Here is a 57,671-nt window from a genome sequence, read left to right on the forward strand (position 1 = left end):
ATTCTTTGTTCCCTCAAGTTCCGGTCTTGCAACATTATCAATGGGTATCGTAGCACCGCTTGCGGATTTCGCAAATGTAGGTAGAGAAATTGTAGTTATCGCATACGCAGCTGCAAACTCGATGATTGCTCTAGTTGCACCAACAAGTGGTCTTTTGATGGGCGTACTTACAATGACAAAAACATCTTATAGTATATGGATGAAGTTTGTAGGAAAATTTCTATTTGTTATCGCTTTAGCAACTATAGGTGTACTTGTAGCTGCTACTCTCATTATGGCATAGGAGGAGTTATGTTATGAAAAGAATTTTAGAAAATATTGAACCTTGCTATGTATTTCGTTACTTTGAAGATCTTACAAGAATACCAAGAGGTTCGGGCAACGAAGATATGGTGTGTGAATATCTTATAAAGTTTGCAAAGGATCATGAATTTACATATTATAAAGATGACATGAAAAATGTGTTAATCAATGTTCCTGCAACCCCAGGTTATGAAAATCACCCAGTTATTATTCTTCAAGCACATACCGACATGGTTTGTGAAAAAAATGAAGAAACAATACATGATTTTACAAAGGATCCAATCAAAATAGAAATAGAGGGTGACAAAGTCATTGCTAAAGAAACAACTTTAGGTGCAGATGATGGTATGGGTATTGCGTTAGCAATGGCGTTAGCAACTGATCCCGAAGCTGCTCATCCAGCTTTGGAAATTGTTTGTACAAGTGATGAAGAAAGAGGAATGTCTGGTGTTGAATTCTTTGATGCCTCTGTGTTAAAGGGAAGGACGCTAATCAACCTTGATGCTGATGATGAAGGAGTGTTTGTAGTTGGCTGTGCAGGGGGGCCAGTGATAAGAACAGAAATCCCTGTTGTATGGGAAAATGTTACAGATGAGTTTATTCCTTTACAAATTAAAATTGCAGGTTTAAAAGGAGGTCATTCTGGCGAGGATATTCATCGGGGTAGAGGAAATTCGAATATACTACTCAATAGAATATTAAGAAGAATTGAAAGTGCTATGCATTATTATATCTCTGAAGTTAGTGGTGGCCTTCAGTATAATGCTATTCCACGAGAAGCGGAAGCTACAATATTTGTACCTAACAAAAATTTAGAAGAAGTATTGAAAATTGTGAACGAAATGACAGCTATATTTAAAAACGAATATTATTTGATTGAAGATGATATGAAAATTAGTGTGGAAAAAGTAGTCGCAGTTTCCAGAAGGGTTTTATCCAAAGAATCTCAGAAGCGTTTTATGAATTTTATTACATTTTCGGAATGTGGAATTACGAGGATGAATCTCCAGCTTGACGGAGTGGTGGAAAGCTCTGTAAGTGTTGGAGTTGTGCGTACTGAAGCTGACAAGCTTATTGTGATGACAATGACAAGAAGCTCTATGAAAAGTATGTATATGGAAATGTATTATAAGATTGTAAAATTGGCCCAAGAGGTAAAAGGTAAAATACAAATTCTTAACAATTGTCCCGAATGGGAGTTCAATCCTAAATCTGAAGTGAAACAACTATTTGAAAAAACATATGAGGAAATATTTGATAAAAAGCCTAAGGTGACTGTTTTGCATGCTGGTCTTGAATGCGGTATATTCGCAAAGAAAATTCCTGAATATGTGGATATGATAGCTGTTGGACCTGATATTCGTGATTTACATACACCAGGTGAATATGTTTTTATTTCTTCAGTGCAAAAATTTTATAAATTTTTTAAAGAGGTTTTTAAACGATTGTAATAAATAGATAAAATAAAAGGTAAATCATAAAAACAAGAATGCAGTGCTGGTGCTTGAAATAAGCTTCCGACACTGCTTTTTTTATGCCATATAGGTTGCAACTGAGGAATTATGACAGCCATCTTCTGATGGACCACCAAGGGCAAGAATAGCTCCTCCCAAGAGGTGTTATTGTGCCATATATCTGCATTTTTCCAATTAAAGAGACTATAAAAGCAAATAATTTTAAATCAAACAGTGTTATATCTTTTTATCTTAAAGGTATAGCACTGTTTATTATTTTCCGCTTAAAAATAATAGTACCTTGTTGCCGTTCTCCTCCCTTTTAAATTTGTCTGAAAAAACTACTTTTAAATTATGGAGGAAAATATAATGTCATTTTATGTAACGGTAACAGATTTACAAGGCAAGGAAATCACGGTTAAGGTTTCTATTGAAATATTTGAACTTTTTGAAGAAGAACGAAAAGAGATTGCGCGTTTACGCAAAGAGAAAGAAAGACACTCATCTGATGAAGATGTGGAAAGTGACTTTGCTGGATATTTACATAGTCTTCACACAGCATCCTTGGAAGAACGAGCTATGCAAAGACAAGAATTGAAATCTGCTGTTGATGCGATTAAAAGCTGCACTTCTGTTCAGCAAAGAAGATTTTATTTCAATCGTATTTTGGGTTATACCTTTACAGAGATTGCCGCAAAAGAACATTGCTCAGAAAGAGCAGTGAAATTTTCGGTTGATGCTGTAATCAAAAAATTAGATGATTTAAAAAATTCTTTATAAAAAATACTTCAAAATGGCTTTACTTCTGTCCTATATAGTAGAGGGATAAATTTACAAAGGTTCATGTCCTCGTTGTAGCTTGATAATAGAATATCGGTATAGAAGTTTTTGCCTTTTATTTGTGTAAGCACCGAAGTAAGACCGCCAAGACTCCCTGCAAGGCTTTTGGCCATGTAAATAAGATAATATCAAAGGGTAATGAGCGATAAGTCTATGGACTTCTAAAAGCAGTGGTTCTGCGTAATATGCCAAGACCTCAAGTAAAGCAAAACATCAATCCGTGTCCAACGGTAAAAGGGATATTCTGCGAATATGGTGGACAGCTTAGTCACCTGTCATAACACCTATCGGCGGAATAATGCAGCCTACATCATCACTTGTGATGAATAAACCTGTAAGCTAACTTCTATACTCCAGTATCGGGGGCGAGCAGTAGGATAATCATTCAGTACTTTTGCTTTTCGCAAAAGCCACCTTCCGTGGTCTGAATTCTTTCAGATACCCATTATCCGAAAATACGATACAGCTTGAATAAAAAACGTACTACAAAAGGCAGTTAATGTTATTTTTGAATAAACACAAATATTCTGCCTTTTGTATATGGTGAGATGCAAGACTTGCCCCCACAAGTGAAGAACTTCTTGTGGGGCATAGTGTTGTATTTCATAAGAAACAAAAAAGATTTGGAGGTTATAAATATGAATTGCATTGATTTTGAAGCTATGAAAAAAGTAGATGTAAGAACTGTTGACCGTTCTACGCTTAAAGATATTAACGATGTTGTTGTGGACACAGCACTTCCCAAGGAAGAACGACTGCGCAGCTTTATTGAGCAAATTGGTAACCCTTATTGCTACAAATGTGGTGATTTGGTAGTAAAGGTATCCTTTGCCGAAAACACATCGACAACTTTAGAGGATAGATTGGAGCATTATCTTGCAACGATGTAATTTTTCAAATGCAATGGAATCATGTTGACTTTATCGCTTTAAAGTGATATCTTTAAAAGCAAATAAGCAAACCTTTGAAAATCCATTGTGAATGTTTTTGGGGAATTACATTTACTCAGTACATTTTCTTTTTGAAAATGTTGATTGCCATGCAATCAACCCGATCTTTTCGGGTACATAATGGAGGTTTCAAAATGGAAAAATTAAATAGAGATACAAAATATCGTGCAAGTATCTATCTCCGTCTTTCAAAAGAAGATGGGGATAAAACAGAAAGCGACAGTATCGGCAATCAAAGAGATTTGATTTATCATTTTCTAAAGGATAAGTCGGAAATTCAGGTTGTTTCAGAACGCATTGATGATGGCTATAGCGGTGTCAACTTTGACAGACCTGCTGTTAAGAAAATGATTGAAGATGCTGAAAATGGTGTTATTAACTGCATAGTGGTAAAGGATTTATCACGCTTTGGTCGTAACTTTGTGGAAGTAGGAAAATATATAGACCAAGTGTTTCCAGCTTTGGGTATCAGAGTGATATCTATCAATGAAAACTTTGATAGTATCAACGGTCGAAGCCAAAGTGATAATATTTTACTGCCTTTTCTCAGTTTGATAAACGATGCTTACTTGCGTGATATTTCCATAAAGGTTCGGAGCCAGTTGGAAATCAAACGCAAAAAGGGCGATTTCATTGGCTCTTTTGCTGTTTATGGGTATTTTAAGCACCCCGAAGATAGACATAAACTTGTGATAGATGACTATGCCGCTGATATTGTCCGTGATATTTTCAAATGGAAAATCGAGGGTCAAAGTCAGCAGAGAATAGCTGACAAGCTGAATGAACTGGATGTTCTGTCCCCTATGGAATATAAAAAATTCTGTGGTATGGAATATCAAACAAGTTTTCAAATCAATGCAAAAGCAAAATGGTCGGCTGTGGCTATTGGGCGCATACTGAAAAATGAATTTTATGTAGGCACACTGGTGCAGGGCAAACGCACCACCCCCAATCATAAGGTGAAAAAGACGGTAACAAAGCCAAGTGATGAATGGATAAGGATTGAAAATAATCATGAACCTATTATCACAAACGAGGAATTTGTCATAGTTAATGAACTCTTAAATCGTGATACAAGGGTTGCTCCAAACAAAACCGAGGTGTATACCTTTTCGGGACTTCTCTACTGTGCTGATTGTGGCAATCAGCTTATTCGCAGCAGTGTGTGCAAGAATGGAAAAACCTATTTTTACTATATGTGTGGCAAAAATAGGACTACCAAGAAATGTACAAGCCATCGTATCAGTGATACAGCCATTACCGATGGAGTTTTGGTTGCGTTAAGACAACACATTGCAAACATTGTAGAGATGGAAAGAATATTAAAATATATTGATACTCTGCCTTACAAAAGCGTTAATGTAAAGAAATTGAATGTTCAAATTATCAGCAAGGAAGATGAGGTAACACGATATGAGCATTTAAAAACAGCTCTATTTGAAAATCTTTCTGATGGTATCCTGGATAAAAACGAGTATCTTCGTTTGAAATCGGTTTATGATGAAAAGCAACAATCCGCAGAATGTGCGATTACAAATTTAAAGCAAGAAATTGATAAACTGGTGCTAAATCGTACTCAGGAAACTTTATGGATAGAGAAATTTAAGCTCTACCAAAATATCGACGCTATTGACCGAAAAATAGCCGTCAACCTCATTGATAAAATAACGGTGTATGACGATAAAAGGCTTGAGATTAGCTTTAAATATCAGTATAACTTTGACCTTGCTCTTTCTTTCATTCAAAGTATGGAAAAAGAACTATCGCCTCGAAATAAAGTGAAGGAGGCGGTATAGTATGGCACGAGCAAGTAGAAAAAACAAGGCTCAGGAGATTTTGGAACCAATAGAACACATTTATAATACAGCAATTTATATCCGTCTTTCTATAGAGGATAGTGGTACAAACAGCAGTGAAACTATTGAAACACAACAATATATGGTGGAGCAGTTTGTCAATGCTCAAAAGGATATGAAACTGTACTCCATTTACAAAGATAATGGTTTCACAGGTACAAACTTTCAAAGACCAGCCTTTGAGCAGATGATGGACGATGTGAGAGATCGAAAGATAGATTGTATCGTAGTGAAGGATTTATCCCGTTTTGGCAGAAACTACATTGAAACAGGCTATTATCTTGAAAAGATATTTCCGTTTTTAAATGTTCGTTTTGTAGCAATTACAGATAATTACGATACTCTGAAAAATAGTAGCAGCGATGATATGGTAGCTTCCCTGAAAAATATCGTTAATAGCTTGGTTGCAAAGGATATATCTCATAAGTCGGCTACTGTTCTTCATCAAAAACAGCAAAAGGGGGAATATATCGGTGCCTTTGCTCCCTATGGTTATATGAAAAATTCCGATCAGAAAAACCATTTAATAATCGACCCTGTAACAGCGCCTATCGTAAAAGAAATTTTCAAGTGGAAACTTGAGGGCATGGGTTATATTTTAATTGCAAGAAAACTAAATGAAATGGGTATTCCCTCGCCATCGGTGTATAACTTCCAAAGTGGACGATATAAGCAAAAAACAGTGCCAACAGGTAGGGCGACAATGTGGCAGGGACAAATGATAAAGCGTATTATAAATAATTTTACTTATACAGGAAATGTGACACAGGGGAAAACTGTGGAATCCCTTTGCAACGGGTTATCTCTTACCAAGAAAGATAAAAAACAGTATGTAGTGGTATATGGTACACACGAGGCGATCATTGACGAAGCAACTTTTCGCAACTTAGAAAAGATGTCTGAAAGCGTAGCTAAACAAAATAATTATAGAAGGAAATACCCATTTAAGGAAAATATCTTTAAAGGAAAAGTAATCTGTGCTGATTGTGGAGAAAAAATGATACGCTACAAAGATGTCTCTAGAATTGGAACAGCAAGATACACTTTTCATTGTAATCAATATGAACATAACTTGAAATTATCTAAGTGCAGTAAAAAATGTTTGGGTGAGCCGGAGCTTATCAATGCCATTCTTTTAAGTTTGAGAGTACAAGTAGAATTAACTTTTTCATTGGAAGAGAAACTAAAAAAACTGAAAAGTACAAAAGAATACAAAGCAAAGCAGAAAAAAATCAAAACCGATTTAGTAAATACCGAAAAGCTGATTACTAAGAACTTGCTGTTATGCTCTGCTCTTTTTGAAAATTATACCGACGGGACTATAAACCTGGTAGAGTACAACCGTTTGAAATCCGATTATTTAAAACAGGCTGAGGAACTGGAAGAAGCCAAAAACAGCTTGCTAAAAGCACAAGCGTTAGATGAAAAAATATTATCCCCTCAAAATGAGTGGATCAAGGCTTTTAGGAGACAAAAAGATACTACAGTATTAAGTGGTGAGTTTATTGAATTGATGATTGACAAAATTATTGTCAGTGGCTATAACGATGTAGAAATCATATGGAAATTTTCTGATGAATTGGCGGTCCTCACTAATTTTGTGGGAGGTGCTGCATAATGAAAACCATTGCGTTATACCTCAGATTATCCAACGAGGATATAAATGAGGGGGAAAGCGACAGCATCTCTAATCAAAGGGATTTACTTAGAAACTACATATCCTCAAAAAAAGACCTGCAAGACTATGAGATTTTGGAATTTATTGATGATGGATATGGCGGGGCAACTTTTGACCGCCCTGCTCTTAATAAACTGCTTAGGCTGACTGGTAAAACCATTGATATCGTAATAGTCAAGGATTTTTCACGATTTGGCAGAAACCTTATTGAAGTTGGAAATTATATTGACCAAGTATTCCCTTTTTTAGGTGTAAGGTTTATTGCTGTTAATGAAGATTACGACAGCAATAATTATAAAGGTAGTACCGCATGCATTGATGTAGGGCTAAAGGCTTTGATTTATGAAATGTATAGTCGAGATATTTCCCAGAAAATACGTGCAGTGCAGAAATCTAAGTTTCAAAAAGGAGAATATCTTTGCACTTTGCCGTTGTATGGTTATATGCGGTGTTCAAATGTAAAAAATAAGCTGATACAAAATCCAGAGACAGCACCTGTTGTAAAACGAATATTCGAGCTTGCTTGTGAGGGTAAAACAGCAACGCAAATAGCTGTGATTTTTAATACTGAAGGTGTGCCTTCTCCTTATATGTATCATAGAGCAAAAGGTACGGATAAAAAGAGAGGGTGGAAATTAAGCAGTGAAAATACAATTTGGACGAATGCCATTGTTCATCGTTACCTTAGTGATGAGCGATACACGGGTAAACAAATAAGCCGCAAACGAACAAAGATTGATATTAACACAAAGAAAACAAAGCAAATTCCCAGAAGTGAATGGATAATCTGTGAAGATGCTCATGAACCAATTGTTTCAAGGGATGTATGGAAGCAAGCACAGTTGGTCATGAAACCATATAGGTCTAAGCCATATGCAATCGCAGACTATAACCTGTTTAAAGGATTATTAAAATGTGAGTATTGTGGGCGAACGCTTACTTTTTTCAAAAACATAAAAGAACCTTGTTATCGTTGCCCAACAAGAAGGTTTGTTACTTTTTGTGAGTGTAAAGATGTTCGTATTAATGAACAACAGCTAAAGGATTTTGTTCTGTCTGAAATTCAAAGGCAAATAAGGGTGTTCGTATTTGAGGAGATTAAGAATGGTAAGCCCGATAATAACAGGTTTCAAGTTGAAGTAGAACGCTTAGAAAAGCAGTTGAAACAGCTTGATTGTAAAAAGACCTTACTTTTTGAGAATTTGGCAGATGGTAAGTTGATAAAAGAAGATTTTAAGGAAAAGACAGCAGAGCTATGTGAAAAGAAGATTGCACTGGAAAAAGAGAAAATGGAGCTATTACAAAAGCTGAATTCAATTTATGCAAGCGAGGATAACGTACCTAAAGAATGGGGTAAGTATGCTGGCATACAGGAACTAAGCCAACAACTTGTTGCAGAGTTAATTCAAAGAATAAAGGTTTTTCCAGATAATAGTCTTGAAATTGTTTGGAACTTTAAAGACTGTATTAAAGATTAAGTTATTTTTTTATGTATGTCTTGACACAAGCTAATGAGAAATACATCGGTGATGCACTTTTGCAAAAGACCACTACAGTTGATTTTCTTACAAAGAAAAGGGTCAAGAATGAAGGTCATCTCCCGCAGTATTATGTTGAAAATAACCATGATGCTATTATTCCAAAAGAACTTTTTTTACAAGCACAGGAAGAGCTTCATCGCCGGAATAACATTTACACAGGTGAAGACAAGAACAAAAGGATTTACAGCAGTAAATACGCTTTGAGCTCCATAACCTTTTGTGGCGATTGTGGTGATATTTACAGACGAGTTTACTGGAACATTCACGGTAGAAAAGAAATTGTTTGGCGATGCGTAACAAGAATCGAGCAAGGCCCCGAAGTTTGTAAGAGCCGAACAGTAAAGGAAGGCGATTTATATGATGCTGTTATGACCGCCATTAATAGATTACTTGCTGGCGGTGACAACATGATAAAAACACTGGAAGAAAACATTCATGCAGTAATCGGTGACGCTACAGATTATCAAATTTCAGAGATTAACACCTTGCTTGAAGAAAAGCAGAAAGAGTTAATTAGCCTTGCGAATAAAGGGAAAGACTATGAACCTCTTGCAGATGAGATTGATAACTTGCGTGAAAAACGGCAGAACCTTCTTGTGGAGGATGCATCCTTAAGTGGAGAGAATGAGAGGATCAACGAGCTGATAGAATTTATCCGCAACAATAAATACCGTACCCAAAGATATGATGATGCACTTGTAAGAAAGTTAATACAGAATGTTACTGTTTACAATGACCACTTTGTAATATGCTTTAAATCTGGCATTGAAGTTGAAGTATGAAAAAAGGAACTTAGATGGCCCATGACTCTAACGTAGAGTTGTGGGTTTTTCTTTTGGTTTATAATTGTAGCAATATTGAAAAAACTATTGTTATTATCAACCAAATGGTTTATAATATATTTTAGTGTAAATTGGAGGTGCTGTATGACTACGGCAGATATGATTAAGCAACTATGTGAACAAATGAATATTAGCGTCGCGGAACTTGCTAGACGTATTGGTCAGACTCCACAGAATTTCAATAAGAAATTAAAACGTGAAACTGTAACCTTGGATGAGTTGAAGGCTATAGCCGATGTATTGGATATTAAGTTTGAGCAGGCGTTTATTTTGCCTGATGGCAATGAAATAAAGACAGGCAATGAGTAAAGGAGGCGGTCTAATATGATGATCAGTCCAGAAAGTTATTACGAAGAGTATCTTAAAGGAAAAACTAAAGAACAGATAATGACCGCTATCCGGGGACTTAAGCAAGAAATAGGTCGTCTAAAAAACTCAATGGAAAACCCGCATGGTGGCATTAAAACTGTTATGCATCCAAGTGAAGATACTCGCCTACACTGGAATCGTGAATATTTAGAGAAAGCCAAAGAAGCCTATGCTGAAGCTGGTGGAACGTATACCTTATCAAAGGCAGAAGAAAAGGCAGCTGACTTTGATGCAAATATAGATGCCATCAGTAAGATAACCTTTAGCATTGGAGGTTACTTTGGTGGCTATAGTAATTATGTTGTAGAACTAACTGATGAATTGAAAGCCTATACAAAGTTATGGGAAGATGAAGAACCTCTCTCATTATGGGATGAAGATAACCAGGAGCCGTGTACAAAGGATACTTTTATAGTTGCACTTAAAGATCTTCATATCGGTGAGTGGCGTAGACGATACTCAACAAAGCGTTTCGGATACATGGTACTTGATGGTACACAGTGGGAGCTGGAATTTGAATATAGCAATGGCCATAAATCGGTAAGCTTTGATGGTGATAACTCATACCCCTATAACTTCGATAAATTTCAGATGTTATTTGGTATCGATGTTACTGAGGAGGACGAGGATGAGGATGAGTAGATTTGATTGGGTAAGGGAGGAGCAACCTTGGAGATAAACAATATGAAAGCTTTATCTTATGAAGAGTTACGATCATTATATAAAAAATTCTTACATAGCCTGAACCTTTCCAAATCAACAGTCAGCACTTCTTACTCTGATTCCTTCTATCTTTGGAAAAAAGGGAGTAAAGAGCTGTTCTGGAATGTAGTGACATCTACTGATTTTGAGAGTGATGCAAAGGAAGAGTTATTAAAAGCTCTTTCTAATAACTCGACCGGTAACGTTGTTTCACTTGTTAATAGCTACTTATCTCATTTAAGAAGGTTTCGTTTATTTTTGTCATCAGATGGGAAATTAGTTCCAGTTGAGAATAGAAAACAAATCACAGAAAAGCCAAAACATAAGAGTAGAGAAATAATAATCAACAAAATGTATGTTGGAGGCTATTTGTCTGAGGGCGATAATATAGGTCATGAAATAATTAACTTATATAAGGCTGATGATGGAAAGAACTATATTTATCTGAATTCACAAGGAACAATAGAATTATCTCATGGAGAAAGTTGTATAACCGTTTTGTTGGTACGGAAATTTGCCTCGAAAACATATAAAATACTAGCGAAGGCAGAGGGTGTTAAAATTCTTGATTTTGCCGACAGTAAACTTACGCGAAAAGAGAGATATCAAGGGCAAGTTGAATTAGGGCTGACCTATGGTGGAGTAAGCCTTGTTGATTTATTTAATGAAAATTCATATCAAGGTAGCCTTGAAGAAGAAAAAAATGCTTATACTACGTTTGTTGCGGATAGGGTTATTAAGCCAAAAAATCAGATTTATATTACAGACGATGAATCTGTAAGTGGAGATAACACTTTTTTCATTCGTACAAATAAAGGATTTGGCAAACAAACATTAAGAGAGTTCTACAACGAAAATGAAAAGCCGGATTCCTTTGCTGATTTGAATCAGATAATTGAGGCCAAAGAGCTATGGGAAGATACTAATACGACCCAAGCAATTTCTGAATTGCCAAAGCTACAAAAAGATCCACATTTCAATTTCCTTAAAATAATTAAGCAGGAAGACAATGAACTCGCTTTTTCCAATATGCTTGCTTACTTTTTCAATATAAATAGAGAAGCTTTTTCTAAGTTTGCGCATGAAGTTTTATCTATCAAGATACAAACAGATTTCAACATAGAGAGAGAAAAGAGAAATATTGACCTGCTAATCTCTGACAAAAACAATGCCATTGTAATAGAAAATAAAATCAAATCAAGCATCAATGGTATTGATGACCGACACGATATTTACAGTGATAAGGTACAATCACAGCTTAAAAAATACTATCAACAAGTCACAACTGATGATGAGTATCGCAAGAAATCTGTGAGTTGCTTTATTTTTTCACCTAATTACAATCGCATTGAATTAAGCAAGTTTTCGTGCGGTGAAAAGTATACTGTCATTTATTACAGAGAAATTTATAATTTCTTTATTGAAAACAGGAGCCTGTTTGATGATGTGACTTATTTTGAAGATTTCATTAATGCAATGCATAAGCACACAAAGGACTACGATAATGATTTAGAAGAAGAAATGCAAAGAAGATTTCTAAATACTATTTACAAAGCAAAAAAGGAGTAAAGAGACCGTCGTCTGTGGAGATATATTATTTTCAAAGATGTCATCAGATGGAAAATGATATTACAGCAAATAAAATATTGGTATTGCCTTGGATTTGTTCATGCTCATCGGATAAGTTCCTTTGCTTTATTAAGTCCGAGAGCTTTTCGGATGCTTTTAAATCAGAGATTTTTTCATCTGTATGGCTAATATCGAACAGGAAAGCTTTAAAAGAGTTGTTGAGACAAAATGCGGATTAGGAAAAAGTTTCTCGAATAATATTGAATTATAGAAAGGGATCGTTATGGAGTATATAATAAAAGAATTTTTGCTTTTTTTAACATACAGCTTTATTGGCTGGGTATGTGAGGTAATATATTGTTCGTTTCCGGATAAAAAGTTTGTGAACAGAGGGTTTTTAATAGGCCCGTATTGTCCTATTTATGGCTTTGGAGCACTTGCAGTCATAAATATTTTGACACCTTTTTCAGATAATCCTATAATAGTTTATTTTCTTGCAGTGATTGTAACTAGTCTTTTGGAATATGTTACGGGATATTTATTAGAACGAATATACCATTTAAAATGGTGGGATTATTCAAATTATAAGTTGAATATTCATGGAAGAGTCGTATTACATAATTCGTTGATTTTTGGAGGATTATCATTAATCGCAATATATTTTCTAAATCCTATTTTACTTAATATGATTAACAAGTTGCCATTAAGCATGCGTTACACATCAAGTTTAATATTACTATCCATATTCTTGACTGATAATATAATATCTACTCTAAATGCTTTAAAATTGAATACCAACCTATCGAAGCTTCATATGATTGCGGATGAAATCAAAGAGACGATGTCAGAGGAATTTTTTATAAAATTAAAATCAATACAATCTGACGAAGAACTGTCTCAGATTAGGGTATTAACAAATAAAATCGATGAGCTTAACCAAAAATTTAATGATATATCAAAACAAAATAAAGAGTTTGTGAAAAGAGTATTTGCTGCTTTCCCCAATATAACGTCAAAATTACATAAAGAAACACTAATTAATTTAAAAGCAGTAAATAAAATGAACACAAACAAGAAAAATAAAAAAAGCAATTGATAGTATAAAAAATAAAGCACATGGGTGAATAACCCGATGTGCTTTATTTTGCCTTATTCAACATCAATTGTAATGCTGTTGTTTGGCTTTTCTTCTTTAGGAACTACAACTTTAAGTAAACCATTTTCCAGTTTTGCTTTAATACCATCTGGCTTGGCATCTTCCAAATAAATTGAACGACTCATAGAACTATAACGTCTCTCTCTGTGGATGAAATTCTTTTTCTTTGATTCACTGTTTTCATCCCTAGTAATAGAAATCATAAGTTTTCCATCGTTAAGTTCAACATTGATGTCTTTTTTATCTATACCTGGCACTTCAGCCTCAATTAGGTATTCATTGCCATTATCTTCGACATCAACTTTGAAAGTGTCATGTGTGAGGGTTCTTCTAAAAGGCCAGTCATTGGAAAAAAAGTCATCAAGTACGTTGTAGAAGTCCTCAAAGCCAGTGTTTGTAGAGATTTCTTTGTTCTTTTTGTTAAAAGGTACTAATCCAGCCATAAATAACAACTCCTTTTCAATTTATTTTTTGTTAGCACTCTCGATTGTTGAGTGCTAATTATTATATAACACAGAATGTTCCACTTGTCAATATATTTTTGAGAATTTTTTTATTTAAATTTGACTTTGATATTTTTCCATAAACGAGAGTCAATCTTGGATATGTTTCCATTTACGAGCGTGGATATGTTCCTAAGTTCGAGAGTAGGTAAAAATAGAACTAAAACGCCGTTTTGACAGCTATCAAGACCTCTCAAAACACGTTGAGACGATAGCGTTGATTACAAGGGCGGACAAGTAAGGGGTCTAAAAAGGCTTAAAATATAGGGTTTCCGAGAGTTGGGAGTATTTTCCTGACTCTCTGTTTTTTTGTTTTTGAGAGAAGGGAAAAGACAATTTGTAAATGTAAGCCGTAGGGTTGAGTGGACAGATTAGCTTTTGATAGGTTGATGAGACAGCATTGTTGAAAATAGGCAAGTTAACAATTATGTAAAAATTAGGATTTATATATTTACTCAAAAAGTGAAAATAAAGATAAGCAAAAGGATACTATGTTAGCAAAAAAAGTAGTTCTTTTGTAAAAGTTGATTTTTAGAGAAACTAAAATAAATAATGTAGATTAATCTTGAAACATAACGGGGCATAGTGAGATAGAACTGGGAAAATTACTAAAATTATAAGCAATAACATATTGAAAAAATTTTATTTATGTTGTTTTAACAACATAAATGTTGTGAATTACATGATATTATTGTGTCAACAAATAAAAATAACATTTTAACGAGTGATTCTGAAAAGGAGATGTTCTTATGAAGTATTTTGTGAACGACAGTTGTATCGGGTGTGGGTTATGCGCAATGGCTTGTCCAGAGGTTTTTGAAATGACGGATGCAGGGATTGCAATTGCTTCCAAAAAAGAAGTTCCCACAGATGTGCTGGATGCAGCCGCACAGGCCCAAAGTGGCTGTCCTGTGAATGCCATCGAAAACGATGACTGAGGAGGTTCTTGAGTGAATTATATCAAAAACATAGAACATGAAGCAGCCTTGTTTTTAAAAGACGAAGTTTCTGTTCAAGCTGGGCAAATTGTAAGTAAAACGCTGACACAAAATCACCATATCAGCATTACTCTTTTTGCATTCTCGAAAGGTGAGGAAATCAGCTCTCATGATTCTAGCGGTGATGCAATGGTTTTGGTATTGGAAGGAACAGGTCAGTTCACTGTGGATGGCTCTGAATACGTTTTGAGTGCAGGGGAGACCTTGATTATGCCTGCAAAGAAACCTCATGCGGTATTTGCCAAAGAAGCCTTCAAAATGATGCTTACCGTTGTTTTTCCACCAGTGAGCTGATAGAAAACAAATGATAAAAACGATAAAAATTAAAATCATATGAAGATAAAGGAGTAATAACCATGGAAAATAAAATGTTTTGTTATCAATGTGAGGAAACTGCAGGATGTACTGGATGCACTCAGATGGGTGTTTGTGGCAAAAAGCCCGATGTTGCTGCAATGCAGGATCTATTAATATATGTAACTAAGGGTCTGTCAGCTGTTACTACGGCCCTTCGCGTCCAGGGTGGGGAGGTTTCCTCCGCAATAAATCATTTGATTTCATTAAATCTTTTCATAACGATTACCAACGCCAACTTTGATAAAGAAGCTATCACAGCCCGTATCCGTGCAACACTGGATGCAAAGCGTGAACTGCTTGCCCAAGTAAGAAACGGCCAAATGTTGCCTGAGGCGGCACATTGGGATGGAGATGAAGCTACATTTGAGGCAAAGGCGGCTATGGTAGGTGTGCTTTCTACAGAAAATGAAGATATTCGCTCTTTGCGTGAACTGATTACTTATGGTTTAAAAGGACTTTCTGCCTACTCCAAGCATGCCAACGTTTTGCTGGAAGAAGATACTGAAGTTGATGCCTTTCTCCAGCGTGCTTTGTCTGCCACTCTGGATGATAAGCTTTCCGCAGACGATTTGGTGGCGCTGACACTGGAAACTGGAAAGTATGGTGTTTCCGGTATGGCTCTGCTGGACAAGGCCAATACACAAGCCTATGGCAATCCCGAGATTACCAAGGTAAGCATTGGCGTGGGTTCTCGCCCAGGTATTTTGATTTCCGGGCATGACCTGAGAGATTTGGAAATGCTGCTTCAGCAGACCCAAGGAACCGGTGTGGACGTATATACTCACTCGGAGATGCTTCCTGCTCACTACTATCCTGCATTTAAGAAGTATTCCAATTTTGTGGGTAACTACGGGAATGCTTGGTGGAAGCAGAAAGAAGAATTTGAGTCCTTCAATGGCCCAATCCTTATGACTACCAATTGTATCGTTCCTCCTAAGGATAGCTATAAAGACCGTTTGTATACCACTGGTGCGGCAGGCTTCCCTGGTTGCAAGCATATTTCTGGTGTAGTTGGAGAAGAAAAGGATTTTTCGGAAATCATTGAACAAGCAAAACGTTGTGCAGCACCAACGGAAATTGAAACTGGAGAAATCATTGGTGGTTTTGCCCACAATCAGGTTCTGGCACTTGCCGATCAGGTGGTTGGGGCTGTGAAATCCGGTGCTATCAAAAAGTTTGTGGTTATGGCAGGTTGTGATGGTCGTTCTAAGAGCCGTAATTATTATACTGACTTTGCTAAGGCGCTGCCCAAAGATGCGGTTATCCTCACTGCTGGTTGTGCCAAGTATAAGTACAATAAGCTTGATTTAGGGGACATCGGTGGCATTCCTCGCGTATTGGATGCAGGACAGTGCAATGACTCCTACTCCTTGGCCGTGATTGCCCTGAAGCTGAAAGAGGTTTTTGGATTGGAGGACATTAACGATTTGCCAATTGTTTATAACATTGCTTGGTATGAGCAAAAAGCCGTGATTGTACTTCTGGCCTTGCTGCATCTGGGTGTGAAAAACATTCATTTAGGGCCAACACTCCCTGCTTTCCTAAGCCCCAATGTTGCAAAGGTACTGGTGGAGAATTTCGGAATTGCTGGTATTGGAACCGTTGAGGACGACTTAAAGCTGTTTTTTGATGAAGCTGACGTAACTGACGCTGTTACGGGGGATATGATAATGGGTGAAATTTTGCGCAAATACCCTGAAACTGCTCCCGCACTGATGGAGTGTGGAATGCATTGCTTAGGTTGCCCTTCGTCCCAAATGGAGACTTTGGCAGATGCATGTATGGTTCATGGTTTAAATGTGAATGATGTGCTAAAAGCTGTAAATGATAAGGTAAATAGATAAAAAAATCATGGTCATGGGATAATTTATTGTCCCATGACCACATTTTTAGAAAGGGATGAGCGTATGAGTGCATTTTTAGGGCCAATTCATTATTGGCTTTATGGTAAAATTCAGTTGCAGGAGAGCTTGACGGAAGCAATGCTGTCTTCGATTGCGTCTAAGGAAGACCTTATTGCCTTGGAAAACAAGTTGAATACAGTTTATGGAATTGTAGAACGTGGACAACTGGAACAAGTGATAGATAGTGGCAATATTCATGGGTGGCTGCAAGGGCAAATTGGCATTGCAGAAAAGCGCTTTGCCGCAGCAGTAACAGAAATTTTGCAAGACGATGCTTTAACACAAATTGAAAAGCTCAAACAGGTGGCATATCAGCTGGGATTGCAAAATCCCTTGCCTGCTTCTAGTGATGCCCAAGGAGTTTACCGCGCATTGAATGATGTACTGTTGGAGGGGATGCCCTGTGATCATGTCAATGAAATTTTGGAACAGAGCTCAGAACATGTTCTTTGGCACCAGACGGTAGATTTGCATTTGCCTTTTTGGGATGCAGTAGGCGGAAAGATTGAAAACTATTATTTATTACGAGGTGCTTTTATTTCCGGAAGTCTCTCGGGCAGTGGTTTTTCTTTTCAGCAAATAGACAAGCAGTTTTTCATTCAGGAGGTGTAGAAATGAACTCTATTGATTTAATGGTACAGGAGCATAAAAATATTCTTACCCTTGTAGCGGTAATCCGTAATGCGTGTTGTCGTATATTGGAGGGTGATTCTGTGGAAGTGAATGATTTTCGGAATATGATTACCTTCGCACGAACTTATGCAGATCAACATCATCATGGAAAAGAGGAGCAGATTTTGTTCAGAGAGATGATGGGTAGGCTGGGTCCCGCTGCCGTAAAGCTGATTCAAAATGGCATGTTGGTTGAGCATGATATGGGGAGGTTTCATTTAGGGGAGTTTGAAAGCGCATTAGGGCGTTATGAGTCTGCCCCAAATACTCCAGATAAGCTGGAAATTTTAGTGAATGCCGGTGCATGGGCGAACCTGTTACAACGTCATATAGACAAAGAGGATAACGTAGTCTATACCTTTGCAGGCCGCAGCCTTACGGATGATGTTTTGCAAAGTATAAACAGTGAAGTGGAGCTTTTTGAAAGTCAAGCAAAAGAGAAGGGGATTCAGGAAACCGCTTTGAACTTGCTAAAGCAGCTTACGGAAAAATATTGCTAATTTAAAGAAAGAAGGGACAATATTATGGGCTTTGAACAATGGAAGGATCAAATTTCAAATTTTGAATGCATTGATGTTCGCCACCTACAAGGAAACTTTTTTCCCGGATTGCAAAAACGTGCTTGTGGTTTGAGCAAAGGTTCTGGGTTAACAATTATTCAAACCTTTGAGCCACTACCCCTTTATGCACCCATGGAAGCTCTGGGATTTGAACATTTTGCAAAACAAGTGGGAGCGGATGAGTTTCATATTTATTTCTACCGCGTGCAGGAGACGGAGACGGCTGAAATGGCTCCCTTCCGCCCCTTGGCTTTGCTGAACTATCCCATGATTGATGAAAGGCTGGGCCAAATAGCTGTGGACTTTTGGGATCTTACATGGAATGACCAAAAGCGAACGTTACCTTACGAGATGCGGCTGTTGCTTTCTTTGACCAATGCTGTGGGTGCGGGGCGAATGCGTCAGGCAACGAGAGAATTGGTAAAGGCGTATATCCATGGGCTTGATTCTGCTGCGTTGGATGATGTCTTTGAACTTCTGGCGTGGAATCAGGGAATTGGTTATTTCAGTTCAGAAATCGGACCATCACAGCTATTTCAAGCATATAAGCTAATTAAGACTCGTGAGAAATCAGGAAAGCAGCGTAGCGAAATTCAACAGGAATTGATGGAGAAGTTTGGGGAAAAGAATCCCGAGGTTAAGGTACAGTAACCCCATTTTTTTCACTAAAAAATATTCTGGAAATATAGCTGAAAATCAACGTTATTGATCGACTTGCTCCTCTGCTCATAGTATCATAGCCTTAGCAAATGAAAAATGTGTAATATGAAATGGTGGGATAAAGATGGATGCTCTTTTTTTATCAAATACAAGTTTGTTTCGTGGAATTACACCAGAAGAAGTGACTTCTATGTTGGGCTGCCTGTTGGCGGAAGAAAAATGCTACCAAAAAGATGAAGTGATTTACCGTGCAGGTGATACTGTCCCTAAAATTGGGATAGTAATAACCGGTAGTGTTTCTATTGAGCACGATGATCTCTGGGGAAATAAAAGTGTTTTAGATAAAATCGGACATGGCCAAGTATTTGCGGAAACCTATGCCTGTGCGCCGGGAGAACCCTTGATGGTTAGTGCTGTGGCTGCTGAAAGCACAGTGGTTTTATTTCTGAATGTAGCCAAAACATTACAACCGTGTTCATCCGCCTGCGGACACCATGGAAAGTTAATTCGTAACCTGTTGACAATTTCGGCTCAGAAGAATTTAACTTTATCCCGTCGTATTTTTCATACTTCAGCAAAGTCTATTCGCGGGCGGTTACTTTCTTATCTTTCTTTCCAGGCCACTCGTGAGGGTAGACGTGAATTTGACATCCCTTTTAATCGGCAGCAGTTGGCCGATTACTTAAGCGTAGACCGCAGTGCGCTTTCGAATGAATTAAGCAAAATGCAACGGGAAGGGCTGATAACGGTTCATAGAAACCACTTTTGTATTAAATCCGACTTGGAGTGAAATTTATTATGTTGGACATACAAGGAAAAGCCAGTTACGCTTGAAAAAAATGAAGTGGTGGGAGCAAACAATAATGTTTCCACCTTTTTTAATTTAATGTTGCGCACGCAACATTATAAAGAGAAGCTTATGTTAAACTATAACTATCACTAACATAACTAAATCAATCATGAATAAAAGGAGGAAGATTTATGCATTATTCAATTTCAGAAATGTGTACAGTTCTCGGAAAGGTTATCCAAAAGCCGGATCGTAGTTTTTCATTTTTGGCGTATCTCCTGAGGGGAGAAAAAAATGTGCTTATTGATACTGTTCCTGAAAAAGCTGGAGAGGTGTTCATGGCTGAATTAAAACAATTAGTTCCTCTTAGCCAGTTGGATGCCATCATCCTTAATCATTCCGAGGAGGATCATAGTGGAGCTCTTGGACTATTGCTGTCTGACAGGGCAGATATTCCAATTTACTGCACAGCAGCTTGCAAACATCGCTTGGTTTCTCGTTATCCAAATGCAAATTTTATAGAAGTTGCTAATTTATCTACTTTGAAAATTGGAACATTTGAGTTCCGCTTTACCCATACGCCAGGATTACATTGGGATGATAATATGGTCACTTATTTTGAAAATGAGCAAATTTTGTTTTCTAATGATTTGTTTGGACAATATTTGGGATGTGAACCGCCCTTGGATAAAGACTATACCAATGATAGTGTTTTACAAGGAGCGAAGACATATTTCGACAAAGTGTTTGCACAGGCAACTCCCAATGAAAAACGCGCTGTTTTGGGCTTGGCAGACTTGAATTTGAAATGTATCGCACCTGGGCATGGCGTAATTTTGACAGGAAAATTGGATGAAGTTTTTGCTCTTTATGAAACAGAATGCGCTGCGTATTAATTGGTCATATCAGAAAGCGTAATGGGTGAATCCGTTGCAAAGACCAGTAGTTAAATTTGGGGATGCTTACTGTTTCATTTTAAGAGATGGAATGTATTCTTTTCGAAGTCCAGCAAACCCTCGGAGCGCATTTGCGATAATTCACGGGTTAATGCGCTGCGATCTGCACATAGATAAGCTGCCATCTCAAGACGTCCCAAAGGAACATCAAAATATGAACATCCCTGCTGTTGGGACTGAATGGAAAGATAAGTCAAAATTTTTTCGCGCAAAGTTTTTTTAGAGGTTACTTCGATTTTTTCTATCAGTTGAACATTCTTATTGCTAATAAGACCTACCATATTTTCGATTAGCCGATGATGAAAGGTGCAGGACATGCTGCAAGAATGCAAGACTTTGTTATAAGGAAGAAATAAAATCAAACAGTCAGTGCTTACAGCAAAAGTAACTTTAGAGTCGGAACGGTTTCCGCAGGCAAAAGTTTCTCCAAATACTTCTCCTGTTTTCATGGAAACGATAAGGGTTTGGGTGCCCCAAATGTCCTCTTTAATCATATTAACAGCTCCACTTAAAATGACACCAACAGATTTTATTGATTCACCTGCAAGAAAAATAAGTTCTCCCTTTTTGTAGGAACGTAAATAGCTTCCCAGACAAGTAAGCACAGAATTAATTTCGGTCTCTTTGATTCCCTCGAATAACGGCATTTTCTGAAGCTGTTTGAGATAAACGTCATGCACTTAGAGCACCTCCTTGAAAGGAGTATAAATCAAATTTTTATATGTTGCAAGCGCAACATATAGGTGTTTATTTAGCGAGATGAGAAATAGTGCCCCAAAGTGCTGTCGCAGAGGTTCCTGTATGTGGACATTTTATGATATGGATGGAAACCACCATTGTGCTATGAAGGAGACATACGTTTTTGATGTCCTGATGTAGATACTATTAATGTTTTTAAAATAGGAATGGTTGTTGAAAGTGAATTGTCGTAAGCTAGTTTTTATGGTAAGTTGACAATAGATTATGACGCCAGATTAGATACTTTAATTTTGAAATTAACTTTAACATATTTAAAAAAGGAATCAATCAGCGGTTTTCCTTGCTGTATGATTCCTTTTTTCAGTATTCTTTTTTTATTGTGATTGTATGGTTATTAATTTCAATAATATCTTCCTCTTTTAATTTTTTAAGCTCTCTAAACAGAGAAGGTCTTTGTACGCCAAAATAATCTGCCAGTTGTCTTTTACTCATTGGAAGTAAAATTACCGAAGATTTCTGTATGATAGCTTGCTGTTTAAAATAATCCATAATATTTTCTCGAAGCGTTCTTTGCGTAAACATTGCTATCTTTTGATTAATTCCTTGGGAATTTTGAGAAATTGACTTTATATAATGCAATGTAAAGTTGTAGTCGTGCAAAAATTCTAAAACAGCATTTATGTCAACGTGGATCATTTGACAATCTGTAAGACAATAGATATTAAGAGGATAACTGTGGTTTTCGCCAAATAATAAGTTGGCTCCTATTACACTTCCCTGACTAAATTGAAACATGGTGGTTGCTGACCCGTTCGTTGATAAAGAATAAGCAACTAAACTTCCTGACAAAACAATATCTAATGTTGAGCAAGTTTCATTTGCATTATGAACAGTTACACCTTTCATATAGCATTTTTGATAAATATGATTACCTGCCATTCGTTTTTCTAAATCAGATTCCTTTACTGATGAAAATAATGAAATGTTTCGTAAAATGTCAATATTCATATGAATCAAATCCTCCATTCAAAAACATTATATCAAAAAGAAACATCGGTGTCTATTTGAGGATGATAAACTACTTTATAATTGTGATATCAAAAAAGAATGGGGGAGTTGTATGGATATTTTTACAGCAGCAATGTGGATAGGAACAACCGTATTTCTTTTGTTTTCCTTAAAAAAGGATAAATCCAAGACATTGAAAGCACTTAAAATGGCATTTAGTATGGGTAAGGGGATGTTGGGAAGCATATTATCAATTATTTTTTTAATCGGTTTGATTCTAACAATATTACCGCCAGAGAATATTGCCAAATTTGTAGGAAGTCAATCCTTGTTCATAGCAACGGTGGGGGCGGCGGCATTTGGAACAATTACACTGATTCCTGCCTTTATTGCTTTTCCCCTTGTCGGCACACTGGTTGACGCTGGGGTTAGTATTGTTCCTTCTGTAGCATTTCTAACTACACTTACTATGGTAGGGGTTGTAACATTTCCACTTGAAAAGCGTGAATTTGGGTTTAAATTTACTGCCACGAGAAATGGATTAAGCTTTTTATTTGCCATAATTATTGCTATGGTAATGGGGGTGATTGTATGAAAATCTTAAAAAAAGTAAAAGAGAATAGCTTCTGCATAGTGATTGCAGTTGCCTATATCCTGATGTTTGTCCTTAAACCAGATATGGGTGTTACATCAATGAAAAACAGTGCCTATTACATTAAAGAAATGCTTATGATAATGCCGGTGATTTTTGTTCTAACTGCACTTTTGGATACATGGATTGCAAAGGAAAAAATCACAAAATACTTAGGAAAAGAATCCAAAGTTAATGGTATTATATTGTCGTTTGTTTTAGGCAGCATATCTGCGGGACCCATATATGCAGCATTTCCTATGTGTGTCATGCTTCACAAAAAGGGGGCTTCTGTACGAAATTTGGTTATAATTTTAAGCTCGTGGGCAGTAATAAAGGTTCCAATGCTTTTAAACGAAGTGAAATTTTTGGGTATGAAGTTTATGGCAATTCGTTGGGTATTAACCGTAATTGCGATAGTGGTATTTTCGTGGGTTACTGCAAAAATTGTGAAGGACGAAGATATCGTACAGAAAGAAGAAAAAACAAATGGACTTACATTAAACAAGGAATTTTGCATGGGATGTACAATGTGCAGCAGAAATTACCCTGAGATTTTTGGTATGCAAGGTAAAAAAGCATATGTAAAATCTTTTGACTTTGAAATAGACAGAGAGAGGCTTAGCCAAACAATAATGGCTTGTCCCGTTCAAGCCATTCATTATAACGAATAAAGAAATTGTTGGAAAATGATATACATTTGTCAAAATTTGTTGTATAATTTAACAATTAGATGCTTAAACATTATGGAACTAATGAATAAGCATCTATATAATTACAATTTAAAACTATAAATAATGAACAGGAGGTATAAAAATGATCGAGCAAATTTATGAAATGTCAACGGGAGATGAGAAAGCGGTTGAAAAAGTAATTCAGGATGAAAATATTCATTATATTCACATGGTCTTTCATAAAGATCAAGGGCTCCCTGAACATTTTTCGAATTCGAACGTTTATATGACTGTGGTAAGGGGAACCTTATCTATTGGACTAAATGATCAAGATGTTCATCAGTATAATAAAGGAACTCTTTTAAAGATTCCTGTTAGCACAAAAATGAATGTAAAAAATTTATCTGAAAAAGTATTAGAGCTAATTGTTGTAAAAGCACCGGCACCCTTGAAATAGTTAAAAAGTCACAAACATTCAAAGGAGGAACGAAATGTTAAAATATATATGTGTTCCATGCGGATATATCTATGACCCACAAATAGGCGATCCTGATAGTGGTATAGCTCCAGGGACTGCTTTTGAAAATATTCCTAATGATTGGGTTTGTCCAATTTGTTTTGTGGGTAAAGATGAGTTTGAACCGGTAAAATAATAATACAAAGGAGGGAACAATTATGAGTATGTTTTGTTACCAATGTCAAGAAACTGCAAAAGGTACGGGCTGTGAAGTAAGAGGTGTATGTGGCAAAAACGAGGAAGTTGCAAAATTGCAAGACTTATTGATTTATGTTACAAAAGGGATTTCTGAGGTGGTTGTGAAAGGCAAGCTGGATGTAAAATCCATAAGTGAAGTAAATCATGAAGTTTTAAAAAGCCTTTTTATTACCATTACAAATGCTAATTTTGATGGTGATGCAATCGAAGTTCAAATCAATAAGATGATTGGACTTAGAAATGAGTTGAAAAAACAGGTACATGGTGTTACCTTCGGTGATGCGGCCGCATTTGAAGTGAGTGATAGACCATCTATGTTGGAAAAGGCATCAAAGGTAGGTGTACTTTCAACCGAAAATGAAGATGTTCGTTCTCTTAGAGAAATGATTATTTACGGTTTAAAAGGTATGGCGGCATATACTCATCATGCCCTTAATATCGGCAAAGAGGATATTGATATCAATGCATTTATTTATGAAGCACTTGACGCTACCCTCAATGATTCGCTGTCGGCAGATGATCTTGTGGCATTAACATTAAAGACAGGCGAGTTTGGTGTTAAGGCCATGGCACTATTAGATGAAGCAAATACTTCTAAGTATGGAAATCCTGAAATCACCAGTGTTAATATTGGTGTTAGAAATAACCCTGGTATATTAATTTCAGGGCATGACCTTACTGATTTAGAGCAACTAATGGAACAAACAAAAGACACGGGCGTTGATGTTTATACTCATGGTGAAATGCTTCCAGCACATTACTATCCTTTCTTCAAAAAGTATGACAATTTCGCCGGAAATTACGGCGGTTCCTGGTGGCAGCAAGTTACCGAATTTGAACCCTTTAATGGTCCGATTCTGTTTACTACAAACTGTATTGTACCTCCAAGAAGTGAGGAAATCAGAAAAAGAATCTTTACTTCTGGTGCATCGGGTTATCCTGAATGTCCTCACATCACAGCTGATGAAAATGGTAAAAAGGATTTTTCTGAAATCATTGCCATGGCAAAGCAGTGTAAGCCTCCTGTAGAAATTGAATCAGGCAGTATTGTTGGCGGCTTTGCACATAATCAAGTTTTTGCTCTTGCAGACAAAGTGGTGGATGCAGTAAAATCCGGAGCAATTAAAAAGTTCTTTGTTATGGCAGGCTGTGATGGCAGAATGAAATCCCGTGAGTATTACACTGAGTTTGCGAAAAAACTCCCTAAGGATACAGTTATTCTCACTGCGGGATGTGCAAAGTTCCGTTATAATAAACTTGAGCTAGGAGATATTGGTGGTATTCCAAGAGTTCTTGATGCTGGGCAATGTAATGACTCTTATTCTCTTGTAGTAATCGCACTGAAGCTAAAAGAAATATTTGAACTTGAGGATGTTAACGACCTGCCGATTGCATATAATATTGCTTGGTATGAGCAAAAAGCCGTAATTGTATTACTTGCATTGCTTTATTTAGGTGTTAAAAATATTCACCTTGGTCCTTCGTTGCCGGGATTTTTATCTCCTAACGTTGCAAAGGTTCTTGTTGAGAAGTTTGGCATCGCAGGTATTGGACAAGTTGAAGATGATATTAAGTTGTTTATGGGCGAATAATTCGTAATGATATTTTAAATTAAAAGCAAAGATTCTGACTAGCATTTGGAATCTTTGCTTTTTTATATTTGCAATATAATTTTTTTGTTAGCCATTTCCAAGAACGCTTTAGACGACACTGAAAATGGAAACATTCAAAAAATTGGTAGATAAATGAGTAGCTATAATGCATCGTAGACGGTTTGTTTACAATTAACCTTTCGCAAAACTTTTCATGTTCCCAGTACATTCTTTGGAGGCGATGAGCAAAATTAAAAAATATGATTTTGATTATAAGTTAAGATAAATTTACTTAAACAAGACTTCTGATAAAATCGTCAAATTATTCTTGTCAAACCTTAGAACCTATATTAGTAACATTAAAAAATTAAGGGCATTTTAGAAAATTATTATTCATTAAATAGCAAATAAATCATTATATGTTATACTAAAAATAATTATGAATCGGGGGGAGAGGCTTGTATGTTACGAATTGCGATATGTGATGATGACCAATTTATTTGCTCAGAAATCGAAAAAATGATATTATCCTATAAAAAAGAATTTTACATTAAAGTGGAAATTGATGTTTTTTTCTCAGGAGAACGATTGATACATTTTATACAAAATGAACATTCATATGACTTGATTTTCTTAGATATTGAACTTGGTACTATAACTGGTGTAGATGTTGGAAGACAAATTCGAAATGGATTTGATGATCATTTGAGTAAAATTGTTTTTATATCTGCAAAAACAGGTTATGAAATGGAGCTTTTTGATGTGCAACCAATGAACTTCTTGAAAAAACCTATTGATAAGGAAAAATTACTTGGGTACCTAAAACTTGCTGCAAAAATTATAGAAAAAGAGAATAAGTATTTTGAATATCAAACACAACAGACAATAAATAAAGTGAACTTCCAGGATATTTTGTATCTTGAAAGTAAATTAAAAAAAGTAAAAATTGTTACGGTACAGGGAAATGACTTTTTTAATGGTAGCTTAGAAAAAACAATTCAGTTATTGCCCCCAATTTTTGTTCGTTCACATGGTTCATTCGTTGTCAATTTTAATCATATTGAAAAAATATCCAAAGATGAGATAGTTATGACGAATGGACAGGCTATTCCGGTTAGTAGAAGATATTTTAAAAGATTACAGGAAGTACAGTTAGAGATTGCAAAGGAGATTAAAAATGCCAATTTATGAGGCTATTTGTATGTTAACCTTACCTTTCCATGTTATAGCTATTTACTTATTGTGTAATGCATTTATGCCGAAAAAAAGATATAGCGGAAAAGTGGAGGTAATTTCATATATAAGTTATGCGACATGTGTATCTATTATTTTTTTATTAATTAGGATACCAATTGTAGTATTGCTTGCAAATATTATACTTATTTTTCTTATTTCATTTAATTATTCATATCCGAGTATTACTCGTTTTTTAAATACAGTTATCGTTTACATTATTTTAATGATAGCTGAAATTATTCCGTTGGGAATGGTAGGATTTTTTCATATAAATCCATTTCAAGGCACCCAATTTGATTCTATCGTTGGTATTATTTTGGTTAGGATCGTAACCTTTGTGATGGCTATTAGTGTTTACCGTTTTATGAAGCGTAGGAAAAAAGAGTACCGTATACCAAAGCTATATTATGTTATACACATATTTATTTTGTTAGGGACATTATATTTGTTTGTGGTGTCATTGAACGCAGAAAACCTGACCTTGTTGCAAATGATAATGAGCAGTGTGATTTTGATGTTAGTGAATGGACTTATACTTTATACAGATGAGAAGTTATACTGTGCTATGGTGGTTTATACACAGGAAAATACTTTACACCTGCAAGCACTTGCATATGAAAAGCAAAATGAAACGATGAGACAATCCCTTTCTATCATTCGCTCTTTGAAACATGATATGAAAAATCATCTGATTACTTTGAAAGCTATGTATGAAAATCAGTCCTTAGAAGGGGTACATTCATATATTTCAAAAATGATGGAAGAAATGGAGGGTACAACAAATACCTTGGATTCGGGAAATTTTGTAGTGGATAGTATTGTAAATTTTAAGCTGCAAGAAATGAGAATGCTAGATGTAATATTCAGCTCAATGTAAAAATTCCGTCTGAAATGAATATTTTATCCTATGATCTTACGATTGTGTTAGGTAACTTGCTAGATAATGCATTGACTGCGTTAAAACAAGTCCCTTCCAAACAGCAGAAGGATTTTCTTTTGCATATGCAATATAATAAAGGCAGCTTGATTATTTTTATGGATAATACATATTCTCATCCATTGTATATAGAAGATGAGACCTATAAAACAACAAAACCGGAAAAATCAAAGCACGGATTGGGTATTTCAAATGTTAAAAATGTAATTTCAAAGTATGATGGAAAGCTGGAGATAGAACATACAGATTCAAAATTTTCTGTATCTGCACTAATTCCATTTGTAAAATAATTCCACTTATTCCCTTAAAACGACCACATATTCCTTTTTCTGGCACGAATTTATAAGTGTTGTATACTTAGTCGTATCAAAGGAATGGGGTTAGTCGTATTGAAGGAAAGGGGGTGGCATTATGAAGAAAGCGTTATTATATAAATGGAGTAGTGTTCTTACAGCATTTGCAGTTTTAATTACAACATGGAGTGCAAATACAGCATGTACCTTTGTGACACATCAACCAAAGTTACCAGAAGCAGCAAAAAAATTACGTAAATTCTAATGTTTAAGAAGTAATAGAAAAAAAGGTTTTAGTTTAAAAAGAAAGAACTTTTAAACGATATTTAAGCAAGGAAGATTTAAAAAAGGTTATTTTTATTATGCCTTGTATTATCATGTGTTTCGGGTTCTCAACTTAACTCTGTGATGAATCCTTTTATGTTGAGACTGAAAGAGGTAAGTGTAAAATAATAACTAAAATCAACTTGAAAGGTGGAAAGATATGAAAAAAATTTTAGGGTTGTTTATGGCTTTTATTCTGACAGTGTCTAGCTTGGTCGCTGTTTATGCAAATGACTCAGTAAATCCTAGTGAAATTAATGATCCGAATCTTCAGATTTTGCTAAAATCTGGAGCTTATTCAGTTATTGAATTACAGCAGCGTTCCTTAGATAAAAATACAATTATTTTAGAACGATACGATGGAACCAGGGCAGTTATTATGAAAGAATCAACTGCCAAAGGAACGAATTATCATTTTAGCGAAGATTCCAAAGAATCGAGTATGTTTATTAATAATGAAGGTGTTATTTTTGTTAGCGGAGAAAAAATAGAAGTGACTACATCAGATGTAGATAGAATATCTAAGAATCAACTAAGATCTACTAGTGAAAATTGGATTACGAGCTTAACGCGATTTGATCCAGGTCCATATAGAGACTATTATACAACGCAGCAAATTAACATTCCGTTAAATCGAGAAATTGGCTCTTTTGCGCTAAGTCAGTTATTGATTCTTTGTGGTGGAGCGGTACCATCCTTGGCGGCGCTTGATGAATATCTTGGCAACCTACAGGATCTTGTTTCTTACTTAGAAGAACTTCAACTTTACACACCAGACACAACACGACTTTATGTGGAAGATGAATATTATATAAGTGAGAATGCATCAACATCAGGAAGACCTTTGATTTACTATTACAAAATTTATCAGACATATTACACAGACTCCTCTTTCTCAACACCATCTGGCTTTAGCGAGATTATTTATGCGAAACAATTGTTATATGTTTAATAAGTTTTTGCTTCAACCCATAGAAGAAGTTGGTGAATTATTAGAACACTACCTTGTTTTAATGTTAGCACAAAAATGTTTGAATATAAATAATATAATCTCTTGTGAAGTTAGTGACTAATTTTACAAGGTTTATAACAATTGCCTTGTGGGCTACTGTTAAATAGTGGGCTGCAAGGCATATATATTTTGGAAGTAACTTACAGGAACAAGGAGGGAAGAATATGAAAAATGTACCAATGTTTTTACGTCTAGGCTATGGATCAACCTCAGAGATATCGAATTTAGACCCAACAGTTAAACTCAGCTTAGTTCTTTTTGCAGTTGCGGCTATGGTTATTGTTTTTTTTGTGGAATTTTTACGTAGGAAAGCAAATAATGATACCAGTCCGGATTTTTTTGGCGCAGTTAGTGCTAGGGAGACTATGGTTTTTTTAATTGGATTTGCAATTGTTTTCTCTTTGTTCCGTTTTTTAAATAATTACTTCATTTCTGTTTTTCCATCAGTACCATTGGGTCTGGTAGCTGGCGCATTATCTTTAAAAATTTATAAAAAATTTAAATAATATCGGAATTGAATGTAAGCCCCCAGATTGTACAAGATAAAGAATCATTCCTTTTTATGAGTAATATTTAGATTTGATATGCTCTCCTCAAACTGGAAGTACTCTCTTTAAACCAGAAGTGGTGCATCTATACATATCCGTCAGATGAGATGAATAATGTTATATTTTTTCAATTATAATAATGGGGCTAATGGATTCACCAAAGCTGGGTGCTATTGGTATTGCATATTCAGTTGTCATTGATTATTTATTCAAATACAGAAGTAAATAAAAATTTTTAGAAAAACATCTCTCTTTAAGTGTTTATTAATGTGAAGGGAGATTTGAACCTCCATATTACCATCTTTTTTAAATTCATTGCAGCAAATTTAAGCCTTACCCAGTTGGTGATGAATAGTAAAAAAATATATATACTAAATGCAATAAACAGGGGGTGATACGATGGGTAAATGGAATCTGTATAGATGGAGCAATGTAATTACAGCATTCGCCGTAATTATGACAACATGGAGTGCAAATTGGATGCAGCAAAAATCCTTCGTAAATTCTAATGTTTAAGAAGCAAATGGAAAAACTTACAAATGCACTGATTAAAAATGGTGCAAGCAAAGCAGAGAATAAGGAAATTATTGTCTATGGCTTATGCTCTGCTATAGAAATTGGGTTCAATATCATCACTACTCTGGTATTGGGTTTTTTATTTGGACTGGTTCTAGAAGGAATTATATTTCTAATTTCATATGCATTTCTTCGTACATACGTAGGCGGGTATCATTGCGAGAAAGCAATAAATTGTTATTTTATGTCTTGCGGAATTATAGCATTGGTATTGGCAGCAGTGGAATTTACACCAGGGGAAAATACAAAGCTTATTAGTATAGGAATATTGGCTATATCTGTACCATTTATTTTAAAGGTTGCACCTGTAGAGTCAACACATAAGCCACTTGATTCAGCAGAACGAAAATATTACCGTAAAAAAACCATAATTCATTTAATGATTGAATGTTTTACCATTATTGTTTTATTTCTAGTAGGGATATACAACGTTGCCTATGTGATTTGCCTATGTATTATGATAACAGCGCTATTAGTATTTTTTCAGATGATTCAAATGTTTCTGAAGAATAATAGAAATAATAGCTGAACGAAATCAGTAAGTTTTTATACGGCGAAAAATTAAGAAGGTTGGATATTACAGAGATCATAAGAGGTAAAGAATTAATTATAGATATATATTTATCTTAGCTTTTCATAGTGTAAATTATAATTTCTTATATTTCCCATATGAAAATGCAGTTCCGGTACTTGAAAAACTCAAGTTGTTGGCACTGCTTTTTTATTGCGATTTCTGGATAATATGAGGAATTATGACAGCCATCTTAGGATGACCGCCCTCGGCAGGAATAGCTCCTTTCAGGAGGTATTCTTATGTTACACATAAATTATATTCAAACACAACTTGATATATTTTTACAAGACGCCATGACTTTCCATGAAAAAGTTAGAGCGTCTTTTTTTATTTGGGTGGTAGAGCCAATCTTGTGTTGTCGTTCCCCTCCTATTTTGAATTTGTCACTAATAAATTCAAAATAATGGAGGAAAAGATATGTCATTTTATGTAACGATAACAAACTCCCAGGGGGAGGAAATCAGGGTTAAGGTTTCTTTTGAAATATTTGAACTTTTTGATGAAGAAAGAAAAGAGATTGAGCGTTTACGCAAAGAGAAAGAAAGACACGCATCTGATGAAGATGTGGAAAGTGATATTGCTGGATATTTACATAGCCTTCGCACAACATCCTTAGAAGATCGAGCTATGCAAAGGCAAGAATTGAAATCCGCTGTTGATGTGATTAAAAACTGCACACCTGTTCAGCAAAGAAGATTTTATTTCAATCGTATTTTGGGGTATACCTTTACAGAGATTGCGGCAAAAGAACATTGCTCGGAAAGAGCAGTAAAGTATTCAGTTGATACTGTAATCAAAAAACTAGAGGGATTAAAAAATTCTTTATAAAACATACTTCAAAACGGCGCTACTTCTGTCCTATATAGTAGAGGGGTAAATTTACTAAGGTTTGTTCTCTCGTTGCAGCTTGAAAATTGAATATCGGTATAGAAGTTTTTGCTTTACTTGTGTGAGCACTGAAGTAAGACCGTCAAGACCCCCTGCAAGGCGTTTCACTTTGTAAACAAGATAACATCAAAGGGTACGAGCGATAAGTCTATGGACTTCTAAAAACAGTGGTTCTGTGTAATATGCCAAGACCACAAGTAAAGCAAAACATCAATCCGTGTCCAACGGTAAAAGGGATATTCTGCGAATATGGTGGACAGCTTAGTCACCTGTCATAACACCTATCGGCGGAATAATGCAGCTTACATCATCATTTGTGGTGAATAAATCTGTAAGCAAACTTCTATACTCCCGTATCGGGGGCGAGCAGTAGGATAATCCTTCAGTACTTTTGCTTTGCAAAAGCCACCTTCGGTGGTCTGACTTCTTTCAGATACCCATTATCCGAAAATACGATACAGTTTGAATAAAAAACATACTACGAAAGGCAGTCACTATATTTTTGAATAAACACAAACTCTCTGCCTTTTGTATCTGGTGAGATGCAAGACTTGTCCCCACAAGGTAATAACTTCTTGTGGGGCATGGTGTTGTATTTGATAAGAAACGAAAAAGATTTGGAGGTTATGAATATGAATGGTATTGATTTTGAAGCAATGAAAAAGATTGATGTGAGAACCGTTGACCGTTCCACACTCAAGGATATTAACGATGTTGTTGTGAATACAGCACTTCCGAAAGAAGAACGACTGAGAAGCTTTATTGAGCAAATAGGCAATCCTTATTGCTACAAATGTGGTGATTTGGTAGTAAAGGTATCCTTTGCCGAAAATACATCGGCAACTTTAGAGGATAGATTGGAGCATTATCTTGCAACGATGTAAATTATTTTTAAACACAATGGAAAGATATTGACTTTAGTGCTTTAAAGTGATATCTTTAAAAACAAATAAGCAAACCTTTGAAAATCCATTGTGAATGTTTTTGGGGAATTACATTTACTCAGTACATTTTCTTTTTGAAAAATGCCGATTGTAATGCCATCGGCCCGATTTTTATCGGGTACATAATGGAGGTTTCAAAATGGAAAAATTAAATATAGATACAAAATATCGTGCAAGTATCTATCTCCGTCTTTCGAAAGAAGATGGGGATAAATCAGAAAGCGACAGTATCGGCAATCAAAGAGATTTGATTTATCATTTTCTGAAGGACAAGCTGGACATTCAGGTTGTTTCGGAACGCATTGATGACGGTTATAGCGGTGTCAACTTTGACAGACCTGCTGTAAAGAAAATGATTGAGGATGCTGAAAATGGTGCTATTAACTGTATAGTGGTAAAGGATTTATCACGCTTTGGTCGTAACTTTGTGGAAGTGGGAAAATACATAGATCAAGTGTTTCCTGCTTTGGGTATCAGAGTGATATCTATCAATGAAAACTTTGATAGTATCAACGGTCGAAGCCAAAGTGATAATATTTTACTGCCTTTTCTCAGTTTGATAAACGATGCTTACTTGCGTGATATTTCGATAAAGGTTCGGAGCCAGTTGGAAATCAAACGCAAAAAGGGCGATTTCATTGGCTCTTTTGCTGTTTATGGGTATTTTAAGCACCCCGAAAATAGACATAAACTTGTGATAGATGATTATGCCGCTGATATTGTCCGTGATATTTTCAAATGGAAAATGGAGGGACAAAGTCAGCAGAGAATAGCCGACAAGCTGAACGAGCTGGATATTCTGTCCCCTATGGAATATAAAAAATTTTGTGGAATGGAATATCAAACAAGTTTCCAAACCAATACAAAAGCAAAATGGTCAGCTGTGGCTATTGGGCGCATATTAAAAAATGAATTTTATGTAGGGACTTTGGTACAAGGCAAACGCACCACCCCAAATCATAAGGTGAAAAAGACGGTAACAAAACCAAGTGATGAATGGGTAAGGATTGAAAATAATCATGAACCTATTATCACAAACGAGGAATTTGCCATTGTCAATGAACTCTTAAACAGTGATACAAGGGTTGCTCCAAACAAAACAGAGGTTTATACCTTTTCGGGACTTCTCTACTGTGCAGATTGTGGCAATCAGCTTGTTCGCAGCAGTGTATGCAGGAATGGGAAAACCTATTTTTACTATATGTGTGGTAAAAACAGAATTACAAAGAAGTGTACAAGCCATCGCATCAGTGATACGGCTATTACCGAAGGTGTTTTAGTTGCGTTAAGACAACATATTGCAAACATTGTGGAGATGGAACGTATACTGAAATACATTGATACGCTCCCATATAAGAGTACCAATGTAAAGAAACTGAATGCTCAAATTGTCAGCAAGGAAGATGAGGTAAAACGATATGAGCATTTAAAAACAGCTCTTTTCGAAAATCTTTCCGACGGTATCCTGGATAAAAACGAGTATCTTCGTTTGAAATCGGTTTATGATGAAAAGCAACAATCTGCAGAATTTGCAATTGTAAATTTAAAGGAAGAAATTGATAAGCTGGTGCTAAATCGTACCCAGGAAACCTTATGGATAGAGAAATTCAAGCTCTACCAAAATATTGACGCTATTGACCGAAAAATAGCCGTCAACCTCATTGATAAAATAACGGTATATGACGATAAAAGGCTTGAAATTAGATTTAAATATCAATACAATTTTGACCTTGCTCTTTCTTTCATTCAAAGTATGGAAAAACAAATATCGCCCCGGAATAAAGTGAAGGAGGCGGTATAATATGGCACGAGTAAGTAGAAAAAACAAGGCTCAAACGATCTTGGAACCAATAGAACACGTTTACAGTACAGCAATTTATATCCGCCTTTCTATAGAGGATAGTGGTACAAATAGCAGTGAAACCATTGAAACACAGCAATATATGGTGGAGCAGTTTGTCAATGCTCAACAGGATATGAAACTGTATTCCATTTATAAAGATAATGGTTTTACAGGCACAAACTTTCAAAGACCAGCCTTTGAGCAGATGATGGACGATGTGAGAGATCGAAGGGTAGATTGTATCGTAGTGAAGGATTTATCTCGTTTTGGCAGAAACTACATTGAAACAGGCTATTATCTTGAAAAGATATTTCCGTTTTTGAATGTACGCTTTGTTGCCATGACTGATAATTACGATACCCTGAAGAATAGCAGCAGTGATGATATGGTTGCTTCCCTTAAAAATATTGTTAATAGCTTAGTCGCAAAGGATATATCTCATAAGTCGGCCACTGTTCTTCACCAGAAACAGAAAAATGGCGAGTATATCGGAGCCTTTGCGCCCTATGGTTATATGAAAAATCCAGATAAGAAAAACCATTTAATTATTGATCCTGTAACAGCGCCTATCGTAAAGGAAATTTTCAAGTGGAAAATTGAAGGCATTGGTTATATTTTAATTGCAAGAAAACTAAATGAAATGGGTATTCCCTCGCCATCGGTATATAATTACCAAAACGCTAGATACAAGGCAAAGAAAATTCCAACGGGAAAAGCTACGATGTGGCAGGGACAAATGGTAAAGCAAATTATAAATAACTTTACTTATACAGGAAATGTGACGCAGGGCAAAACAGTGGAATCCCTTTGCAATGGCTTACCCCTTACCAAGAAAGATAAAAAACAGTATGTAGTGGTGTATGGTACGCACGAGGCGATTATTGATGAAGAAACATTTCAAAAATTAGAAAATACGATTGATGAGGTTGCCAAAAAGCGGAAGGCGAACAGCGAGAAATATCCTTTTACAGAAAATATTTTTAAAGGGAAGGTGTTTTGCGCTGATTGTGGGCAAAAAATGATACGTTATAAAAGTGCAAAAAAATTTGCTAAGACACGCTACGTCTTTCTTTGTAATCAATATGCACACAATTTACAGCTATCTAAATGCAGCAAAAAATGCTTGGGTGAGCCAGAACTTATCGATGTCATTCTTTCAAGTTTGAGAGCACAAGTAGAGTTGACTTTTTCATTGGAAGATAAATTGAAAAAGCTGAAAAGTACAAAAAAATACATAGCAAAACAGAAAAAAATCAAAACCGATTTAGTAAATACGGAAAAGCTGATTACTAAAAATTTGCTGTTATGTTCAGCACTTTTTGAAAATTACACCGACGGGACCATAGACCTAGTAGAGTACAATCGCTTGAAGTCCAATTATCTAAAACAGGCTGAGGAACTGGAAGAAGCCAAAAAAAGCTTGCTAAAAGCACAAGTTTTAGATGGAAAAATATTATCCCCACAAAATGAGTGGATCAAGGCTTTTAGAGGGCAAAAGGATACCACAGTATTAAGTCGTGAATTTATTGAGCTGATGATTGATAAAATCATTGTTAGTGGATATAACGATGTAGAAATCATATGGAAATTTGCTGATGAATTAGCGATTCTCACTGAGTTTGTGGGAGGTGCTGCATAATGAAAACCATTGCGATATATCTCAGGCTATCAAATGAAGATATAAACGAAGGGGAAAGTAATAGCATTTCCAATCAAAGGGATTTACTTAAAAACTACATATCATCAAAAAAAGACCTGCAAGACTATGAGATTTTGGAATTTATTGATGATGGATACAGCGGAGCAACTTTTGACCGCCCTGCACTGAATAAACTGCTTAAGCTGACTGGCAAAACGATTGAGGTTGTAATGGTCAAGGACTTTTCAAGATTTGGCAGGAACCTTATTGAAGTTGGAAATTATATTGATCAAGTATTTCCCTTTTTAGGCGTGCGATTTATTGCAGTCAATGAAGATTACGACAGTAAAGACTATAAAGGTAGTACCGCAAGCATTGATGTAGGGCTAAAGGCTCTGATTTATGAAATGTATAGTCGAGATATTTCCCGGAAAATACGAGCAGTGCAGAAATCTAAGTTTCAAAAAGGTGAATATCTTTGTGCTTTACCTTTGTTTGGTTATATGCGTTCGGAAATCGAGAAAAACAAGTTAATACAAAACCCTGAAACTGCGCCTATTGTGAAACGCATATTTAAGCTTGCTTGTGAAGGCAAAACTCCGACGCAAATAGCTGTGATTTTTAATGCCGAAGGTGTCCCTTCTCCTTATATGTATCATAAAGAAAAAGGTACAGACAAAATGAGAGGGTGGAAATTAAGCAGTGAAAACACTATTTGGACGAATGTCATTGTTCATCGTTACCTTAAAGATGAGCGTTATACAGGTAAACTAATAAGCCGCAAACGAACAAAAATTGATATTAACACTAAGAAAACAATGCAAATCCCCAGAAGTGAATGGATAATCTGTGAAGATGCACATGAGGCAATTGTTTCAAGAGATGTATGGAAGCAAGCACAGCTAGTTATGAGGCCATATATACCAAAGCCATATACCATCGCTGACTACAACCTGTTTAAAGGATTATTAAAATGTGAGCATTGTGGCCGAACGCTTACTTTTTTCAAAAACAAAAAAGAACCTTGTTATCGTTGCGCAACAAGAAGGTTTGTTACTTTTTGTGAGTGTAAAGATGTTCGTATCAATGAGCAACAGTTAAAGGATTTTGTGCTATATGAAATTCAAAGAAAAATTAGATTGTTTGTTTTTCAGGATATGAATAAAGGCAGAATTCAAAACAATAGTTATGAAGTTGAAATCGAACATATTGAAAGGCAGATAAAACAGCTTGATTGTAAAAAGACTTCACTCTTTGAGCGTTTGGCAGATGGCAAGTTGTCAAAAGAAGATTTCAAAGAAAAAACGGCGGAGTTATCTCAAAAAAAAACAGATTTTGAACATGAGAAAACAGCGTTACTTCAAAAACTAAATGCAACTTATGTAGTTAAGGATAGTACAACAAAAGATTTGGGCAAATATGCAGGAGTGCAGGAACTTACCCAACAGCTTGTAGCAGAGTTGATTCAAACAATAAAGGTTTTTCCCGATAATAGCCTTGAAATTGTTTGGAACTTTAAAAACTGTATAAAAGATTAGATTATTTTTTTATGTATGTCTTGACACAAGCTAATGAAAAATATATGGGTGATGCCCTAATGCAGAAGACCTATACCGTAGACTTCCTAACAAAGAAACGAGTAAAGAATAACGGAATCGTACCTCAGTATTATATAGAAGATAACCATGAGGCCATTATACCAAAGGAATTATTTTATAAGGTACAGGAAGAAAAAGCTAGAAGAGCCAGTCTGAATAAAGCGGCAGTTACAAGAAAAACAAATAAATTAAAAAAGGAAAAGAGCAAATTCAGCTCCAAATATGCACTAACAGAAATCTTAGCATGTGCCGAATGTGGACATCCCTACCGTAGGCAGACATGGTCAAAATATGGACAAAAAAGTGCAGTATGGCGATGTGAGAACAGGCTAAAGAATGGAACAAAGGCATCTTGCAAGCACTCACCTACCTTAAAAGAAGAACCTCTACATAATGCCATTATGACTGCTATTAATAAGGTAGTAGAAAACAATGGAGATTTTATAGGGGCTTTCAGAGAAAATGTCATCAGGGTTATCGGTGGATACTCTACTAAAGATATCCCAACAGAATATGATGAGCAGATCGAATCTCTGCAAAAAGAGATACTAACCTTAATCGAAGAAAACGCAAAACAAGGAGCTGTAGCAGAAGATTTTGATGGTGAGTACAAAAGGATATCAGAGAAGATAAACGAGCTTAAACAGGCAAAATTAAAGGTTGTAAGGGAAAAGAAACAGGCTGAGAACTATAAACAAAAACTAACAGAAATGGACAGTACCCTAAAGACTGTAAAACCACAGGTAAGAGAGTTTGATGAAGACTTAGTCAGAAGATTAATAAACACCATTAAGGTGAATAAGGGAGAGAGACTGGAGATACAGTTTGAATCAGGCATCGTCATGGAACATACGATAGATCATTATGAATAGGAATGGCAGGGGCAGTGACAAGGATAATGGTAAGTTACTGCTCTTGAAGAAAGGGGAATCTGTTAAGACTAAAGTCCTCAGAGAAACTGAGGGTTTTAGTCTTAACAGATTGCTACTTGCAACAGAAGATATTGCTCTTTGATTTGTGTATAACTTTCTATTTGATATACAGTGCTTAGAGGGATTTATCGGTAGCAATTATGCCCCATAGATAAGTTGTCTATAAAGTGAAGAGGATTTTTTTATGAATCTACAGATAATTGACTTTTCAAGATACAACCGTTAACATTTGAACTTAGTTTTAATCTCAAATGTTTTGAATATACGCAGAAATAAATGCCTTTTTATTCTAGTAATCTGTAAATTATCCAAATAATAGTTACCAGTGAAACTAGCCAATAGTCTTTTCCGCTTTAATAGCAGAATACACAGCGTATATTGATTCCGACAATACAACAAGTTTGGTATATAGAAGATTGCTTTGCTTACCTGCTCATATGTTGCAAGCAAATCACCATAAATTATAAATTTGTACATTGTGAAAGCAGGAGGGTGAGACAGTCCCCTGCTTTTGATTATTGTGGATTAGTTTTATTAAACTGCTTCTATCTTTTTTAAAATTTTATTTGTAGATTATAGTTAAGGTCCAATTAATTTAGATACTATAATTTAATATCATGATCAATAGCATACTTATTACCCCATTTGCACATTTCCTCAAGCGTAACTTGTAAGTTTCTTCCATATTCCGTTATAGAATATTCAACCTTTGGTGGCACTTCTGGATATACTTTCCTTGTTATTAAATTATCACGTTCCATCTCTCGGAGCTGAGTTGTAAGCATTTTTGGGGTAATATCAGGAATTAATCTTTTAACCTCAGAAAATCTTTTTGTACCCATATTTAGATACCAAAGAATTCTAATTTTCCATTTACCACCGATTAAATCCATAGTTAGTTCCATTGAGCAACTGTATTTATTCTTTAAATCTGACATTTTGTAACCTCCGTATTTTTAAAATAACATGGTATCGTTTTATATACTATGTGACAAAAAAGTGCGTACTTGTGATTTGGGATTGTTGTAGTATAATCATAACATACAGTATATAAAAAAACAATATTACTTATTTGGTGATAAAAATGTTTCAAAATAAACAAGCTGAAAATTTAAAGTTTTTTTATAAGGAGGTCGTATAAATGGAAGTGATTTTTAACAGAAGAAGCATAAGAAAATATGTGGATAAACCAGTTGAAAAGGAAAAAATGGAAAAACTTTTAAGAGCAGCAATGCAGGCACCATCAGCAGGAAACCAACAGCCTTGGGAGTTTATAATCGTTGAAGATAAGGAGGTGTTAAAAAAGTTATCTGAGGCAAGTCCATATTCAAAAATGGTTGCAAATTCACCAGTTACAGTTGTTCTTTTATCAAGAAAAGAGGGAGTGAAATTCCCCCCTTGTATACCACAAGATATGGGGGCTGCTGCAGAAAATCTTCTTTTAGAAGCAGTACAGTTAGGACTTGGGGCAGTTTGGCTTGGAATTGCACCTGTTCAAGAAAGAATGAATTATATAAAGGACCTATTTAGTTTGCCCGAAAGTATTGAACCTTTTGCATTAATACCAGTAGGATATCCAGATGGTCAGAAAAATGAATTTGTAGATAGATTTGATGCAACAAGAATTCATTATGAAAATTGGAAATAAATGATTAATCATAGGAGGTTTACAAATGGAAAATATGATATTAAAAGCATTGGAAAAGATTCGCCCAGCATTACAAAGAGACGGTGGAGATGTAAAATTTGTTGATGTTAACGATGAAGGAGTTGTTAGGGTTCAGCTTCAGGGGGCGTGCGGCAATTGTCCGGGCGCATTAATGACCATTAAAATGTTTATTGAACAAGTTTTAAAGGAAGAAGTACCTGGAGTTAAAGAAGTTATAGGAGTTTAGCATAAAAATATAAACTATAAAAAGGAGTGGAATTGTATGATAAATGTTATAGCAAAAAATTTTGCTAAAAAAGCTAAAATTGAGAATGTTTTAGAGTTAGCAAAGGAATTAGTAGAAACAACGGTAAAAGAAGATGGCTGTATAAAGTATGAAATGTATCAGGATGAGAAAAATCCAAGTATCTTGATCATGATAGAAGAGTGGGAAACAATGGAAGACCTAAATAATCATATGTCTTCAGAGCATTTTAAAAAAATTGTTCCGAAAATGAATGAATATATGGATCAAAAGCCTGAACTGAATATTTGCAAAAAAGTACTTTAAGAATTTATGAAGTTTTGATGTAAAATAAGATATTAGACAAAATTTAATAATTAATGAAGGAGTTTATAGGAATGGAAAACGAGGTAATTAAAGCAATAAGAAATAGAAGAAGTACAAGAAAGTATAAAGATAAACAAATCAGTGAAGAAGAATTGCAAACATTATTAGATGCTGGTATACAAGCTCCCAGTGCAAACAACTCACAATCGTGGCATTTTACAGTAATACAAGATAGAGATATGATTAACTTTATTAGTGATAAGTCAAAAGAAGTGATGCTCAAAAGTGATAATGAAAACATAGTAAATATTGGGAAAAACGCTGTAAATATATTTTATAATGCACCTACTTTAATAATCGTATCAGGCAAAAAAGAGGTTAGTTCATACTCGGTTGATTGTTCAGCAGCAATTGAAAATATGCTGATAGCCGCCGAAAGTATAGGTTTAGGAACTGTATGGGTAGGACTCAGTAGGTTCTTCTTTACACTTAGTGATGAGATTAAAAAATTAAAATTACCTGATGGATATGAACCGTTTTATGCTGTAGCAGTCGGTTATAAAGAAAATGATAGTGTTTTAGGACCATCAAAAAGAAATAGGGAAGTTATCAATTATATAAGATAATATATAATTTTGAATCGAAGGAGAAATTATGCTAAATTTTAATTATTCAATACCAACAAAAATATTTTTTGGAAGAAATAAAATAGAAGTACTTGCTGAACAGGTCAAGAATTACGGATCTAATGTATTGCTTGTATATGGTGGAGGAAGTATAAAAAGAAATGGAATATACGAGAAAATCACAGATATTTTCAATAAAAACAATATACGATTTTGGGAGTTGCCAGGAGTAGAACCTAACCCAAGAATATCAAGCGTAAGAAAAGGAATTGAAATATGCAGAGATAATAAAATAGAGCTTATACTTGCTGTAGGCGGTGGAAGCACAATTGACTGCGCAAAGGTTATAGCAGCAGGGTATTACTATGATGGAGATGCATGGGATATTGTTGTTGATCCAAGAAAAATAGATAATGTCCTTCCAATTGCAAGCATACTGACATTAGCTGCAACAGGCTCTGAAATGGATGCTGGAGCAGTAATTACAAGCCTTGAAACAAGTGAAAAGCTTGGTACAGGCCACAAAGATATGGCTCCAAAATTCTCAATATTAGACCCAACCTATACATTTTCAGTACCTAAAAATCAAACAGCAGCGGGTACAGCAGATATAATGAGTCATATTTTCGAAGTATACTTTAACAACACGAAAGAGGCATACTTGCAAAATAGAATGGCAGAAGCACTTCTTAAAACTTGCATACATTATGGTGCAAAAGCTATGGAAGAGCCTGGAAATTATGAAGCTAGAGCAAATTTAATGTGGACTTCCAGCCTTGCTATTAATGGTCTTTTAAGCTATGGAAAAGATGCAGAGTGGAGTGTTCATCCTATGGAGCATGAGTTAAGTGCATTCTATGACATTACTCATGGAGTTGGTCTTGCAATTTTAACACCACATTGGATGGAATATGTTTTAAATGATAATACGGTAGATAAATTTGTTGAGTATGGAGTTAATGTTTGGGGAATTGATTCTATTGGTGATAAATATGAAATTGCTCATAATGCTATCAAAAAGACAAAAGAATATTTTGTATCCTTAGGATTACCTTCTTCATTAAGAGAAGTAGGAATTGAGGAAGAGAAATTAGAAGAAATGGCGAAGCAAGCTACTGTAAGAGGAAAACTTGGAAATTTCAAGCCTTTAGAAGCACAAGATGTGCTTAATATATATAGAGCAGCTTTATAATAAGGGGTGATTTAAATGAATATAGTTTCTTTTTTGGGGAGTCCTAGAAAAAATGGTAACACATCATTACTTTTAGATAAAGTTTTAGATGGTATCTTGAGTAAAAATGATGCACAAAGTGAGATTGTTTTTTTACAGAATAGTAATATAAAGCCATGTATGGGGTGTAATTCTTGCAAAAACAATGAAGATAAAACATGTGTCATTAATGATGATATGAAGGACATAGTTCCGAAAATAAAAAAATCAGATCTGATAATATTAGCAACGCCTATATATTGGTGGAGTGTTACCGCTCAAATGAAGCTTTTAATTGATAGATTATACGCATTGAATTTTACAGATAGAAGTTTTGATTTTCATAATAAAAAAGTTATGCTCCTTATGACCTACGAAGGTGAGCTGCCTAATTCTGGTCCTGAGACTGTAGAGAAACTTTTTAAAGAAGTATGTGCATATCTGAATGTAGGTGTGGCAGGAGTATTAGGTGTTTGCACTGGCGAAGTTGAAGTTAGTAAAAACTTAGACGCTTTAAAAAAGGCTTATGAGTTTGGAGAAAAAGTTGAATTTTAGTAAAGGTATCAATTTATAAGATAACTAGATACTCTACATCGGCTAATTATACGGATGTAGAGTTTATCTGTTTAAATTTCGAAATGTAAGGAGGTTAAAAATGTCATATTTACTTAAACCCTTAGACAAGGGCAAGTTAACTTTAAAGAATAGATTGGTTATGCCGCCTATGGCTACTTCGAAATCTGAAAAGGATGGAAGAATAGGCAAAAATATATTAGATTATTACGATGAAAAGTCACAGGGTGGTTATATATCATTGATTATTATAGAACATAGCTTTATCACACAACAAGGAAAGGCAAGTGAAGGTCAGCTTTCTGTGGCGGATGATAGCCGTGTTGAGGATTTGAAGAAATTATCAAATATTATTCATAAAAATGGCTCCAAAACAGTAATGCAAATTAATCATGCTGGGAGTGCAGCCAGTTTAGCTGTTACAGGACATGAGCCGGTTGGACCTTGTGCTATAGCAAATCCACGTATAGGTAATGTTCCAAAGGAACTTACTAAAAAAGAAATTAAAGATATAATTGGTGAATTTAAAGACGCTGCATTGCGTGTAAAGAAAGCTGGTTTTGATGGTGTGGAAATTCATTCTGCACATGGATATCTTCTAAATCAATTTTTCTCTCCTCTTACTAACAAGAGATCTGATGAATATGGTGGAGATGTGCTAGGCAGAATTAAAATTCATTTAGAAGTCATTAAGGCAGTACGTGATGCTGTGGGTGATGACTTCCCAATTCTACTGAGATTGGGTGCTTCTGACTATATGGAGGGCGGTAGTACAATTGAAGATAGCAAAATTGCAGCATTAGAGTTTGAAAAAGCAGGAGTAGATATTCTTGATATATCTGGCGGATTTTGTGGGTTTATTGTTGCTGGGCTTACTGACCAAGGGTATTTTTCATCATTGACTGAATCTATAAAGAAAGTTGTGTCGATTCCAGTTATCTTGACTGGTGGAATTACTGATGTAAACGCGGCTGAAAAACTTCTTTCCGAGGGAAAAGCCGATCTTATTGGCGTTGGCAGAGCGATATACAAAGATTCCAAGTGGGCGGAAAATGCGATTAAAAGTTTGAATTAATATTTTAAAGAAAATAATCAGAACTTAGAGTTTGAGACTTGCATCAAAAAAATTGAATATTAGGGGCGTAATTATGGAATTAAATGAAGCGATTCAATCCAGAAGAAGTATCAGAAAATTTAAAACTGATCCTATTCCGGAAAATTATATCAGTGAGCTAATTGAAGCAGGAAGGCTGGCGCCATCAGGCAGCAACTTGCAATCTACTCGTTACGTAATCATAAAGAGTGCAGAAGCGAGAGCTAAATTCGCTGAATGTACTCCATTACCTTTTGTAACACAAGCACCATTGATTATAGCGTGCTGCATAAACAAAAAAGTTTTAGATACAGCTGAGAAAAGGTCAAAGGAATTAAGGCAATCAAATGCTTTTGCCGATACTCCACTTGCTAATATGAATAGAGATTCCGAGACTTATAACAAAAGAAGACGAGAGATGGATGAAGAAAGCCTAAAATCATATTTAAGTTTAAATGCGGCAATAGCTTTGGAGCATATCGCATTAAGAGCAGTTGACTTAGGGCTTGGAAGTTGTTGGATAATGATGTTTGATCGTGAAAAGGCAAAAAAGATTCTTGAACTTGATGAGAGATATGATGTAGTAGCATTATTACCGATAGGATATCCTGATCAAAATCCTCCCCAAAGACCAAGACTGGAATTAAATGAATTGGTAATTCAAACAATCTAATTTATTTAGAAATGATGACCAAAAAGTTTATAAGCATTAACAATTAAAAATATGAGTTTTTATGGAGGTACTATGAAAAGGTTATTTGATAATACAACATTAAGTAATATGAATCTAAAAAATAGATTTTTTAGATCTGCTACATGGGAAGCTATGGCGGATAACAAAGGGCATATGACAGAGAAACTATATAATGTATATGAAAATCTTGCTAAAGGTGGAGTAGGTACAATAATAACTGGTTATGCTTATGTTACAGAAGATGAACAGCCCAATCCTAGAATGATGGGGATTTATAATGATTCATTTATTGAAGAATACAAAGCATTTACTGATAGGATCCATAAGTTTGATACAAACATAATATTGCAAATTGCATATGGTGGTTCTCAAACTAACTTTAATGTAGGTGAGAGAATCATATTAGGACCGTCAGCTGTAGCCCATAGTATATATGGTGTTACTCCTAAGGAAGCTACAAAGGAAGAGATAAGAGGTCTTGTTGAAAGTTTTGCGGATGCTTCTCTTAGAGCTAAAAAATCAGGATTTGATGGAGTGCAATTTCATGCTGCTCATGGATATATTTACAGTCAGTTTCTAAGCCCTCACTACAATAAAAGAACTGATGAGTATGGTGGAAATATTGAAAACAGAGCAAGAATTATCTTCGAAACCCTGGCAGCTGTGAGAGAAAAGGTCGGAACAGGTTTCCCTGTGTTAATTAAACTTAATTGCTCTGATTTTATAGAAGATGGCTTTTCTTTTGAAGACTGCAAATATGTATGCAAAAGATTAGAAGAGCTTGGCATTGATGCTATAGAAATCAGCGGGGTTGTAGGAGCTAAAACAGAAGATAGAAGCGTAAAAGAAAAGGGACTTAAATATTTAGAAAATGAATCATATTTTAGAAAATATGCTGCAGAGATAGCGGAAGAAGTAAATGTGCCTGTCATTTTAGTTGGTGGTAATAGATCACTTACCTTAATGAATGATATACTGGATAATACTAAAATTCAATATTTCTCACTATCTAGACCATTTTTGCGCGAATTCGATTTAATAAATAGATGGGGTGGAGAAGATAATAGCAAGGCAAAATGTATATCTTGTGGCAAATGCATAGATGTTCAGGGGAATTCATGTATATTTAGCAGGAATAAAGGAATGGATTAATATAGACACATGTTATACTAAACAGTAAAGACTTGTTTAGTAAGATCAAGAGAGTATAGTATTTATGCAAAAACAGAAATTGTGTATAAGTATTTGATGTTTGGACCTATGCCAATATTATAGACACGAAATTCAGAACACTATAATTCTAATTATAAAAATATTAAGTTAAGCCGTGCAGTTTGTGCGGCTTTTATGCTGTTTTCTTTATCATTTGGGAGGAACTCAAATTTTATTCCGGATATATAACGTCACAAATGGTTGAGAATTATTTATTGCAGACATTATCCTCTGCCTTTACCAGCACATACAGATATACAGAAAATCGTATTGCACGAATGGATTTCAAACGTGCAGTGGAGAATTTCCAATCTGCTCATGTCATTGCCTATTCTCATGATGTTGATGCCCAGGAATTCTATACGAGGGTACATTAAGCTCACACGTTCGTGACATCGTAAAGGGTCTGTCGGAGGAAAAACAAAAAATACTGATTGACTACTTTGAAAAGACAAATATGATAGCAGATCATGAGGGTGCATTCATCTATGTGCAAGACGCAAAGGATTGTGTAGAGTTGCTGAAAAGGTTAGGTGCGTTGTATATGTCACATGGTTAGTGGAAGCCTTTGCTGTGAGGCGGTTTATTCAAAGTCATAGTTTCTGGGTGACTTACTGAATGGTGAGTGATATAATATTATAAAAATTATAATCTATGCAAACAGAATTTAAAGACAAATAAGTGTAATTTAAATAATGTATAAAATTGAAACTGTAATCAAGTTTTGAAATATAAAAGAAGTTATAATATACCAGCAGGGAGTGAACAAGATTGTCAGTTAAAACAATTGAAAATATGATAAATTGGGTTGAAGAAAATTTAGAAGAATGTCCAACATTAGGAGAAATGTCCGATTTCGTCGGGTATTCACCTTGTTATTGCTCTACTAAGTTCCATGAATATGTCGGTGTTTCATTTAAAGATTATATTCAGAAACGGCAACTAAGTATGGCCGCTATGGCATTACAGAAAACGAAGAATCGTATTATTGACATTGCTATACAATATGGATTTTCATCGCATGAAGCATTTACAAGAGCTTTTGTGCGTGTTTATGGCTATACACCCTTTCAATATCGTAAATTATTGCCGAAAGTCTTAACATTTGATAAAGCTCAAATAGACATTTGAACACTCCTCAGTAAATGTAAGGAGTGTTTTAATGTTAAAAGAAATTGGACGAAATGATTTATGTTGGTGTGGAAGCAAAATTAAGTATAAAAAATGTCATGAGTCTTTTGACGAAAAGCTATTATGGTACAAAACTCAAGGATGTATTATTCCACCCAGAAAAATTATAAAAAACCAAGAACAAATTATTGAGATTAGAAAAAGTGGAAAAATCAATACAGCAGTTTTAGATTTTATATCTGAACAGATATATATAGGAATGACAACAGAGCAAATTGATCATTTGATTTATGAAAAAACGGTGGCTTTGGGTGGAATCCCAGCGACATTAAATTTTGAAGGTTTTCCTAAAAGTGTATGCACATCAATCAATGATCAAGTATGCCATGGAATACCATCCAGTGATGTTTTGCTGAAAGACGGAGATATTATAAATATTGATGTTTCTACAATATACAATGGATTTTTTTCGGATTAATCAAGAATGTTTTGTATCGGAAATGTAAGTCCTGAAAAAAAGAAACTGGTGGATGTGGTTAAAGAATGCATTGAATTAGGATTAGCACAAATAAAGCCGTGGGGATTTTTAGGTGATATGGGGCAAGCTGTGAATGAACATGCCATGAGTAATGGATATACAGTTGTACAAGAAATAGGCGGACACGGTATTGGTTTGCAATTTCATGAGGAACCGTGGATAAGCCATGTTTCAAAAAAAAGAACAGAAATGCTTTTAGTCCCAGGTATGGTATTTACGATTGAGCCAATAGTGAATATGGGAACTGAAGAAATTTTTGTAGATGATAATGATGGCTGGACAGTTTATACGACAGATGGATTGCCATCTGCCCAATGGGAAGTTATGGTATTAGTCACTAATGATGGCTATGAGATACTAGCCTATTAATGCCACCAAATCATCAATATATTCAAGAACACAAAATTAGAGCACAACAGAATAAAGAAAATAGTCTTATGGGTGATCTAACGGTCACCCTTTTCTTTTACCCGAAAGTCAAAGAGGAATCTATAATGCCCAAAATCATATATACCTCACACTATATGCGAGATGCACCTCCATCATGCTTGTAAACTATTAGTGCCCTCAGTTTTAATTATTTTTCTTTGATTTTGATGCCATAAAACTTTTTCCAGATTTTCAGGAAAGATTGCAAGAGTCTAAAGAGATTCAATTAAACATTTGGAAGAATATCATTCACGCTGCGAGAGAAAAAAGCGATATTGATTCTCCTTTAATGTGGAAGGAGAATGACTGAGCATTCTTCACTTTAAAGATATTGTTCAAATAGAAAAACATAAAGATTATTTAATAAAAATTGCATCTGATCGGCCGGATGCATAATATCTATAAAAAGAACTGCTCCCTGCCAAATAATGAGGGAGGGGTTCGTTTTATAATAAAAGTTATACATTCTTGGCAACATCTTTTTTGCTTTACACTAATAACAAACGGGCCTTTTCGATGCTTGATCTTCTGACAACTCGCTCACCACTTTGAATGAGTTAGTTAATATGTGCTACAGCATGAATTTCAATCAGCTGATCAGGAAATGCCATACCCGACACACCAACGAGGGCACCGGCTGGTCGATGGTCGCCCACATACTCCTTGAAAATACTGATGCATTTTTCAATTCTTGTGGGTTTGACAGAAAAATCTCCATCTCAGCAATGTTCGACCTCGTAGCACCAAATCCCGCCAGTACTCGATCGAGATTCTCTAGCGTTTGTCTGGTTTGCACTTCGATATCACCCTCACCAACAAATGTGCCCTGGATATCATGGGAGAATTGACCCGAAATGTATATGGTGCCGTTAACACAGTAGCCTTGGGCAATGCCATGTTCGTCTTCCCATGGAAGACCGTGATTGTAGGTTTTAATATTAGCCATTATTATCACTCCTAGTTTAATGTAATCTTAGTATATACTAAGCTCAAATATAAAAATAGTACGCACTTTATTGATAGGTACTATTCGAAAGAATAGTGTAAGTATGGGTATGGCTGATTTTAATGGTAAAGTTAAAAATATTCAAGATACACCTTTTGGTTATACAATCTCAGTGATTGGTGGTAAATGGAAAATGGTTATTATTTACCTTTTAGCAGAAAACCAACCAGTTCGATTTAATGAATTGAAAAGACAAATAGGAACTATTACTTTTAAAATATTGAGTTCTCAATTAAAAGAATTGGAAGCGGATGGTTTGATGAAGCGGAAAGAGTATCCTCAAATCCCGCCTAAAGTAGAGTATAGTCTGTCAGATAAAGCAGAAACTCTATTACCCGTCTTGGAAGAGTTGTGTAAGTGGGGAGCAAAAAATCGAAATAATTAAAAGTTCAGTATAAGTTGGATGAAGATGGAAGTCCGAAGACATATATGCTTTATGGCCATGTGCATGACGCCAATGACAAAAGCGACAGCATATGATAGGCTATGAACTAAGAGGTTTAGCTTTAAATCGCGCAAACCGTTAATTTTAATAGAATTATGGATACATATAAAAATATAGCAAATTCGGAGAAATACTCTTGCTTTTATGATTAACTATTTTGAGAATAGGAGATCAAATAAAATGAGAAAAGATTACTTTGCAAAGATTGTAAAATATGTAAAAAACGTTTATAATATAGAAGGAGAGTTTAGAAATTTAAAGATGAAAGAATAGATCTTTCATATAATGAGATTTTTTAATTTCAAAGGCTAAGTCTCTCATAAATTTCAATAATTAGAGCTTATATATAAATAAGAATTTGAAGGGAGAAACAATCAATCATTATTGTACTCTCAAGGCTAAAGCATTAAGGAGGTAACAGCTTGGCACAGCAATATACGAAAAAAAAGATTCGAGAAGAATTCATAAAGATACTGAATGAGCGCCCACTTAATAAAATCACAGTTAAGGATATTGCTTCAGCATGTGAGATCAATAGAAATACTTTTTATTATTACTACACAGATGTATATGCACTTCTGTCAGAGCTCTTTCAAACAGAACTCCAGACAGTAATTGATGAATATAATGATACATTTTCCTGGGAGGAGAGTTTTATTGTAGCTACTAAGTTTGCTTTAGAAAACAAAATAGCCATTAATCATGTATATAACTCCATGCAGAGAGAAGAATTAGAGGATTATATATACAATGTATCAGGACATGTCATGAACCGGTATGTTGAAAAATTAAGCGACGGTATCTCAGCTTCTTCGGGGGATAAAAAACTGATTTCTTCCTTTTATCAGTGTGCCCTTACTGAAATGGTACTACGCTGGATTGCTTCTGGAATGAAGGAAGACCCTGATACTATCGTCAGACGAATTGGGCAGCTATTCGATGGACACATTGCTTTATCTCTTAAGAGAAGTTCTGGTTTAAATGACGTCTGGTAAAAAGCCATAAGAAAATCCCTTTTATCAGACATTCTAATCTCAATGCCTAAAAATTAGATAAACAAACTGCGGTGTTCGAATCTCGAACACCGCAGTTTGTTTATCTAATGTAAAAGACATAAAAAAGCTATATGATAAGTATAAATAAATCCTACAGAAAGCAAGTTTTCAAAAAGTTAAATGAGAAATCATTATGCATGTACCGCGTGGACATACTGATAAAGTGAATATAGAAGAAGACAAAACATAAGAGTAGGATTTAGAAAACTATTAAAAAATAAGAAAGAAGGAAAAAAAATGAAATTGAAGACACATGATGATAGGCTTACGCTTACAAATGGAAATTATCATTCTTTGGTAAATGCAAGAAAGCCTAAAGGAATTGAAGACAAACAAGCTTATTTAGTTGGAACTGGAATTGCTTCATTAGCTGCTGGATGTTTTTTGATTCGTGATGCTCACATGGATGGAAGGAAGATTACTTTTTTAGAGCAATTAGATATTCCTGGAGGATCATTGGATGGTCAAGTTCGCCAAAATGTAGGTTATGTGGCACGTGGTGGACGTGAACAGGGACATCATTTTGAAGTTTTATGGGATTTGTTTAGTTCCTTACCATCTACAGAAGATCCTAATATGACTGTATTAGATCATTTTTATTATACAAATCATGACGATCCAAATTTTAGCAATTGCCGTATTACTAAAAACCAAGGCGAACGCTATGATAATGGAAAATTTAATTTGGGTCAAGATTTGGCAAAAGAAATAGCTGCTTTTACAATGATGACAGACGAAGAACTTCAAAACAAATCTATTGAAGATATTTTTTCTGAAGAACTTTTAAACACTGATTTCTGGACAATATGGAGAACAATGTTTGCTTTTGAGAACTGGCATAGTGCTTTAGAGATGAAACTATATATGAATCGTTTCATCCATCACGTTGACGGCTTAACAAATCTTTCGGCACTACAATTTTCACGTCACGATCAGTACACTTCATTCGTAAAACCTATGGTTAAATATTTGGAAGACCATGGTGCTAAGTTTGAATATGGAGTCACTGTTGATAATGTTGAATTCTCAATTACAGATAATAAAAAAGTTGCAAAGAGAATCGTTGCAAGGGATAAAAGAGAAAATGATATTTCTATTGACTTAACAGAAAATGACTTGGTATTTATCACCAATGGTTCCATGACTGAAGGTAGTGGTTATGGGGATGACAATACTCCAGCTCCATTTAACAAGGAACCAAAAGGATGCTGGACTTTATGGAGAAATATAGCGACTCAATGTGATGAATTTGGAAATCCAGATAAATTCTGTACAGATCCAGAAAAATCCAATTGGGAGTCTTGTACAGTAACTTGCCATGATGAACGTGTTCCTGAATATATTGAAAAGATCACAAAACGTTCCCCATATACCGGACGCACGGTAACAGGTGGTATAGTCACAGCAGAAGACTCTTCCTGGTTGATGAGTTGGACCATAAACCGTCAAGAACAATACTATGGTCAACCTGAAAAAGATGTTGTTGTTTGGGTATATGGTTTGTTTACTGATGTTCCTGGAGATTATATTAAAAAACCTTTAAGGGATTGTACTGGTAAGGAAATTACAAAAGAATGGTTATATCATATAGGAGTTCCTGCAGATAAAATCGAAGAATTAGCGGAAAGCTGTACTGCAATTCCTATTATGATGCCATTTATAACATCCCAATTTATGCCTCGTGAATTTGGAGATCGTCCTTATGTTGTACCAAAGAATGCAGTAAACTTTGCTTTCCTTGGACAATATGCTGAAACATTGGATGATCCGGGACGTGATACTGTATTTACTATTGAATACTCAGGACGTACAGCCATGGAAGCAGTATATGTATTGACTGGGGTTGAAAAAGGAGTTCCTGAGGTATATGCATCGAGATATGATATCCGTTATTTGTTAAATGCAGGTGTGAACTTATTGGATGGTGAAAAACCAGAGATGGATTTGCCACCATTGGTTAAACGTAAAATTCAAAAGCAAATAGCTGGAACAGAAATTGAAAAGTTATTGAAAGAATATGAAATTCTTTAATGGCATATAGAATAAAATGATTTAATTAAAATCCCGAGTTTTAAAAATCGGGATTTTAATTTATGCATATTTATTAATCCTATTGCCACTTGATATATTGGTAATATAATAGAACATAATACAATGGAGGATACTTCTGTGAAAGAACACAAAAATATTAAGCAAGCTTATATTCCTACCATAGAAGAAATACAAAGCTGGTACGAAGATGATTTGCGCAGGGAAGCCTTAAAATCATCGGAATATGAGTATAATAAAAAAATAGACGAGCAAGGATTGTTTTTTAAAGCTTTTCGAAAATTTGAAGAAAAGGATGACAAAATTACTCCTGAGTCTAAAAAAAATAATGTTTATTATGAAAAATATAAAGCTTATGTAGAAGAAGAAACAGCAAATAAGGGCAAAAAGATACAAAAAATTGAAAATCTAATTGAATATGAAAGGTTTATTCTTCGTTGGGAAAGAAGGGTCAATAGTGAGAGCAATAATTACAGTCACTATGGGAGTAATTCAGCAACAAGATATCGAGTTGATTGCATAGAAAAATTGGAAAAAGAATTAGATAAAATCTTAGAAAACTCCCCAGAAGCATGGGAATTTTATTATAAACGTCAATTGATAAGTGATATAGAAACCCAACACCAACAGCGTTTGGTAACTGTACCTTATGTAGCTAAAGCAAAACAAAAAGTAATAGATTCGTTGAAATTAGGTGTTCCTGTATATATTGTAGGACATTTAGGAAGCGGGAAAACACAATTAGCAACTGAAGCAGCTCTGGATTTTACTATTCAAAATAAAATACAAAGTGAATTAGAAGACAAAATGGAGAATTGGTTTTCTGTAAATCCAAATGCGACAGAAAAAGATGCTATTCAAAAATTCAGAGAATTTAATGAAGAAAGAAAGCTTCACTATAAAAATATATTAACAAATGGAAGCAAAGAGAAAATAGAATCTTTGCAACCGCTATTTATATCTGGTTCACACAATTTAACTTATGAAGATATGTTTGTAGAGAAAACTTTATCTCTTACACACAGTTTCTCACAAGGATCCTATACGGATTATCTGAATATGATTATAGGAGATTTTTATAAGTGGATGGATGAACACAAAGCAAGACTGGAGCAGATGACTGATGAAGAACAGTTGCAGCTTAAGATTCAAATATGGAAGAGCTTTTCTGATTTATTGGTAGCAAGTAATAGCGCTTTTGGTACTGAAATCAAGAAAACAGAAAGAGAAATTTTGATTGCAGTAAAAGAAGGTCGAGCTGTAATCATAGACGAATTAAATACAATTGCCATGCAAAACTTAATTGCTTTGAATGATATATTGCAGCGTCATGCAGGAAGCACAGCTTACATTACAGGAGTTGGTCCTGTTTTAGTTAAACCTGGATTTGGATTTATTGGCACAGGGAATCTATCAACTCAAATGGTCAATTATGAAGGAACAAATGAGCTAAATCCAGCCTTTAAATCACGTTTCGTAACGATTGAATACAATTATGTACCCCAAAGGATAACTGGTTCCTTAGAAGATCAAGAGTTTCCAGAAAAAAACGAACTTTTTAGAATAATAATAGCACGATTAGCTGACAAAAATGGAAATATTCATATTCCTGATTCCAAAAGGACATTAGAAGAATTGTTTCGCTTTTCTCAGTTGTGTAGGGTTACTCAGAATGTTTTTATGGGTAAGTGGAAAGATAATGAAATCCTAAAAGATTCTGGAATGGATGAACCTGAGCTTAGAGAGTCTGTATTATCAATCCGTAATATTTTGCACGTTTTAGATAATTGGAATCTAGGCGAAGAAAAAGACTTGAGTAAAGCCTTGTGGGATGGTTTTATTAGTTCAATCACTTATCCTGACGATCAAAATTATATTCTCTCACAAGCGGTGCGTTTTGGATTTTTCCCTACAGGAGAGGGATGGAATATTGAGATAAAAGGCATAGGAGAAGCAACGACAATATATGACGAAATTCGTACCCGCCCATATCACTATGTTCGTACATCGATAGAAACGTTAAGCTATTTAGATGTAGTTCATCTAATATTTGGGAAAGGAACCCCAAGAAAGACTTTGCCAAAAGAACTAAAAGAAATTTTTGAAGCTGATATTGCTGATTCATCGCGAATTGATGTGAAAAAGTATCAAAAATTAGACCAACAATTATCTCATTTGGAACATTCAAAGGAACTACTTGAATACTTGGAAGATAATGAAGGAGAAAAGTGAATATGAATTTGTCAGTACATGGAAAAGATTTCAAGGACCAAGTTAAAGATTTAAGAACAAAGCTGAATGAATGCCTGACAAATGGAATTTTAGATGAGGATTTTGAAGAACAATTAGATAAACTCTCACAAATAGAAGAAGAGTTATTGTCTGACTTAATTCCGTATTACCGAGTTTATGTAGATAATATTACAAAGACTTCAATGCAAATAAATCCGATAAAACAATTGGGAGCTTTTAGTTTTGATAGTTTTTTACAAAGTACATTGAGGATTAATAAAACCCTTTTTATTACAAGCAGTATAGATAGTAAAGTTCAATTTTTTCATATAGATATTCCAGATGATTTTTCTAATCATAATCAACTTGAAGTAGAGTGGAGTCATCCTATTAAAGAAATAAAGGAGTCAATTTCGTTTATATATAAATTAAATGATAAAGAAATTTTGCTTTTCGGAGTCAGAGGGCGATGCTACCTACTTTCAAGCGATAATTTTGCTCAAATGCCTGATGTTAACGGACAGATTAAAGTTAAAAGAATTCAAACAGATCATGATTTTAGTGGATTTGGTAGATGTATAGCAATTTATGATGGTTTATTTGTAGTGGAAAATGGAGACGAAAAGTTAAATTTGTTTGAAATAGTAAAAGAAAAAGATGAATATCATTTGGTTTTTCATAAAGATATATATTGTACTATTCCAAATTGGACTGCATTGGAAAAAATAAATGAAGATTATTTTGTAGTTGGAACAAAGATGGGGGAGTTATATTTTATCAAATATGAGAACAGACAACTTACTATTACAGATAAAGTAAATTTTCTAAATGATGAAATAAGGCAAATTAGATGTCTGGAGCATGAAAATGGTAATGAGAATTCATTTATAGTAACAGGAAATAAAGGACATCTTAAGATATTTTCATTATATGAGAATGTAATAACCATTAAAATAGAATTGAATGATTTAATAGGTAATTTGTTTAGTGTTCAATCTAAAAAGGGTACAGCTATAGTTTTAAGTGAAGATGGAATCATATACTTACTTGAAGAGAATTTCGGAAATTGGTACCTAAATGATGAGGCAGCGATTAAGGAAGTCTTTTTAACAAATGTCTTAAAATTAGAAATTTCAAAATATTTGCTTATGGATGTAGAAGGTAAATTAAATCTGTTAGACATTGATCGAATTGATACACCAAAAGACTTGTGGGATCTGCCACGGTATCAATAGGAGGGATGAGTATGCTTGACTTGGATGAACAAGCTCTAATTGAAGAATCTAAAAAACATTGCGAAGTATTTTTGCAAAAAGAACAACGCTCATTGGCCACATTCACAAGAGATCCTAGTTTGATGTATATTCCTGATCCAAAATTGGAAAGATTTCTATTAGATCCTTCCAAAGGAGTTTTATACTTGCCGCTTCAAAGCTTTTTGGATGGAAAATTAGATGACAATCAAATCATGTGGCATATCTACTATGAGCTATCACTATACTCTGATTGGAAAAAACAAACTAAAAAATATTTGAATAGAAAGAAAGATTGGCAGAAAGAAATTGATCACATGACAAGCTATATTCTTGATAGGATTAAAAAAGAAGGACTGGAAAAAGACTGTGCATATCAACCCAAAATTATTTCAAATTATGCAAGAAAAGAAATTCTTGACTTATTACATCTATTGGATAAGCAGATATCCTTTCTAAGAGTTTTGCAGATGTGCCCTATATATAGAGATAAAGAAAATTTCGAGGGAATTGTTTCATATATGAAACAGACAGGTAAGACCATCGAGTCTATTTCTCAAATGCCTAGACATAGAGCTTTTGC

Annotated in this window: 60 protein-coding genes and 1 pseudogene (2 of these 61 running past the window's edge); 56 read left to right on the plus strand and 5 right to left on the minus strand. The window is 35.0% G+C overall.

The features are described from left to right. The 12 genes from CLNEO_RS04760 to CLNEO_RS04820 all read left to right on the plus strand — a co-directional run. Positions 1–283: the 3' portion of a YfcC family protein gene (locus CLNEO_RS04760; RefSeq protein ID WP_066085190.1), read on the plus strand. It extends 1,148 nt beyond the left edge of the window; 283 of the gene's 1,431 nt are visible here — the last part of the coding sequence; its start codon lies off the left edge, out of view; it ends in the stop codon at positions 281–283. 13 nt (positions 284–296) lie between these two features. Beyond that, a complete protein-coding gene (gene pepD, locus CLNEO_RS04765) occupies positions 297–1,754 on the plus strand; it encodes a beta-Ala-His dipeptidase (RefSeq protein WP_066085195.1) in 1,458 nt (485 codons plus the stop codon). 372 nt (positions 1,755–2,126) lie between these two features. Then, complete coding sequence (locus tag CLNEO_RS04775; protein ID WP_066085201.1) at positions 2,127–2,537, plus strand: RNA polymerase sigma factor; 411 nt, start codon at positions 2,127–2,129, stop codon at positions 2,535–2,537. Between the two features lie 698 nt (positions 2,538–3,235). Further along, positions 3,236–3,487 (plus strand): DUF6870 family protein, encoded by a 252-nt coding sequence (locus CLNEO_RS04780; protein WP_066085203.1) that lies wholly within the window; start codon positions 3,236–3,238, stop codon positions 3,485–3,487. Between the two features lie 194 nt (positions 3,488–3,681). After that, the gene (locus tag CLNEO_RS04785) at positions 3,682–5,343 is read left to right on the plus strand and encodes a recombinase family protein (RefSeq protein WP_066085208.1); all 1,662 of its coding nucleotides are present in this window, start codon (positions 3,682–3,684) and stop codon (positions 5,341–5,343) included. A 1-nt stretch (position 5,344) separates the two neighbouring features. After that, the gene (locus CLNEO_RS04790; RefSeq protein WP_066085212.1) at positions 5,345–7,021 is read left to right on the plus strand and encodes a recombinase family protein; all 1,677 of its coding nucleotides are present in this window, start codon (positions 5,345–5,347) and stop codon (positions 7,019–7,021) included. Continuing rightward, a complete protein-coding gene (locus CLNEO_RS04795; protein WP_066085214.1) occupies positions 7,021–8,559 on the plus strand; it encodes a recombinase family protein in 1,539 nt (512 codons plus the stop codon). Before CLNEO_RS04790 ends, CLNEO_RS04795 begins: the two co-directional genes overlap by 1 nt. Positions 8,560–8,570: 11 nt before the next feature. Further along, on the plus strand, positions 8,571–9,404 hold the full coding sequence (locus CLNEO_RS04800) for a recombinase zinc beta ribbon domain-containing protein (RefSeq protein WP_083531849.1): 834 nt from the start codon (positions 8,571–8,573) through the stop codon (positions 9,402–9,404). Positions 9,405–9,548: 144 nt separating this feature from the next. Then, on the plus strand, positions 9,549–9,773 hold the full coding sequence (locus tag CLNEO_RS04805; RefSeq protein ID WP_066085379.1) for a helix-turn-helix domain-containing protein: 225 nt from the start codon (positions 9,549–9,551) through the stop codon (positions 9,771–9,773). A 15-nt stretch (positions 9,774–9,788) separates the two neighbouring features. Next, positions 9,789–10,475 carry a hypothetical protein gene (locus CLNEO_RS04810; protein ID WP_014315040.1) on the plus strand — a complete coding sequence of 229 codons (687 nt, stop codon included), beginning with the start codon at positions 9,789–9,791 and terminating at the stop codon, positions 10,473–10,475. Positions 10,476–10,502: 27 nt separating this feature from the next. Next, a complete protein-coding gene (locus CLNEO_RS04815; RefSeq protein WP_164493066.1) occupies positions 10,503–12,104 on the plus strand; it encodes a PD-(D/E)XK nuclease family protein in 1,602 nt (533 codons plus the stop codon). A gap of 283 nt (positions 12,105–12,387) precedes the next feature. Beyond that, positions 12,388–13,200: a putative ABC transporter permease gene (locus CLNEO_RS04820; protein WP_014315038.1), complete on the plus strand. Its 813-nt coding sequence runs from the start codon at positions 12,388–12,390 to the stop codon at positions 13,198–13,200. 53 nt (positions 13,201–13,253) lie between these two features. Here CLNEO_RS04820 and CLNEO_RS04825 read toward each other — a convergent pair whose 3' ends face one another. Then, positions 13,254–13,703, minus strand: coding sequence for an Hsp20/alpha crystallin family protein (locus CLNEO_RS04825; RefSeq protein ID WP_014315037.1), 450 nt, complete (start codon positions 13,701–13,703; stop codon positions 13,254–13,256). Positions 13,704–14,512: 809 nt separating this feature from the next. Between CLNEO_RS04825 and CLNEO_RS04830 the strand changes: the two genes are divergently transcribed. From CLNEO_RS04830 to CLNEO_RS04865, 8 genes are all read left to right on the plus strand, one after another. Further along, a complete protein-coding gene (locus tag CLNEO_RS04830; RefSeq protein ID WP_066050538.1) occupies positions 14,513–14,701 on the plus strand; it encodes a ferredoxin in 189 nt (62 codons plus the stop codon). Positions 14,702–14,713: 12 nt separating this feature from the next. Continuing rightward, the gene (locus CLNEO_RS04835; RefSeq protein WP_066050536.1) at positions 14,714–15,055 is read left to right on the plus strand and encodes a cupin domain-containing protein; all 342 of its coding nucleotides are present in this window, start codon (positions 14,714–14,716) and stop codon (positions 15,053–15,055) included. A 62-nt stretch (positions 15,056–15,117) separates the two neighbouring features. Continuing rightward, the gene (hcp, locus tag CLNEO_RS04840) at positions 15,118–16,962 is read left to right on the plus strand and encodes a hydroxylamine reductase (RefSeq protein ID WP_066085382.1); all 1,845 of its coding nucleotides are present in this window, start codon (positions 15,118–15,120) and stop codon (positions 16,960–16,962) included. A 63-nt stretch (positions 16,963–17,025) separates the two neighbouring features. Then, positions 17,026–17,634 (plus strand): hypothetical protein, encoded by a 609-nt coding sequence (locus tag CLNEO_RS04845; protein ID WP_066085386.1) that lies wholly within the window; start codon positions 17,026–17,028, stop codon positions 17,632–17,634. Between the two features lie 2 nt (positions 17,635–17,636). Further along, entirely contained in the window at positions 17,637–18,194 is a 558-nt protein-coding gene (locus CLNEO_RS04850; protein ID WP_066085389.1) for a hemerythrin domain-containing protein, read from the plus strand. A 24-nt stretch (positions 18,195–18,218) separates the two neighbouring features. Beyond that, a complete protein-coding gene (locus CLNEO_RS04855) occupies positions 18,219–18,905 on the plus strand; it encodes a sulfurtransferase TusA family protein (protein ID WP_201032861.1) in 687 nt (228 codons plus the stop codon). Positions 18,906–19,038: 133 nt separating this feature from the next. Next, on the plus strand, positions 19,039–19,704 hold the full coding sequence (locus CLNEO_RS04860) for a Crp/Fnr family transcriptional regulator (protein ID WP_066050521.1): 666 nt from the start codon (positions 19,039–19,041) through the stop codon (positions 19,702–19,704). A 191-nt stretch (positions 19,705–19,895) separates the two neighbouring features. Then, a complete protein-coding gene (locus CLNEO_RS04865) occupies positions 19,896–20,600 on the plus strand; it encodes an FprA family A-type flavoprotein (RefSeq protein WP_066085395.1) in 705 nt (234 codons plus the stop codon). Positions 20,601–20,674: 74 nt separating this feature from the next. Here the strand turns inward: CLNEO_RS04865 and CLNEO_RS04870 are convergent, their stop codons facing one another. Further along, a complete protein-coding gene (locus tag CLNEO_RS04870) occupies positions 20,675–21,340 on the minus strand; it encodes a Crp/Fnr family transcriptional regulator (protein ID WP_242864156.1) in 666 nt (221 codons plus the stop codon). Positions 21,341–21,719: 379 nt separating this feature from the next. After that, a complete protein-coding gene (locus CLNEO_RS04875; RefSeq protein WP_066085398.1) occupies positions 21,720–22,367 on the minus strand; it encodes a Crp/Fnr family transcriptional regulator in 648 nt (215 codons plus the stop codon). Between the two features lie 112 nt (positions 22,368–22,479). On the opposite strand from CLNEO_RS04875, the gene CLNEO_RS04880 reads away from it, so the two are divergent. From CLNEO_RS04880 to CLNEO_RS04960, 18 genes are all read left to right on the plus strand, one after another. Continuing rightward, entirely contained in the window at positions 22,480–22,962 is a 483-nt protein-coding gene (locus CLNEO_RS04880; RefSeq protein WP_066085401.1) for a permease, read from the plus strand. After that, complete coding sequence (locus tag CLNEO_RS04885; RefSeq protein WP_066085404.1) at positions 22,959–23,672, plus strand: permease; 714 nt, start codon at positions 22,959–22,961, stop codon at positions 23,670–23,672. Before CLNEO_RS04880 ends, CLNEO_RS04885 begins: the two co-directional genes overlap by 4 nt. A gap of 142 nt (positions 23,673–23,814) precedes the next feature. Beyond that, the gene (locus CLNEO_RS04890; RefSeq protein WP_066085407.1) at positions 23,815–24,129 is read left to right on the plus strand and encodes a cupin domain-containing protein; all 315 of its coding nucleotides are present in this window, start codon (positions 23,815–23,817) and stop codon (positions 24,127–24,129) included. A 34-nt stretch (positions 24,130–24,163) separates the two neighbouring features. Then, positions 24,164–24,325 (plus strand): rubredoxin, encoded by a 162-nt coding sequence (gene rd, locus CLNEO_RS04895; protein ID WP_066085410.1) that lies wholly within the window; start codon positions 24,164–24,166, stop codon positions 24,323–24,325. A 22-nt stretch (positions 24,326–24,347) separates the two neighbouring features. Next, on the plus strand, positions 24,348–25,979 hold the full coding sequence (gene hcp, locus CLNEO_RS04900; RefSeq protein ID WP_066085413.1) for a hydroxylamine reductase: 1,632 nt from the start codon (positions 24,348–24,350) through the stop codon (positions 25,977–25,979). Between the two features lie 462 nt (positions 25,980–26,441). Continuing rightward, positions 26,442–27,170: a LytR/AlgR family response regulator transcription factor gene (locus CLNEO_RS04905; protein ID WP_066085416.1), complete on the plus strand. Its 729-nt coding sequence runs from the start codon at positions 26,442–26,444 to the stop codon at positions 27,168–27,170. After that, positions 27,157–28,092 carry a hypothetical protein gene (locus CLNEO_RS04910; protein WP_066085419.1) on the plus strand — a complete coding sequence of 312 codons (936 nt, stop codon included), beginning with the start codon at positions 27,157–27,159 and terminating at the stop codon, positions 28,090–28,092. The genes CLNEO_RS04905 and CLNEO_RS04910 overlap by 14 nt, the downstream gene beginning before the upstream one ends. 14 nt (positions 28,093–28,106) lie before the next feature. After that, complete coding sequence (locus tag CLNEO_RS04915) at positions 28,107–28,442, plus strand: GHKL domain-containing protein (protein ID WP_066085423.1); 336 nt, start codon at positions 28,107–28,109, stop codon at positions 28,440–28,442. Positions 28,443–28,563: 121 nt separating this feature from the next. Continuing rightward, on the plus strand, positions 28,564–28,710 hold the full coding sequence (locus tag CLNEO_RS15315; RefSeq protein ID WP_083531850.1) for a cyclic lactone autoinducer peptide: 147 nt from the start codon (positions 28,564–28,566) through the stop codon (positions 28,708–28,710). A gap of 219 nt (positions 28,711–28,929) precedes the next feature. Further along, the gene (locus tag CLNEO_RS04920; protein ID WP_066085426.1) at positions 28,930–29,721 is read left to right on the plus strand and encodes a hypothetical protein; all 792 of its coding nucleotides are present in this window, start codon (positions 28,930–28,932) and stop codon (positions 29,719–29,721) included. 224 nt (positions 29,722–29,945) lie between these two features. Then, positions 29,946–30,287, plus strand: a complete 342-nt coding sequence (locus CLNEO_RS04925) for a hypothetical protein (RefSeq protein WP_066085429.1) — start codon at positions 29,946–29,948, stop codon at positions 30,285–30,287. A 565-nt stretch (positions 30,288–30,852) separates the two neighbouring features. Next, the gene (locus tag CLNEO_RS04930) at positions 30,853–31,434 is read left to right on the plus strand and encodes an accessory gene regulator ArgB-like protein (RefSeq protein ID WP_162266457.1); all 582 of its coding nucleotides are present in this window, start codon (positions 30,853–30,855) and stop codon (positions 31,432–31,434) included. A 462-nt stretch (positions 31,435–31,896) separates the two neighbouring features. Then, positions 31,897–32,307, plus strand: coding sequence for an RNA polymerase sigma factor (locus CLNEO_RS04935; protein ID WP_066085433.1), 411 nt, complete (start codon positions 31,897–31,899; stop codon positions 32,305–32,307). Positions 32,308–32,999: 692 nt separating this feature from the next. Beyond that, positions 33,000–33,251 carry a DUF6870 family protein gene (locus tag CLNEO_RS04940; RefSeq protein ID WP_066085436.1) on the plus strand — a complete coding sequence of 84 codons (252 nt, stop codon included), beginning with the start codon at positions 33,000–33,002 and terminating at the stop codon, positions 33,249–33,251. Positions 33,252–33,450: 199 nt separating this feature from the next. Next, positions 33,451–35,112: a recombinase family protein gene (locus CLNEO_RS04945; RefSeq protein WP_066085439.1), complete on the plus strand. Its 1,662-nt coding sequence runs from the start codon at positions 33,451–33,453 to the stop codon at positions 35,110–35,112. Between the two features lies 1 nt (position 35,113). After that, positions 35,114–36,793 carry a recombinase family protein gene (locus CLNEO_RS04950; RefSeq protein ID WP_066085442.1) on the plus strand — a complete coding sequence of 560 codons (1,680 nt, stop codon included), beginning with the start codon at positions 35,114–35,116 and terminating at the stop codon, positions 36,791–36,793. After that, a complete protein-coding gene (locus CLNEO_RS04955; protein WP_066085444.1) occupies positions 36,793–38,331 on the plus strand; it encodes a recombinase family protein in 1,539 nt (512 codons plus the stop codon). The genes CLNEO_RS04950 and CLNEO_RS04955 overlap by 1 nt, the downstream gene beginning before the upstream one ends. Positions 38,332–38,390: 59 nt before the next feature. Continuing rightward, the gene (locus CLNEO_RS04960; RefSeq protein WP_456297613.1) at positions 38,391–39,263 is read left to right on the plus strand and encodes a recombinase zinc beta ribbon domain-containing protein; all 873 of its coding nucleotides are present in this window, start codon (positions 38,391–38,393) and stop codon (positions 39,261–39,263) included. Positions 39,264–39,925: 662 nt separating this feature from the next. On the opposite strand, the gene CLNEO_RS04965 is transcribed toward CLNEO_RS04960, so the two are convergent. Further along, positions 39,926–40,261, minus strand: a complete 336-nt coding sequence (locus CLNEO_RS04965) for a winged helix-turn-helix transcriptional regulator (RefSeq protein ID WP_066085446.1) — start codon at positions 40,259–40,261, stop codon at positions 39,926–39,928. A gap of 203 nt (positions 40,262–40,464) precedes the next feature. Here CLNEO_RS04965 and CLNEO_RS04970 point away from each other — a divergent pair, with 203 nt between their 5' ends. The 12 genes and pseudogenes from CLNEO_RS04970 (at position 40,465) to CLNEO_RS05025 (ending at position 48,988) form a co-directional block, all read left to right on the plus strand. Further along, entirely contained in the window at positions 40,465–40,971 is a 507-nt protein-coding gene (locus CLNEO_RS04970; protein ID WP_066085449.1) for a nitroreductase family protein, read from the plus strand. Between the two features lie 25 nt (positions 40,972–40,996). Then, entirely contained in the window at positions 40,997–41,218 is a 222-nt protein-coding gene (locus CLNEO_RS04975) for a NifU family protein (RefSeq protein ID WP_066085452.1), read from the plus strand. 36 nt (positions 41,219–41,254) lie between these two features. Then, positions 41,255–41,542 (plus strand): putative quinol monooxygenase, encoded by a 288-nt coding sequence (locus CLNEO_RS04980; RefSeq protein WP_066085454.1) that lies wholly within the window; start codon positions 41,255–41,257, stop codon positions 41,540–41,542. Between the two features lie 71 nt (positions 41,543–41,613). Further along, a complete protein-coding gene (locus CLNEO_RS04985; protein ID WP_066085456.1) occupies positions 41,614–42,168 on the plus strand; it encodes a nitroreductase family protein in 555 nt (184 codons plus the stop codon). Between the two features lie 28 nt (positions 42,169–42,196). Beyond that, entirely contained in the window at positions 42,197–43,360 is a 1,164-nt protein-coding gene (locus CLNEO_RS04990) for an iron-containing alcohol dehydrogenase (RefSeq protein WP_066085459.1), read from the plus strand. A gap of 15 nt (positions 43,361–43,375) precedes the next feature. Then, entirely contained in the window at positions 43,376–43,933 is a 558-nt protein-coding gene (locus tag CLNEO_RS04995) for a flavodoxin family protein (RefSeq protein WP_066085462.1), read from the plus strand. A gap of 100 nt (positions 43,934–44,033) precedes the next feature. Beyond that, complete coding sequence (locus CLNEO_RS05000) at positions 44,034–45,026, plus strand: NADH:flavin oxidoreductase (protein WP_066085464.1); 993 nt, start codon at positions 44,034–44,036, stop codon at positions 45,024–45,026. 73 nt (positions 45,027–45,099) lie between these two features. After that, positions 45,100–45,717, plus strand: a complete 618-nt coding sequence (locus tag CLNEO_RS05005; RefSeq protein WP_066085467.1) for a nitroreductase family protein — start codon at positions 45,100–45,102, stop codon at positions 45,715–45,717. 72 nt (positions 45,718–45,789) lie between these two features. Further along, positions 45,790–46,890, plus strand: coding sequence for an NADH:flavin oxidoreductase (locus CLNEO_RS05010; RefSeq protein WP_066085470.1), 1,101 nt, complete (start codon positions 45,790–45,792; stop codon positions 46,888–46,890). Positions 46,891–47,147: 257 nt separating this feature from the next. Next, the gene (locus tag CLNEO_RS16160; RefSeq protein WP_201032865.1) at positions 47,148–47,327 is read left to right on the plus strand and encodes a hypothetical protein; all 180 of its coding nucleotides are present in this window, start codon (positions 47,148–47,150) and stop codon (positions 47,325–47,327) included. Positions 47,328–47,721: 394 nt separating this feature from the next. Further along, complete coding sequence (locus CLNEO_RS05020; protein WP_066085473.1) at positions 47,722–48,081, plus strand: helix-turn-helix transcriptional regulator; 360 nt, start codon at positions 47,722–47,724, stop codon at positions 48,079–48,081. A 31-nt stretch (positions 48,082–48,112) separates the two neighbouring features. Next, positions 48,113–48,988 (plus strand): annotated as a pseudogene (locus tag CLNEO_RS05025) (methionyl aminopeptidase). 649 nt (positions 48,989–49,637) lie between these two features. Here CLNEO_RS05025 and CLNEO_RS05030 read toward each other — a convergent pair. Further along, a complete protein-coding gene (locus tag CLNEO_RS05030; RefSeq protein ID WP_201032868.1) occupies positions 49,638–49,994 on the minus strand; it encodes a RidA family protein in 357 nt (118 codons plus the stop codon). A gap of 103 nt (positions 49,995–50,097) precedes the next feature. On the opposite strand from CLNEO_RS05030, the gene CLNEO_RS05035 reads away from it, so the two are divergent. The 6 genes from CLNEO_RS05035 to CLNEO_RS05060 all read left to right on the plus strand — a co-directional run. Then, positions 50,098–50,439: a winged helix-turn-helix transcriptional regulator gene (locus tag CLNEO_RS05035; protein WP_066085476.1), complete on the plus strand. Its 342-nt coding sequence runs from the start codon at positions 50,098–50,100 to the stop codon at positions 50,437–50,439. Between the two features lie 482 nt (positions 50,440–50,921). Continuing rightward, a complete protein-coding gene (locus CLNEO_RS05040) occupies positions 50,922–51,494 on the plus strand; it encodes a TetR/AcrR family transcriptional regulator (RefSeq protein WP_066085480.1) in 573 nt (190 codons plus the stop codon). Positions 51,495–51,791: 297 nt separating this feature from the next. Next, positions 51,792–53,585: an oleate hydratase gene (locus tag CLNEO_RS05045; protein WP_066085483.1), complete on the plus strand. Its 1,794-nt coding sequence runs from the start codon at positions 51,792–51,794 to the stop codon at positions 53,583–53,585. 138 nt (positions 53,586–53,723) lie between these two features. Beyond that, on the plus strand, positions 53,724–55,835 hold the full coding sequence (locus tag CLNEO_RS05050; RefSeq protein ID WP_066085485.1) for a P-loop NTPase family protein: 2,112 nt from the start codon (positions 53,724–53,726) through the stop codon (positions 55,833–55,835). 2 nt (positions 55,836–55,837) lie between these two features. Continuing rightward, positions 55,838–57,070 carry a hypothetical protein gene (locus tag CLNEO_RS05055; RefSeq protein ID WP_242864157.1) on the plus strand — a complete coding sequence of 411 codons (1,233 nt, stop codon included), beginning with the start codon at positions 55,838–55,840 and terminating at the stop codon, positions 57,068–57,070. An 11-nt stretch (positions 57,071–57,081) separates the two neighbouring features. Next, positions 57,082–57,671 carry the beginning of a vWA domain-containing protein gene (locus tag CLNEO_RS05060; protein ID WP_066085492.1) on the plus strand. The gene runs 1,357 nt beyond the window's last position, so the window shows 590 of its 1,947 coding nt (coding positions 1–590); its start codon is at positions 57,082–57,084; the stop codon falls past the right edge of the window.

It is taken from the genome of Anaerotignum neopropionicum, assembly GCF_001571775.1.
Taxonomy (GTDB): Bacteria; Bacillota; Clostridia; order Lachnospirales; family Anaerotignaceae; genus Chakrabartyella; species Chakrabartyella neopropionicum.

Coding starts and splice junctions, on each gene's coding strand:
- pepD (WP_066085195.1), top strand. CDS start 297: ATGAAAAGAATTTTAGAAAATATTGAACCTTGCTATGTATTTCGTTAC.
- CLNEO_RS04775 (WP_066085201.1), top strand. CDS start 2,127: ATGTCATTTTATGTAACGGTAACAGATTTACAAGGCAAGGAAATCACG.
- CLNEO_RS04780 (WP_066085203.1), top strand. CDS start 3,236: ATGAATTGCATTGATTTTGAAGCTATGAAAAAAGTAGATGTAAGAACT.
- CLNEO_RS04785 (WP_066085208.1), top strand. CDS start 3,682: ATGGAAAAATTAAATAGAGATACAAAATATCGTGCAAGTATCTATCTC.
- CLNEO_RS04790 (WP_066085212.1), top strand. CDS start 5,345: ATGGCACGAGCAAGTAGAAAAAACAAGGCTCAGGAGATTTTGGAACCA.
- CLNEO_RS04795 (WP_066085214.1), top strand. CDS start 7,021: ATGAAAACCATTGCGTTATACCTCAGATTATCCAACGAGGATATAAAT.
- CLNEO_RS04800 (WP_083531849.1), top strand. CDS start 8,571: ATGTATGTCTTGACACAAGCTAATGAGAAATACATCGGTGATGCACTT.
- CLNEO_RS04805 (WP_066085379.1), top strand. CDS start 9,549: ATGACTACGGCAGATATGATTAAGCAACTATGTGAACAAATGAATATT.
- CLNEO_RS04810 (WP_014315040.1), top strand. CDS start 9,789: ATGATGATCAGTCCAGAAAGTTATTACGAAGAGTATCTTAAAGGAAAA.
- CLNEO_RS04820 (WP_014315038.1), top strand. CDS start 12,388: ATGGAGTATATAATAAAAGAATTTTTGCTTTTTTTAACATACAGCTTT.
- CLNEO_RS04825 (WP_014315037.1), bottom strand. CDS start 13,703: ATGGCTGGATTAGTACCTTTTAACAAAAAGAACAAAGAAATCTCTACA.
- CLNEO_RS04830 (WP_066050538.1), top strand. CDS start 14,513: ATGAAGTATTTTGTGAACGACAGTTGTATCGGGTGTGGGTTATGCGCA.
- hcp (WP_066085382.1), top strand. CDS start 15,118: ATGGAAAATAAAATGTTTTGTTATCAATGTGAGGAAACTGCAGGATGT.
- CLNEO_RS04845 (WP_066085386.1), top strand. CDS start 17,026: ATGAGTGCATTTTTAGGGCCAATTCATTATTGGCTTTATGGTAAAATT.
- CLNEO_RS04850 (WP_066085389.1), top strand. CDS start 17,637: ATGAACTCTATTGATTTAATGGTACAGGAGCATAAAAATATTCTTACC.
- CLNEO_RS04855 (WP_201032861.1), top strand. CDS start 18,219: ATGGGCTTTGAACAATGGAAGGATCAAATTTCAAATTTTGAATGCATT.
- CLNEO_RS04860 (WP_066050521.1), top strand. CDS start 19,039: ATGGATGCTCTTTTTTTATCAAATACAAGTTTGTTTCGTGGAATTACA.
- CLNEO_RS04865 (WP_066085395.1), top strand. CDS start 19,896: ATGCATTATTCAATTTCAGAAATGTGTACAGTTCTCGGAAAGGTTATC.
- CLNEO_RS04875 (WP_066085398.1), bottom strand. CDS start 22,367: ATGAATATTGACATTTTACGAAACATTTCATTATTTTCATCAGTAAAG.
- CLNEO_RS04880 (WP_066085401.1), top strand. CDS start 22,480: ATGGATATTTTTACAGCAGCAATGTGGATAGGAACAACCGTATTTCTT.
- CLNEO_RS04885 (WP_066085404.1), top strand. CDS start 22,959: ATGAAAATCTTAAAAAAAGTAAAAGAGAATAGCTTCTGCATAGTGATT.
- CLNEO_RS04890 (WP_066085407.1), top strand. CDS start 23,815: ATGATCGAGCAAATTTATGAAATGTCAACGGGAGATGAGAAAGCGGTT.
- rd (WP_066085410.1), top strand. CDS start 24,164: ATGTTAAAATATATATGTGTTCCATGCGGATATATCTATGACCCACAA.
- hcp (WP_066085413.1), top strand. CDS start 24,348: ATGAGTATGTTTTGTTACCAATGTCAAGAAACTGCAAAAGGTACGGGC.
- CLNEO_RS04905 (WP_066085416.1), top strand. CDS start 26,442: ATGTTACGAATTGCGATATGTGATGATGACCAATTTATTTGCTCAGAA.
- CLNEO_RS04910 (WP_066085419.1), top strand. CDS start 27,157: ATGCCAATTTATGAGGCTATTTGTATGTTAACCTTACCTTTCCATGTT.
- CLNEO_RS04915 (WP_066085423.1), top strand. CDS start 28,107: ATGAATATTTTATCCTATGATCTTACGATTGTGTTAGGTAACTTGCTA.
- CLNEO_RS15315 (WP_083531850.1), top strand. CDS start 28,564: ATGAAGAAAGCGTTATTATATAAATGGAGTAGTGTTCTTACAGCATTT.
- CLNEO_RS04920 (WP_066085426.1), top strand. CDS start 28,930: ATGAAAAAAATTTTAGGGTTGTTTATGGCTTTTATTCTGACAGTGTCT.
- CLNEO_RS04925 (WP_066085429.1), top strand. CDS start 29,946: ATGAAAAATGTACCAATGTTTTTACGTCTAGGCTATGGATCAACCTCA.
- CLNEO_RS04930 (WP_162266457.1), top strand. CDS start 30,853: ATGGAAAAACTTACAAATGCACTGATTAAAAATGGTGCAAGCAAAGCA.
- CLNEO_RS04935 (WP_066085433.1), top strand. CDS start 31,897: ATGTCATTTTATGTAACGATAACAAACTCCCAGGGGGAGGAAATCAGG.
- CLNEO_RS04940 (WP_066085436.1), top strand. CDS start 33,000: ATGAATGGTATTGATTTTGAAGCAATGAAAAAGATTGATGTGAGAACC.
- CLNEO_RS04945 (WP_066085439.1), top strand. CDS start 33,451: ATGGAAAAATTAAATATAGATACAAAATATCGTGCAAGTATCTATCTC.
- CLNEO_RS04950 (WP_066085442.1), top strand. CDS start 35,114: ATGGCACGAGTAAGTAGAAAAAACAAGGCTCAAACGATCTTGGAACCA.
- CLNEO_RS04955 (WP_066085444.1), top strand. CDS start 36,793: ATGAAAACCATTGCGATATATCTCAGGCTATCAAATGAAGATATAAAC.
- CLNEO_RS04960 (WP_456297613.1), top strand. CDS start 38,391: ATGCAGAAGACCTATACCGTAGACTTCCTAACAAAGAAACGAGTAAAG.
- CLNEO_RS04965 (WP_066085446.1), bottom strand. CDS start 40,261: ATGTCAGATTTAAAGAATAAATACAGTTGCTCAATGGAACTAACTATG.
- CLNEO_RS04970 (WP_066085449.1), top strand. CDS start 40,465: ATGGAAGTGATTTTTAACAGAAGAAGCATAAGAAAATATGTGGATAAA.
- CLNEO_RS04975 (WP_066085452.1), top strand. CDS start 40,997: ATGGAAAATATGATATTAAAAGCATTGGAAAAGATTCGCCCAGCATTA.
- CLNEO_RS04980 (WP_066085454.1), top strand. CDS start 41,255: ATGATAAATGTTATAGCAAAAAATTTTGCTAAAAAAGCTAAAATTGAG.
- CLNEO_RS04985 (WP_066085456.1), top strand. CDS start 41,614: ATGGAAAACGAGGTAATTAAAGCAATAAGAAATAGAAGAAGTACAAGA.
- CLNEO_RS04990 (WP_066085459.1), top strand. CDS start 42,197: ATGCTAAATTTTAATTATTCAATACCAACAAAAATATTTTTTGGAAGA.
- CLNEO_RS04995 (WP_066085462.1), top strand. CDS start 43,376: ATGAATATAGTTTCTTTTTTGGGGAGTCCTAGAAAAAATGGTAACACA.
- CLNEO_RS05000 (WP_066085464.1), top strand. CDS start 44,034: ATGTCATATTTACTTAAACCCTTAGACAAGGGCAAGTTAACTTTAAAG.
- CLNEO_RS05005 (WP_066085467.1), top strand. CDS start 45,100: ATGGAATTAAATGAAGCGATTCAATCCAGAAGAAGTATCAGAAAATTT.
- CLNEO_RS05010 (WP_066085470.1), top strand. CDS start 45,790: ATGAAAAGGTTATTTGATAATACAACATTAAGTAATATGAATCTAAAA.
- CLNEO_RS16160 (WP_201032865.1), top strand. CDS start 47,148: ATGGTTGAGAATTATTTATTGCAGACATTATCCTCTGCCTTTACCAGC.
- CLNEO_RS05030 (WP_201032868.1), bottom strand. CDS start 49,994: ATGGCTAATATTAAAACCTACAATCACGGTCTTCCATGGGAAGACGAA.
- CLNEO_RS05035 (WP_066085476.1), top strand. CDS start 50,098: ATGGGTATGGCTGATTTTAATGGTAAAGTTAAAAATATTCAAGATACA.
- CLNEO_RS05045 (WP_066085483.1), top strand. CDS start 51,792: ATGAAATTGAAGACACATGATGATAGGCTTACGCTTACAAATGGAAAT.
- CLNEO_RS05055 (WP_242864157.1), top strand. CDS start 55,838: ATGAATTTGTCAGTACATGGAAAAGATTTCAAGGACCAAGTTAAAGAT.